The sequence below is a fragment of the Roseovarius maritimus genome (genome assembly GCF_043355895.2).
Taxonomy (GTDB): domain Bacteria; phylum Pseudomonadota; class Alphaproteobacteria; order Rhodobacterales; family Rhodobacteraceae; genus Roseovarius; species Roseovarius maritimus.
The window spans coordinates 840486-898156 of the sequence record NZ_JBHFPF020000001.1; the positions used below are offsets into that span (position 1 = coordinate 840486).

The following is a 57671-nucleotide window of genomic DNA, read 5'->3' on the forward strand; positions in this document are numbered from 1 at the left end:
CTGGCGCGAAAGTCGTGGTTTCGCCGACCGGTGTTGACAGCGCCACCTTTCGCGCCCGGCAGCGAAACGAGCCGCGCCCCGATCTGATCTTTGTTGGCCGCCTCGCGCCCTGGAGCGGAATTGAAGAGATGCTGGACGCGTTTGACTTCCTGTCCGATCTCGACCCCAGCCTGACGGTTCTTGGCCCGGTCGAGCCGGGTTATCGCGCCTATCTGGAGGATCGTATTGCGGCCTCAGATCTCGGAGGGGCAGTGACGCTGATGGGGGACCAGCCGCGTGATGTCGTGGCAAGGGCGCTGGAGGCGGCATCCATCGGATCGGCGTCGTTCCGCCCGACCCCGTTGCGCATACATGCCGCACCGTTGAAGCTCTTGGAGTACATGGCCGCCGGCCTACCGGTCATCGCCGTCGAAGGGTCCGAAACCGGTGACATGACGCTCCGTCTAGGGGTCGGTCTGGTCTGCAAGACCGATGGCCCGTCGCTCGCCGCGACGATCCGGACACTCCTGGCCGCGCCTGCCGATTACCGGGCCATGTCCACCGCCGGACCGGTTGCGGCGCAAGACTTCGAATGGAGCCGGATCATGGCGCGGGAGTATGACCATCTTTCGCAACTCTACGGATTGGGCCCTGCCCCATCCGCGCGACGGCGGAGGATATGATGCGCGTCCTGATAAACGCCGTCAACGACAACACCCTGCCGCGCGGTCCCGATCGCTATCTTCTGGAATTGTTGCCCCATCTTATTGCGCAGGACGATCTGAGCATCGACCTGGCGTATGCTCCCTGGCAAACTGCCTTTTTGGAATTGAAACCGTCGGTGCGTCTGCATCTACATTGCGTGAAACCTCCGCGGCGACCGGCACCACGTCTTTTGTGGCAGGCGACAGTGTTTCCCCGCTTCGCCAACCGCATCGCTCCGGACGTGACACTCCTGCCCAACAGCCTGTGGACGCCGGGATTGAGGAGTCCCTGCATTATGGTTGGTCATGATTTCCTTCAGTTCCGCACACCAGAGAAATTCGGAAAAACAAAGGCAGCACTTTTGCGATGGGTCATTCGCCGGGCAGTCGCGCGCGCAGACCGGGTGATTGCCGTCTCCGAATTCACCGCACGAGACGCTGTGATGTTCGCGGGCGCGCGTGCCGACCAGGTTGTTACGATCTATCAGGGTGGCCCGGAGCCGGAGCCCCAAGCGATCCACCAACAACGCGAAAAGAAGTTCTTGTTCGTTGCCAAGCTGGAGCGCAGCAAGGGCGCCGATACGTTGATCCGCGCCTTCCGCGCGAGCTCACGGTTGCGCGAATCCGGATTTTCGTTGCACATAATCGGGCCGGACGGGAACGCCTCGTCCGATCTGCAGACCCTTCTGGCAAAGGATCCCCGGGGAATCTGCAGGCATGGCTTCGTCTCTGATGACGCATTGCGCGAGGCCTATCGTACTTGTCGAGGATTTGTTTTTCCATCGGTTGCCGAAGGATTCGGACTGGTCCTTCTGGAGGCAATGGCGCGCGGCGCACCCGTCATTGCCGCCCGCGCAACATCACTTCCAGAAGTCGTGGGTAACGCAGGATTGCTTGTCTCTCCCGGCGACACGCGCGGTTTGACCGAGGCGATGGAGCGTCTTGCCTTCGACGATGCGCTTTTCAGAAAGTTGCAGGCCGAGGGATTTGTCCGGCTAGCCGACTTCCGTTGGGCAGAAACCGGTGCACGTACCGCGAGGCTACTCAGGGAGGTCGCGGCATGACACAAGACCCGACGTCGGCCTCCGCACCGCAAACAAGCGTGGTCATTCCGCTTTACAACGATGCAGCCAGCATCGGCCAGGTTCTGGCCGCGCTGGACCGGCAAACGACGGATCGCAGCTTTGAGGTGATCGTCGTGGATGACGGTTCAACCGACGACGGTCCAAATCTGGTTCGCCCACCAGCAAGGCTGATCCGTCAGACCAATGCCGGGCCTGCTGCAGCCCGCAACCACGGCGCCGCTATCGCCCGTGGAGACGCGTTATTGTTTCTCGACGCCGATTGCATTCCGCCGGAAAACTGGCTGGCCGAAATGTCCGATGCCCTCAAGGGTCCCGGCTTCGACGCTGTCATGGGCACTCTTGTCGCGGCCAATGACGGCCTCGTGCCCCGCCTCGTGCAACTGGAAATCGAGGACCGCTATCTGGGTATGGCGCGTGCGGTCGACGGCGTGGATTTCATTGCCTGTCCGTCGTGCGGCATGCGCCGAGCGGTCTTCGAAAAAGTCGGCGGGTTTGACCGGCGCTTGCGCCAGGCCGAAGATGTCGAATTGGCATATCGGCTGACCGGGCTGGGCTACCGGATTGCCTTTGTCGACACTGCGCCGGTGGCGCATGCGCACCAGTCGGGGTGGCTGGAGTTTCTGGCGGTCAAGTACCGACGCGCCAAGGGCCGCATGCAGGTCTTCAGGATGTTCCCTGGCAAGGTCAAAGCCGACACCTGGACGCCGCTAGCACTGAAATTGCAATTCGCTTTCATAGCTCTCTCTTTGCCCAGCGTGATCGGGGCGCTCATCGGGCCATCGTGGTTATGGTTTGCTGTTCCCGCTTGCCTTTGTCTGGCAATCGCGTCCGGCTGGCCGTTCGTCCGGGCAACAGCAAGCCGGCAAGCCGACCTGATCGGCTATTTCCCCGGATTGTGTGTTGGTGCCGCCTACATCGTCTTGCGAGGGTTCATAATCCTCTCTGCTGTCCTGACTGTCCGCATTTCTGCGGCGAAATGGGTGCGGGAATGATCGGCGGGCAAAGGGTCATATCATCCTGGTTGCGTGGTATGCTCTGGGTTCTGGGCCCTATCTTGATGGCGCTGGTAGTGGTTTTCTATCCGATCTGGGCCGCTGCATTTTCGCTGCCGCGATGGCTGCAGGTCGCGTATGTGGTCGCCCCCGTACTGGTGGCGATACCCGTTCTGACTGCCCTTGTGGTGAGGGCGTTGCGCATCAGCGACGATCCCGCAGTTCCGATCCTGAGCTTGCTTCTGATTACCTCACAGCTGAACGGTATCGGAGCAGGACCCCTTGATCTCTTCGACGCGGCGCTGCTTGGCGCTTTCGGCATATGGGCGGCCCGGATCGCGACCGATTCCGAACGGGCTTTGCGCCTGTCCCCTTTATTCTTCGGGGTCTCGCTTCTGGTTGTTCTGGGCATTGCGCATTTGCCTGTGATCAGTCCGGTTACGTGGTTTATCGGTATTTTCGGCATCGTTCGGGTGGCCATTCTTACCCTGATGGTCGTCGATCTGTGCAGGACGCTGGCAACGCTTCGCGTCTTTTCTTCCATCTTCATCGCAGTGGCGGTGGTCAGCGCGCTTATTGGCATGCTGCAATTCGCCCTCGCCTATTTTCAAGTGTTCTATTTCAGCTTGATCGATCCCCTGCAGTCGGCGTTCAAACCGACTCCTATCGGCTTCGTGATGAGGGCTTCGGGGCTTTGCAGCACGGCGCAGCATTTCTCGTCATTCATGGTCTACGCGCTTCCGTTCGCCCTTTGGCAAGCCAGTCTATCGCGCCGCTGGTGGGATTTTCTGTTCATTCTGATCATACTGGGTGGGCTTGCCGTCTCGCTCAATTTCGGCGGCATCTTCGCCGGTGCGCTGGCCTTGAGTCTATTCCCGCTTTTGCGCTGGCCTAGTCTGATCCTCCACTTCGTGTTGATTGGAACCCTCTTTCTGGGACTTGCCTATTTCGCGGGACTTCTGGACGTCGTCTATGACATGTCATTCGGCGATGCGGGCATCGCCAAAGGCGTGGATCAGCGCAAGACGCTGTTCGAGTTGGGGCTGGAGCAGGTTGGCCGTGCCCCGCTGATCGGAACCGGACTTCACGGGTTTGGCGAGGTCGACGGCAATTTCTGGGATCGGCCGGTGCACAACATGTTCGGGCAGGCCGCGACCGAACTGGGCGTGATGGGTGCGCTTGTCTGCATCGGCATCTTCTTCGCCTTGACGCTGGATTTGGGACGGCTTGTGCTGTCGGACAAGGTACGGTCACGGTTTCCTGCAGTACTCTTGATGGTTCTTCTGGCGGCGCTGCTTCTCGCACAGAACGAACCGAACCTACAGCACAGCAATCTGTGGCTGATGCTGGCCGTGTCTCAGTCCGTCATCCTGATCGCGCGGTCGGGCCAACTGTGCGGCCGAAGGTCAGATCAGAAAATCGGTCAAGACAAAGAAGGCGAGTCCCACCAACGCTAGCCCCGCAAAGACCAGCAGAGCCTCGACGACGCGGCTGCCACCCGCCAAAAGGCGTGATTTGCGCACTCGTCGGGCCGCGCTGGGGTCCAGCCATTGACCGTCAACCAGTTGGCGGCCCATGTCGCGTTGGGTCAGGGTTTCGCGGCGCAGGGCAGCGCGGACGATGGTGTAGATTCTGCTGTGATGATCATGCGCGGTCATGGCGGTGAGTAATGAAACAAAAGGTTCAGGACTATGGCGGTCAGAAACACCGCCAGCCCGGCAGAAAAACAGCCGAGGGCAAGACCGCCGAGAAGATACAAGCCCTCGCGAAACAGCTTTGCTCTACGGGCCCGGCCAGGTGAAAGCGCCGTTTCGATCTCGGATCGTCCTGCGGCGCTGATGCTTTGGATCGCGGCGCGCATCTCAGGGGGAAGCGGCTCAGCCATCCGTGCCTCCGCTCCCGCGATTTCTCAGCACCAGCGGCGCGCCAGAGCGCAACGCGGCGATCTCCTCTGACGTGAAGATGGGCGGGGGTGCCTCGGCGCTGCGGCGCAGCCGGCGGCCGCGTTCCATATGCGCAAGGTAAATGGCGTAATAGGCACCGAAAATTGCCCCGCAAATCAAGGCGACGACCATATTGAGCAGCGGAAGCGGGAAGACAGGGCGGAACGGAGGCTCGCCGGTGGTGACAACGACCAGAGGGGCCGAAGCGTTGGCGGCCTGCAAAGCGGCCGCAGAAGCATTGTCGGCCAGCGCAGCGATTTGACCTTCTAGCGCGGCGATACGCTGGCTGAGAACTTCGTCCTTGCCGACAGCCTGAAGAATCATCTCGAATCTGTCGGTGACGGCTTCCACTGTGGCCTCGGTCGAGGTCCGAGCTGCCAGTTCTTCGGCAAGATCCGCCTGCGTCAACGCACGTTCAAGCCTGAGCCTTTCGAACAGGCTGCCATCGGATTTGGCAGCAGCTTCGGTCAGCCGCCGTCGCTCTGCATCCATGGCTGTTTCAAGCTCTGTGATCTGCGCCTCGATGGCCTCACGTCGCGGACTGGCTACGCCATCGGTGACCGATGCAAGCTCGACCCGTAATTCGAGAATGCTTTGCAGCATATTGTCGAGCGCGGTCGTGGTTTCGATTGTGAGCCCATCGCGATAGAGCGCGGTCTCTTCCTGCAATGTTTGAGCAACCGCATCACGGCGCGCCATCATTTCCGCGATACGGCTGTCCGCGCTGCGCAGGTCGTGCAAAGCCACATCGCGTTCCGCCTGAATGCGCTGAAGCGCGCTTTCATCTGCGGTTGAGGCGCTCGCTGCTCTCAGTCTCTGGCGCTCGGTGCGTAACGCCGCGAGCTCGGCTTCCAAGGTCGTGATCTGGCCCGTCAGCGCGCGCGCGATTTCATCGGCGCGCGTGCGTAACGAGGCTTCATGAAACTGCCGGTAAAGGACAGGGACGCGCTTGACGATATCCGCCGCCTTTTGTGGATCGGGGTCGCGCACGAAAACATCGATCATGAATTCGCCGCTTACCGTCACATCGATCTGCCGTTGAAGATCGGATCGCGGCACGCCTGCATCCGCGGCCAGTGCCGTCATCATTTCCTGCCCGCGCAGTATCCCTACGTCAAGCGAAGCTGCTTTCTCCTCGGGGATCGGAAAAAGCGGTTTTTGGGGTGCATCCGGTACGCTTCCCGAGAAACTGGAAGGTGTGGCATTTGCAGCAAGGTAGAACGTCGTCTTGGCCTCGAAGACCGGCGTCATGGCAAGACTGCCGAAATACGCAAGCCCGCCCGCCGCGACCGAGGTGAACACGATGAGCCAGCGGCGGATATGGATATCGTGCCAATGTTGATGAAGTGGCACGTCCAATCCCGGTTGTCCCTGCACACTGGCCATGTCCGAAAACAATCAAAAATGTTGTTGTAAATCCCTATAAATACTACGCTTGTTTCAAGTCACTTGGCAATGGCTTCCGTATTTTCGAGAAGATCAGACCATGAAGCATTTTGTTCACACCAGTGTTTTGTCGCTTGTTCTGTCCGTTTGGACCGGCGGTATTACTGCCTTCGCGCAAGAGGTTGTGTTAGCTCCAGGCGATGTTGTTCAGTTATCCGTTTACGGACGCGACGACTTGTCAGGCGAACGAACAGTTGACCCGGCTGGCAACGTCGGAGTGCCGCTGTTGGGCCGTCTGAATGCATCGGGAAGGACGCCGGCCGAACTGGAAGCGGCCATTTCGCGCGGACTTGTCGAAAACGAACTGATCGTCTCGCCCAGCCTGTTCGTTGATGTCGTGCGATGGCGGGATGTGTTCGTGACCGGCGATGTACCACAACCGGGGGCGTTCACCTGGCGGCCCGGACTGACGCTTCGGCAGGCGGTGGCGCTGGCCGGCGGTTCGAGCCGGTTGCCGAAGGACGAACTCGGATCTTTCCTGCAGGCTTATTCGGCCATCGAACGTGCTGGAGCCGCCGAATTGGCAATCGGATCCCTTACCGCACGAAGAGCCCGCCTTGATGTCGAACTAGCATTTGTGAACGCGCTGTTCGAGCAGATCGATCCCGACCATTTCGATCTTCCCGAGGCGCTGAATGCCGCGGCCGTGATCGAGGACGATGAAGCAGCGCTTACGAACGAGGCCCTCGAAGCCGCTTTTCTGATCCGGATGGCGGCTGTGGATCATCAGGCCTTTGCGGAACTGATCCGGATCGGCATCGAGCTTATTGCCTTTCCGGCACAGATAGCCATGATTCCGGCGCTGGATGACGTGCGCGAAACCCAACAGCGTCTGATAATGGCTAATCTTAGCACTCATCTGGCGACGGAGCATTCTCTGAAGCTGCGCCGGGCATCGCTGAAGGATGTGATCACCTACCTCGAGCAGCAGAACGAAGCTATTTCGGAAGCTGTCCTGGTGTCGCGGGAGCGCCTCGGCTCATTGCTGACCCTGAAAGATCAAGGCCTTATGCGCCTGCAGGATCTACAGGACAGCCAGACATCCTATTCGCAGTTGCTGGCAACACAGATCAGCATCAATGCCCAGATCGCAGAAACCCGAGTGTCCCTGGAACAAATAGACCTCCAGTTGCGCAACTTCGTTCCTTTGCTCCGCCAGGAGCTGAGCCGAGAGCGCGAACAGCTGATTGCGACCCTGGGAGAGCAGGAAGCCCGCCGTGCCTCGATTATTCGTGCTGCCGATATCGCGCGGCGCTATCTTGATCTGGACCTGACGCTGCAAGGAGACAGATCCGTCACCTATGAAATCAACCGAACAGCCAATGGCGAGTCCACGATCCTGACTGCCGAAGAGAGCACGCCTATATTGCCAGGAGACACAATCGTCATTGGGATCCAGGAGGGTCTTTAGCCCTTTTCTTAGCCGTTTCGCGATGAAGTACGCCCCGTTTCGCCCGTGCGGCCATCCAGAGTGCCCGCCCGCGAAGCGTGGGCGCAAAAATGCGCAACGTCTCGTGCGGCCTGTCACCGGTTGCCCAGCGTTTGAAAAAATCCGTACACCCGTGCATGTCCACCTCTTGCAAACCATCTTCGCAGGCTGCGCGCATCATCGCGGAGAAGGCAAGGAGGCCAGGCGCTTGGTCGCGCGCACTGCTATCGAAATGCGTGGTGTGAACTGAAACAGACATCGCGCCGGCCAGCATTCGGAGGGCGGCGATCGGGCGATCCTTCACGAGAACCAGCCAAAGATCCCCCACATCTTCCGGTGCGAGACGGTCCAGAAGCAGGTCGTGAAACTGCCTGTCGGCGGCGCTCATGGCGGCACCGGGATCGGCGGCCTGCCAGCTCCGCCTTTCAACATCAAACCACTTGCGCAAGTGCAGGCGGATCTGATCGCGCCCGCAGATACGGCGCACCTCCAATCCTTTTGTGTCGGCCGCCTGTTTCAGCGCTTTGCGGACCTGCCATCGATGATTGCGCGATCTCGTGGCAAGGTAGTCCTTCCAGTCCGGGCATAGCTTGGCATAAAAAAGCCGTCGCGCAGGCACAGGCTCCAAGCTCCATCCCCCGATACACGCGGCTGCACTTCGCAAACACCCGCTAATTGCAGGTGCGGATGGCAGATGATCCAGAATGAGGCTGTCCGCCTCAAGAGAAAACGCGCCCTGAAGAAGTGCGCCCGCGACGGTTGCAGCATCTGTCTCGTCGCGTGGTGCGATCAAAGGGTCATTGTTGATCACGTTCGGATTGTTGGGAAACCCCATCTCGCGGACCGAGAACCCCATTTTGATCATCCGCCGCGATACCAGGGGCAGCACCCCGGCAAGCCGCCCCCTAGAATACGCACTTATCACGACGGGGCGGTCCTCAGAATGGTAAACCTCCATCGCCGCAATAAGGTATTCAGGGCCACAATAAGGCCAGGCGGCATGACGTTCGTGGGCCAGCGCACGCCATTCCCTTTCCAATTCCGAAATGGCTGTGAGACCGGTCGTGACTTTCCATTTGACTGGCGCGGGCGGCGTTTTTTCCATAGGCTCACCTCTGAGTTCCACTCGTCCCGGAGCGGCGTCGTGATCGGTCGGCGCTGTTTCAAAAAGCGGCGGAGTTCATCAACGCAATCTGGTCAGAAACTGGGTCACATGCGGCATCTAACAGTGATTTTCTTGATTTCGAAACCATTTTCCCAGGAAAACTGCCGTCATCGATATCCATTAGGCAAGATACTCTGATGGGTGCGCCGTCGATTTTACGCAAGATCGGCCAGGCATTGGAGGCTCGCTCAGATCGCGTTTTCGTAGAGCGTCGGAATCGGAAACTCGAAACCGCCTATGCCAGGGATCGCAAAGCTTGGCTGCAGCGGATGGAAGTTGCGCTCGTTCGTGGCCGACGGTGGTTCGAGCCACAGCATGATTTGACGATGTCCGCAATCCTGGTACTCGATCAGGCATTCCGGCAGAGCGGGCATGACGATTTGGCCTTCGTGGAAGACCGGATCGAGATCTATCGCCAAACCTATTTCGATCCGGGCCTAAGGGCCGTGCGAAGAGATTACGACCCCGATCAGCACCGGCATTTGCCGGACATAATGGAAATACGCCGTTATCAGGTCATCGAACTGATGATGATTGATGCTGCGAATGCTGATCGCATCGATGCGAAACGGTTGCTGCGATATCTGCAGGCGTTGCCAGATGGCGGACACTATGGATCGACACATGTGGTCGTCGGTGGATTGCTGATGAAGCGCGCGGGTGTCGAATTGGAAGGGCAGATCGACAGTCTGATTGAGGCAGAAATTGCCAGCATCGCAGCACGGAATTCCGAAGTAAGCTATGCCGGAGATCTGTTTGCAGAGCGGATTTTCATCCTGGAATGGTTTGGCCGCCACGATCTGGTTTCGCCTGCCTGGATGATCCGCCTGACCCGCGCGCAGCAGAAAGATGGCGGATGGCTTGGGCGCAGCGTTCCACCTTTTGGCCGATCCAATCAACACACGACCTCCCTGGCGATGGCAGCGCTGGCACAGTTTCTGCATGCTGAACGAATACGCTGTGCCGGGCGGAACGAATGACTTGGCCGCCGGTGCTGTCAGACGGATTCGAACCAGTCTCTGCAAGGGCAATGAAACTGCTGATGAAAGAGCTCAAGATCAAGCTGATGGAGCGGATGCTCGGGGCTGAGCTGACTGCGCATCTGGGCTACGAGGACGGCAAAGGTGCGCTCCGGGCCAAGCCAACCGGCGCAATGGCGCGGCCAGCAAGCGACTGAAGGGCCTGACCCGGATCGATGGCATGGATGACAAGATCATCAGGTTTGCCTGAGATCTGTCTGCGGATTCTTGAAATCAGCACAATGTCAGAACCGGTGACACGTCAGCTTCAATAGAACCGCGCCTTCAAGCTACCTCACGACCCGTTTTTGACCCGCAAACGGGCCGCGTAAAGAAGCGGTTCCGTGTAGCCAGACGGCTGGCACACCCCTTTGAACACAAGGTCGCGCGCGGCGTTAAACGCCTCGCCGTCGAACGATGGAGCCATCGCGCTGTAGGCGGGATCACCAGCATTCTGCGCATCAACCTTTGCCGCCATCTGGCGGAACGCCTGCTCGACCTGCTCGGTGGTACAGATACCGTGCTCGATCCAATTCGCCAGATACTGTGAGGAAATACGCAAGGTGGCGCGATCTTCCATCAAGGCGACATCATCAATATCGGGCACTTTGGAACATCCAATCCCCTGATCGACCCATCGCACCACATATCCAAGGATCGATTGACATGCGTTTTCCAACTCACGTGTGACCACGTCTTCGCTCAGGACGCGACCACTCATCACCGGAGGAGTCAGCAGACCCTCCCGCGACGCCTGCTCACGCGTCATTTTTTGCTTTTGCACTTCGGTGACATTGACATGGTGATAATGCGTGGCGTGCAACGTGGCCGCCGTCGGGGACGGCACCCAGGCGGTATTCGCACCGGATTTGGGATGACCGATCTTTTCGCGCAACATATCCGCCATATTGTCCGGCTTGGCCCACATCCCCTTACCAATCTGGGCGTGTCCCATCAGGCCAACGGCAAGGCCTGTATCAACGTTGCCATTCTCATAGGCCTCGATCCAAGCAGTTGCCGCCATTTCGCCGCGCGGAATGACAGGTCCAGCCTGCATCATCGTATGAATTTCGTCGCCGGTCCTGTCTAGGAAGCCTGTGTTGATGAACACGCAGCGCGATTTCACCTCTGCAATACATGCAGGCAGGTTGGCCGACGTGCGCCGTTCTTCATCCATGATCCCAAGTTTCACAGTGTTGCGCGGCAGGCCGAGCAGATCTTCGACGCGGGAATACAGGGTGTTGGAAAACGCAACCTCTTCGGGGCCATGCATTTTCGGCTTTACCACGTAAACCGAGCCGCTGCGCGAGTTGCGCAAGCCGTCCGTTTTCGACAGGTCATGCATCGCGCAGGCCACTGTGATCACCGCATCCATGATGCCTTCGGGCGTTTCCGCGCCGCCAAGCAAGATCGCGTTGGTCGTCATCAAGTGGCCGACGTTGCGCACCAACATAAGCGCGCGGCCGGGATGGGTGACAGTGCTGCCACCGGGTACAGTAAACGTCAGATCGGGGTGAAGGCGTCGGGTTATCGTTTTGCCGCCCTTCTCAAAGGCTTCCTCCAACGTGCCCTTCATCAGCCCCAGCCAATTGGCATAAACTTCGCATTTGTCCTCGGCATCGACTGCCGCGACAGAATCTTCACAATCCTGGATAGCCGTCAGCGCACTTTCCAGTCGGATATCAGAAATGCCGGCAGGGTCGGTTGCGCCGATTGTGCTGTTGCGATCAATCTTGATTTCGATAAGCAGCCCGTTCACACGCAACAGAACGTCACCGGAGTCGCGGTAACCCGCGTAATGCTCGGGATCTGCCAGTTTCGTCGGCTTGCCGTCGACACTGACCATCAAGGTATCGGTAGCGGTCAATGCATCGACATCCTTCCATGACCCTTCGGCCAGTGAGGCAACTTCGTCCAGATGGGCCCGCGCCCACGCGATAACCTGCTCCCCGCGCTTCGGATCATACTCCTGGCCTTCAGACGTGCCCGGGATGGCATCGGTTCCGTACAGCGCATCATACAGCGATCCCCAACGGGCATTCGCAGCGTTCAAGGCAAAACGCGCATTCATCACAGGAACGACCAACTGGGGACCGGCAATTTTGGCAATCTCAGGGTCGACGTTTGTGACGTCAATCTTGAAGGGCTCTGGGTCCGGACTCAGATAACCAATGTCGCGCAAAAAAGCGCAATACGCATCAATGTCAAATCGCTCGTCGCGATGCGATCGGTGCCAATCGTCGATCTTTGCCTGAAGCACTTTCCGCGTTTCCAACAGCGCCCGGTTTTCAGGGATCAAATCCTTCAGAAGCTCGCAATAGCCCTGCCAGAAAGCATCAGGATCGATATTCAAGAGAACCTCGTCTTCGATCAGTGCAGCAAGGTCAGCGGACACATCAAGATCCGCGCGTTTCACGTATGTCGTCATTCTGGAGTCCTTTTTTTCACACCCTAGACTTTGGCTCGTAGAAAAAGTAATTGGAGCATGATAATTTTTCACAATGCGGAAAGCCAAACATGAAACCTACGGGAAGCGGCGTTCAATCCGTTCGGCGGGCCATCACGCTGATGAAGCTGCTCGCCCTCTCAGACGAGGGCCACCGTGTTAGTGATCTAGCCCGTGATGCTGGCCTTGCGGTGTCGACGACACACCGCTTGCTCACCACATTGGAGGTTGAAGGCTTCGTTCAATTCGAACCAGAGCGGACGCTGTGGCATATCGGACGTGACGCGTATTCCGTCGGCTCAGCCTACATCCAGAAATACAATTTTATCGCCCCCGCCCTGCCCTTTCTGCGAAAATTACGCGACGAAACGCGCGAAACAGTGAACCTTGGCGTTTTGGACAAGGGCGAAATCATAACGATTTCTCAGGTGGAAAGCCGCGAAATCGTCCGAGCGATATCGCCCGCGGGAGGGCGTGTTCCTGCGTCTTGCTCTGGCATGGGCAAGGCTATTCTTGCAACATGGTCCGATCCGGACATTGCGGCATTTACCGCGCGGACCGGCTTTCACCCCATGACACCACGCTCTCATCGTCACATCGGCTCATTGATGGAGGACATCGTTAAAATCCGTGCTCAGGGCTATTCCGTAGACAACGAGGAACATGCAGCTGGTTTGCGCTGTGTTGCATCCGCCGTTTGGTCGCGGACAGGTGATGCGATTTGCGCGATATCTGTATCAGCGATTTCGGCGCGAATGCCCCAAGAACGCGTCTCGTTGGTTGGCAATAAGCTTCGCAGCATGGCAAATGCACTGACCACTTCACTTGCAGGAGATCAGTGATAATTTCCACAATGTGGAAAGCACGTATCTTGAACACCTCGGTCGCGCCAGCGCGTTCAAAAGAAAGCGGTGTGTGATGGCCGAGAGGATTTCAGTTTTACGCCCACGGCATGAGGTCGTCGATGCATGACGCTGGGCGAGGGCATAGGTGAAGACTCCGGCGAGCGGGTCGCCGCCACCCCAACCGCGATCATTGCGGGCCAACGCCCAGAGGTAGCCTGCTTTGGACTTGCCAACCTTGGGATCGCGCACCGGTGCCCGGATCTCGTCTGTTACCCGGCAGGCGCGTGCGAAGCAATCTGCGGAGAGGACATGAACAGGCGGCCTGATCGCTTGAGGTGGGTGAGCATCCGATTGACGACCAGGGCCAGATGGTAGGCTGCCGTGCCACACCAGCGTGCGAGGGTGAAGGCTCAAACGTTCCACAATCCTCAATCCTTTTGGCCAGTGCCGCGCATTCTACTAGCTGCTGGGCGGCATAGCCCTAGCGCTTTGATCTGACCTTCGACAGCTTGAAGTCGATCACGGCTCTCATGGCTCTATGCGTCGTGCAAGGCTGTCCGTCACCGACTAGGCGCTCCACTATCGCGCAATATTCAAGTCGAGCGTGCCTACGAACGCCCAGCGCGAAACGCTTTTGGAGCCATTGACCTCGGACAGCTCATGCCCGGCATTGCAAGCGATCACTCAACACGGGATCGCGCGCATCAGTGCCTCGAGAAATGCCTGAGAATGGGCGGGGTCAAGCCAGCGCATGACCGCCACGATATCGTCCTCGGGGCTGATCCACAGGTTATGCCCCCCTGCCCCCAACGCGCTGAACGCCGTCGATGGCAATTTGGGATTGGCAGCCTGCCCTTTGTTCAGCCACCAGAGGAACCCGTATTTGTCCAGCGTCGGCGTCTGCTCAAGCGACCTCTGCATCCAGTTGTTCGGCAATATCTGCTTGCCGTTCCATGCACCATTCTGTTTGATGAACAGGCCGAATTTCGCGTGATTGTTGGCGCTGATGAACAGGCCACCGCCCCAGTGACCGCCGCCCGTGACAGATTGCACCCGGCGGCCGTTCAGTTCCACCCAGGACGTCGAGTATCCCTCCCACGTCCAGCTGTCCGAGGCGCCGATGGGATCCATGATGCGCTCGCGCAGCACCTCCGGCAGGGGGCGGCCAAACCGGCACAGCAGGGCATAGGCCAGCGCATTCACGCGCACATCGTTGTATTCGTAATAGCTGCCCGGCTGGCCGACCTCGCGCAACTGGCCCTTGCGGCTGTTGTCCGCGCCGATACCGATCTGTCGGAAATGATCAACTTGATCGTCCTTGCCAAAAATCTCGCCACGCCATTCGCTGTTCATCTGCAGCATGTGCCGCCAGGTGATCTCGGCGTTGTGCGCGCTTGAAAAATGCGGTCCCTCCACCGTATCACCGACCGGCGCGTCCAGATCATCAATCAACCCATCCTTCACGGCCAGTCCCGCAAGAACGGATAGATAGCTTTTCGCGATGGAGAACGTCATGTCCGTGCGGTCAGTATCCCCCCATTCAGCGATCCGCTCGTTGCCTTTCAGAACGACGCCTGCGGGTCCGCCGCGCTCGGCAACGGGGCCGACGATCTCGGTCCAGGGGCCACTCTCGTTCCATTCGACATTCCCGACATAGGACCCGTCTGGATAAAACATGCTCCGTGGCCACTTTGTCTCGTGGGCCAGTGCATGATCGACAACCGTCTGAAGGGCGGGTGTTGCGGCAAAGGAAGTCATTACGGGCGCTTTCTAATGTCGGTGAGGATGCCAGTGTTCAGTTCGGGCGCTTGCGGTTCTGAGCGCGCTCCGGCGTGGCTTTCGTATCAAAGGGTAGAGTGAGACATTTGGCTTGATCGGATTTTCCGTCCGCCGGGCCGATCACGAGGCGTCGGGCAGCGGTTGCTGCGTCTCCAGCCAATGCACAACCGAGGCGCGCTTGGCCTCCATGTGGCCCAGCAGGGTCTGCGCCAGTTTCTTGCCGTCCCGGTCAGACAGATCTCGCAGGATGTTCTCGTGTTCCTGCACCGCCGTTGCCCACCGCCCTTCGGTCATGTTGGCAAGGTAGCGCGCGCGCTGCATCCGCAGCGACAGCGTCTGACAGGAGGTGGTCAGCGTATCGTTGCGCGCGGCCAGCAGGATCGCGCGGTGGATCTGCTGGTTCAGCGAAAAATAGCTGTCGAGATCACGGGTTTCATAGCTAATGATCATCTGTTCGTGCAGGTGGCGCACCGCCGCGATTTCATCGTCCGAGATGCTTTTGCAGGCCAGCTCGCCCGACAGCGCCTCGAGCGCGCCAAGGACGGGAAAAACCTCGTCGACCTCGCCGATGGTGACAGGTGTCACCCACGCCCCGCGGTTGGGTTCCAACCGCACGAGCCCGTCCGAGGCCAGTACCTTGAGCGCCTCGCGCAGGGGGGTGCGGGACACGTCAAAGCGGATGCACAGGTCCTTTTCCGGCACTTTCGCGCCCGGTGCCAGATCCCCGTTGATAATCAAGAATTGCAGGCGGTCGACCAACTCCTGATGCAGAGATTTGCGCTTGATCGGCTGAGGGGCGGCGGCATGCATCACTGGGTACCTCGTGACTGATCCAACGCCATCTCAAGAAGGCGCGCAACGTGGATCGGTTTGCGTCCGGTCGTATCGCGTACCTGATGGCGGCATGAGGTGCCATCAGCGACGATCAGCGTGTCATCATCGGCGGCGCGCACCGCTGGGGCCAGGTCCAGCTCGGCCATTTTCAGCGAGATGTCATGGGTGTCTATCCCGTAGCCGAACGAGCCGGCCATGCCACAGCAACTGGTCTCGACCGTCTCAATAGTCGTGTCGGGGATGCGCGACAGAGTTTTCTGGATCGCGGTCATCACACCCATCGCCTTTTGGTGGCAATGGCCATGCAGCAGAACTTTCGGCGCGGGCGAGGTCAGCGATAGGGTGAAATGGGGGTTGTCGTCCTGATCCGCGATGTATTCTTCCAGCATGCGGGCCTGTTTCGCCAGCAGGGCAGTATCCTTGCCGGGCATCAGGGCGGGGATTTCATCGCGCAGCGTCAAAAGGCAGCTGGGTTCCAGCCCGATGATGGGCAGGCCCTGTTCGGCATAGGGCAGCAGAGCATCGACCAGACGGCGCGCCTCGGCGCGGGCCTCGTCCACCAGACCGGCGGACAGGAACGTGCGCCCGCAACACAGCGGGCGTTCGCCCTTTGGCGCGGCGGCGACATGCACGCGGGTTTGGGCGGCGTCCAGAACGGTCAGCGTGGCGCGCAGGTTTTCAGGCTCGAAATAACGGTTGAAGCAATCCGCGAACAGCACCGCCTGCGGGCTGTCTTCTGGCGCCACCTCGCTGTTCTTGAAGGGCCGCGCGCTCCAGACCGGCAGGTCGCGCGTGGCGGTGAACCCGGTCAGGCGTTCGGTCAGTTTGGCCAGGCCCGGCACCGTGTTGCGCAGGTTCGCCAGACCCGAGAGGCGCGACGCCCACGGTGCATAGCGCGGCAGGTAGCCGACCAGACGGTCATGCAGACTCAGCCCGTGTTTTTTGGCGCGCGCCGCCTGAACCTCGATCTTCATGCGGGCCATGTCGACGCCGGTGGGGCATTCGCGCTTGCAGCCCTTGCAGGACACGCAGAGTTTCATCGTTTCCGCCATCTGGTCCGAGGTCAGGGCATCCGGCCCCAGCTGTCCGGTGATCGCCAGCCGCAATGTGTTGGCGCGGCCGCGCGTCAGGTCCTGTTCCTTGCGTGTCACGCGGAATGAGGGGCACATCACGCCGCCTTTCAGCTTGCGACAGGCACCGTTGTTGTTGCACATCTCGATCGCGCCCTGAAAGCCGCCGCCGCTGCCGGTCCAGTCGGACCAATCCAGTTCGGTGCGCATTTCGGGAGCGGCGTAATCGGGGCCATAGCGGAACAGCCGCCGGTCATCCATTTTCGGCGCATCGACGATCTTGCCGGGGTTGAACAGGCCCTCTGGGTCAAAGCGTTTCTTGACCTCGGCAAAATTCGCGATCATGCGCGCGCCGAACATCTTTTCGTGGAATTCCGACCGGACCAGACCGTCGCCATGTTCGCCCGAATGCGAGCCCTTGTATTTCGCCACAAGGTCAAAGCATTCCTCGGCAATCGCGCGCATTGTCGCGACGTCCTTGTCCAGTTTCAGGTTCAGCACCGGGCGCACATGCAGGCACCCGACCGAGGCATGGGCATACCATGTGCCCTTGGTGCCGTGTTTCTCGAAAATCTCGGTCAGACCATCGGTATAGGCAGCCAGATCGGGCAGTTCGACGGCGCAATCCTCGACAAAGGACACCGGTTTGCCGTCGGCCTTCATCGACATCATGATGTTCAGGCCCGAACTGCGCAGGTCCGCGATGCGGGCCTGCATGGCGGCGTCGGTGACCTTGGTCACGCCGCCCCATGATTTGCCGGTGCCGGACCAGGAATAGCCCAGATCGCCCATCATCTCGTCCAACTCGGTCAGCTTGGCGGGGTGGCGACTGGCATCCTCTTCCGCGAATTCGACCAGCAGCAGCGCCTCGGGCGTGCCGGTCACGACCTCTTCAATGGTGGCGCGGAACATCGGAATGTCGCGGGCCAGCGCGATCATCGTCGCATCGACCAGTTCGACCCCCTGCGGCTTCAAAGTGACCAGATGCTGCGCCGCATCCATCGCCTGGTGGAAGGTGGCAAAGTGGCAGACGCCCAGCACCTTTTGCGACAGGATCGGCCACAGCTTCAGCTCGATCGCGGTGGAATAGGCCAGCGTGCCTTCCGAGCCGACCAGAAGCTGGGCAAGGTTGTTGGGGACCTGCGACGGCGTCAGCGCGTCGATGTTATAGCCCCCCACCCGGCGCATGACCTTGGGAAAGCGGGCGTCGATTTCATTCGCCTCGCGGGCTCCAAGACGCAGCATGTCGTCACGCAGCGCGGTGTATGCGGGGTCTGCCGCTGCGCCGTTCGGGCCAAAATGGTGGCGACTTCCATCGGCCAGAAAGGCGTCGATGGACAGGACATTGTCGCGCATCATCCCATAGCGCAGCGATTTGCCGCCGCAGGAATTGTTGCCGGTCATGCCGCCAATGGTGGCGCGTGATGCGGTGGACACGTCCACTGGAAACCACAAACCATGCGGTTTCAACGCGCGATTCAATTCGTCCAGCACGATACCGGGGCGCACGACGCAGCGCAGATTTTCGACATCCAGTTCCAGAATGTCGTTGAAATATTGCGTGTTATCCAGAACCAACGCAGTGTTCACCGTCTGACCGCATTGCGACGTGCCGCCGCCGCGCGGCATTATCGGCACGTTCTGTTCGCGGGCAATGTCGATGGCGGCGCGGATATCGTCCTCTGATTTCGGGGACAGCACACCTAGCGGCATCATCTGATACAGCGAGGCATCCGTCGCATAGCGTCCGCGCGAAAAGTTGTCGAACAGAACGTCGCCTTCGACGCGGGATTTCAGGATATCCGAGAGCTGAGGCATGTTCGATGCAGTTCCTTGATACAGCAAGTATGATAAATGTCGTTGACATAATTTTGAATTCAAAATTAAGATTAAGCAATAAAAAAGGCGGCTCCCACCGCCGCAAACATCAAGTCCATCAGAGCCTCGGGGTCCATTGTCATGAGAAAAGCCGGTCGTCACTTTTTGCAGATCCCGGGGCCCAGTGCGGTTCCTGACCGTATCCTCAGTGCGATCGGCCAACAGACCATCGACCATCGCGGGCCGGATTTCGCCAAAGTCGGCATGAAGGCGCTGAACGGGCTGAAGACGATCTTCAAGACCGACGAGAGCGTGTTCATCTATCCCGCCTCGGGCACCGGCGCGTGGGAGGCCGCATTGGTCAACACCCTGTCGCCCGGCGACCGCGTGCTGATGTTTGAAACCGGCCATTTCGCCACCCTGTGGAAAAAGCTGGCTGAAAAGCTGGGCCTGCAGGCCGAATTCATCGAGGGCGACTGGCGAGGCGGCGCTGATCCCGATCAGATAGAGGCCTATCTGGCTGAGGACAAAGAGCACCAGATCAAGGCGGTCTGTGTCGTGCACAATGAGACATCGACAGGCTCGGTGTCGCCCATCGCCGCTGTGCGCAAGGCGATCGACAACGCGGGTCATCCGGCGCTGTTCATGGTCGATACGATTTCGGGGCTGGCCTCGCTGGAGTATCAGCACGACGCATGGGGCGTCGATGTGACGGTGTCCGGCTCGCAAAAAGGTCTGATGCTGCCCCCCGGCCTGTCCTTCAACGCCGCGAGCGCCAAGGCCTTGGCCGCGAACAAGACCGCGACGCTGCAACGCTCCTACTGGGACTGGGCCGAAATGCAGGGCCCGAACAAGACCGGATATTTCCCCTACACGCCCGCGACCAATCTGCTCTATGGTCTGAACGAAGCCGTTGAGATGCTGCACGAGGAGGGGATCGACAACGTGTTTTCCCGCCACGCCCGTCACGGTGCCGCCGCCCGCGCAGCTGTGCGCCACTGGGGGCTTGAGGTGCTTTGCGCCAAGCAGGGACAGGAAAGCGGCGTGTTGACCGCCGTCATGATGCCCGAGGGCCATAGCGCCGATGCGTTCCGCGCCAGCACGCTGGAGCATTTCGACATATCGCTTGGCAACGGGCTGTCCAAAGTGGCCGACAAGGTGTTTCGCATCGGCCATCTGGGCGACTTCAACGACCTGATGCTGGTCGCAACATTGGCCGGTGTCGAAATGGGACTGAAAAAGGCGGATGTTCCTCACAACGAGGGTGGGGTCCAAGCCGCAATGCAGATGCTGGCCTGAGGAGGGCGGCACACGCGAACCGGCCTGAAAGAGCCGCAAATCTCTGGGAGGAGAAACCATGAAAATACTCAACAAACTACTGACCGCCACCGCCCTTGCGGGGCTGGCAACCGGCGTCTCGGCTGCGGATATGACGATGAAGTTCGGCCATGTCGGCGCGCCTGGTTCGCTGTTCGAGGCGACGGCGAATAACTTTGCCGAATGCGTCAACGGCGCGATGCCCGACAAGGTCGAGATGCAGACCTTCGGCTCGTCCCAGTTGGGCAATGACAAGGAGATGCTGCAAAAGCTGAAGCTGGCGCAGATTGACTTCTCGCTGCCGTCGTCGGTCATGTCCTCGGTTGATGACACGTTCGGCATCTTCGAGATGCCCTATATCATCACCAGCCGCGATCACATGCGCCGCGTGCAGGGCGAAATGATGGACACGTTTCAGGCCGCCGCGAATGACAATGGCTATCACATCGTCGGTCTGGCCGAGAACGGGTTCCGCCACATCACCAACAACGTGCGCCCGATCAATGTGCCCGCCGATCTGGAAGGCGTGAAACTGCGCACGCCCAACGGTGTCTGGCGTCTGAAGATGTTCCAGGAATACGGCGCGAACCCGACGCCGATGGCGTTTTCCGACGTGTTCACCGCGCTTCAGACCGGCGTGATCGACGGTCAGGAAAACCCCTATGCGCAGATCGCATCGGCCAAGTTCCAGGAAGTGCAGAAATACCTGTCGATCACCGGCCACGTCTATACGCCAGCGTATATTCTGGCCTCTAAAAAGGCGTTCGACGCCCTGCCCGCGGATGTGCAGGCCGGTCTGACCGACTGCGCCAACCAGACGCAGGATTTCACCTATGAAACAGCGGCCGAAATGGAAACCACGCTGCTCAAGGAAATCGAGGATGCGGGGGTCGAGGTGAACACCGCCGACAAGGCCGCGTTCATCGAAGCGTCCAAGCCGATCTACAAGCAGTTCGCCGACGAAGTCGACGGCGCGCAAGAGATGATCGACACGGTGCTTGGCCTCGGTGATTCGGGCTGACATCTGACCGGGTGGCGGGATGATCCTGCCGCCCGACTTCGTTTTATCTGAACACTCACCGACCGCCCCGGCGTGCGCAGCATTTGCGCGCGACATGTGGGCGGAGTCCAACAGGTCTGGACCTCAATGGAACATGCATCGTATCCCGTGCTGTCGCGCATCAACCGGCGGGTCAGCCAGATCCTGGAGTGGATCACCATCAGCCTGATGGTGCTGCTGACGGTGATTGTCAGCCTTGCCGTAATCGCGCGCCTGCTTGGCAACAGCTTCTCTTGGTACGATGAGGTTGCGGCGATCATGCTGGCGTGGATCACCTATTACGGCAGCGCGCTGGCCGCGTTGCACCGGCGGCACATCGGGTTCGACACCGTATTGCTGGCGATGCCGCCCAAGCTGCGGATGGCGGCGTTGCTGGTGGGCGAGTTGATCGTGCTCACCTTCTTTGTGCTGATGGCGCGCGCCGGTCTTCAGGTGCTTGACGTGTTGGAGGGCGATACGCTGGTCTCCCTGACATGGGTGCCCATCCAGTTCACGCAATCGGTCATTCCCATCGGCGCCGCGCTGTTCATCTTGGGACAGATCCTGAGCCTGCCTGGCTATCTCAAGCTGACCTCTGCAGGAATTTCACTGGAACATGCCGAAATCGAAGAAGAAGTCGAAACCGAACTCGAAAAGAACAAGGATCGCACCTGATGCTGATAGGAGCAATTTTCATCGCGATGCTGCTGATGATCTGCATCAACATTCCCATTGCCGTGGCGCTGGCCATGTGCGGCGTTCTGGGCCTGTTGGCGACCGAAGGCGCCGGCAGCCTCGTGACCATCGCGCTGGACATGTATGACGGATCAACCAAATTCTCGCTGATCGCGATCCCGATGTTCGTGCTGGCCGGGGCGATCATGAACGCGGGCGGCATCACCGACAAGTTGATCAACTTTGTGACGGCCATCATCGGGTTCATCCGGGGCGGTCTGGCGATGGTCAACATCGGCGTGTCGCTGTTCTTTGCCGAGATTTCCGGCTCGGCGGTGGCGGATGTGGCCGCGATGGGATCCATCCTGATCCCGCAGATGAAAAAGCGCGGCTATTCCAAGGAATTCTCGGCGGCTGTCACGTCGTCCTCGGCGTCGCTGGCGATCATCATCCCTCCGTCGATCCCGATGATCCTGTATGCGGCCTCGGCCAACACCTCGGTCGAGCAATTGTTCGTCGCCGGTCTGGTGCCGGGTCTGTTGGGCGCGGCGGGGCTGATGTTTGTCGCCTATGCCTTTGCCAAGCGGTATAATTTCCCGACCGAGGCGGCGTTCAATCTGGTCCGGTTGCGCGAAACCTTCATGGACGCGTTGCCCGCCTTTACCCTCCCGGTGATTATCCTTGGCGGCATCTTTGGCGGCTATGTCACCGCGACCGAGGCGGCGGGCCTTGCCGTTATCGCCTCGCTGATTGTGTCGGCGTGGTATGGCAACCTTGATATCCGCCACCTGCGCCGCGCGATGCTGGACGGCGGCATGCAGACGGCCGTCGTCATGCTGCTGGTGGCGGCATCGGTGCTGATGGGCGGCTTTCTGACCCGCGCACAGATCCCTCAGGAACTGGCCAAGGGCATCCTGTCGATCACGACGCAGCAATGGGCGATCCTGCTGATCCTGAACTTCTTCTTCCTGATCATCGGTTTCTTCCTGCACTCGGCTGCCGCGATCATACTGGTCATTCCGATTGTCATCCCGCTGATCAATGCCGCCGGAATCGACCCGGTGCATTTCGGTCTGGTGGTGACGCTGAACCTTGCGATCGGGCAACAGACACCGCCCGTGGCCTCGGTTTTGATCACCGCCTGTTCGGTGGCGCGCGCCAATATCTGGGAGGTGTCCAAGGTCAACATCTGGTTCGTCGGCGTACTGCTGTCGGTGCTGATGATCTGCACCTACGTTCCCTCCATCCCGATGTTCTTGGTGGAGTATTTCTATAGATGACCCAGCCACCCCCCGATCTGACTGAAGAGACCCGCGATGGCATCCTGTGGGCCACCTTCAACCGCCCCGAGGCGCGCAATGCGCTGACCTTTGCGATGTATGAACGCCTTGCCGCGATCTGTGCCGATATGCCCACGGACGGCTCGGTCCGGGCGATGGTGATTTCGGGCGCGGGGGGCAAGGCCTTTGCCGCCGGCACCGACATGACCCAGTTTCGCGCGTTTGAAACGGCGCAGGATGCGCTGGATTACGAGCATCAGATCGACGCGGTTCTGGGCGCGGTGGAACGCTGCCCGGTGCCGACCATTGCCGCGATCCACGGGGCCTGCACCGGCGGCGGGGCGTCGATTGCGGCGGCCTGTGACATCCGCATCGCCTCGGCCCGGTTGAAATTCGGCTTTCCGATTGCGCGCACCCTGGGCAATTGTCTGGCCGCCGGGAACCTGGCCCGCCTGTCCGATCTGATGGGCGCGGGCCGCGTGCGCGAGCTGATCTTTACCGCGCGCCTGATCGAGGCGGAGGAAGCCGCGCGCATCGGCCTGATCTCCGAGGTTCTGGAGGACGAGGACGCGCTGATGACCCGCGCGGGCGAGTTGGCCGAACTGGTCGGGTCGATGGCCCCGCTGACCCTGCGCGCCACCAAGGAGGCGATGCGCCGCACCCGCGCCGCCGTCACCGTGGACGATTCCGACCTGATCACGTCCTGCTACATGAGTGCGGATTTCCGCACCGGAATGGAGGCGTTTCTGGCCAAGCGCAAACCCGAATGGAGCGGCACATGAGCACACCAACCGGACCCCTCGCAGGGCTGCGCGTGATCGAGTTGGCCCATATCATGGCCGGGCCGGTCTGTGGTCTGATGCTGGCCGATATGGGCGCGGATGTGATCAAGGTGGAAAAGCCGAACGGCGACGATTCCCGCCGCTTCGTCCCCCCCGAGATCGAGGGCGAATCCGCCGCCTACATGATGATGAACCGCAACAAACGCGGCATTGCCCTGAACCTGAAAGACCCCGAAGCGCTGGAGATCCTGCGCCGCCTGCTGGCCGATGCCGATGTGGTGATCGAGAATTACCGCAAGGGCACGATGGAAAAGCTGGGCCTGTCCTACGAGGATCTGGCGAAGGTCAATCCGCGCCTGATCTATTGCGAAATCTCCGGCTTCGGGCGCACCGGCCCCTATGCGGATCGCGGCGGGTTCGACCTGATCGCGCAGGGCATGGCGGGGTTGATGTCGATCACCGGCGAAGGCCCGGGTCGTCCGCCGGTCAAGGTGGCCGCGCCGATTTCGGACATCAACGCGGGCATTCTGGCGGCGATGGGCATCTGTGCGGCGCATTCCAACGTGCAGCGCACCGGGCAAGGGCAGAAGGTGGACACATCGCTGTTCGAGGCGGCGATTGTGCAGACCTATTGGCAATCCGCCATCGCCTTTGCCACCGGCGACAAGCCCGCACCGCTGGGGTCTGCCCATCCGCTGAACGCACCCTATCAGGCGTTCCAGACTTCCGATGGCTGGATCAACGTGGGTGCCGCGAACCAGCGCAACTGGGAACGCTTTCTTGACGTGATCGGCGCGCCCGAGTTGAACGACGATCCCCGGTTTTCCTCAAACTTCGTGCGGATGCAGAACCTGCCCGCGCTGGTCGAGATCCTGAATGGATACCTGTCGCAGCAGAGCACCGAAACGTGGTTAACGCGGATGGAGCAGGCCGATCTGCCCGCCGGGCCGGTCAATGACATCCTGCAAATGCACGACGACCCGCAGGCGCGCGCGCGCGACATGATCGTCAGCGTCGATCACCCCAAGGCGGGCAAGATCGACACTATTGGCCATCCCGTCAAGTTCAGCCAGACTCCCGCCAGCGTCCGCCACCCTGCCCCGCTGCTGGGACAGCACACGCGCGAAGTCCTGTCCGAATTAGGCTGCGACGACACCCGGATCGAGGCCCTGATACGGTCAGAGGCGGTGATCGCGACCGACCCTGCCTAACCCCTTATCCCCACTAAACAAGGAGCTGACCCCATGACTCTCGGCCTAGATCAGGCGCAAGCCGTCATCAAAGAATGCCTGCAATGGCGTAAGGATAACGGGCTGAAGCCTCTAACGGTCGCCGTTCTGGACAGCGGCGGGTATCTGTTGGCCCTCGCACGCGAGGATGGCACCAGCAATCTCAGGCCGGACATTGCTCAGGGCAAGGCGCGCGGCGCAGTGGCCATGGGCCTGGGCTCGCGCGCCTTGTTTGAGCGCGCCAAGAGTGAGCCGTTCTTCATTCAGGCTATGAATGCGCTGGCGCAGGGATCGCTTGTGCCGGTCGCGGGCGGCGTGTTGATCAAACAGGACGGCGTCATTCTGGGCGCGGTCGGCATCACAGGTGACAACTCTGACAACGACGAGGCCTGCGCGATAGCCGCAATTGAAAAGGCCGGATTTGTGGCCGACGGCGGCTGACCCGCGCGCTGGCCCTATGACGCCAGCACGGCTGAGCCCAGGCGTTCGGCCGAGGCCTTGATCAATTCGGCCATACGCGTGACTGACGCTTCTTGATGCGCGACTCTGCTAACAAGAAAGCTATTGGCAAGTTGTTTCTCTTGCCTGTTCAGACAGTGCTGCCAGATGAATTCGCACCAGTCTCCGAAAGGAAAGTGACGCTGTGTTGGTCGCGCTGGATCATCGACCGCTTCTTTGCCGGGCTCACCTTTTGAGCCCTTCCGACAAAAAAATCGTTCTCGACCGCCAGTCTCCCGATCTTGGCATGCAGTTTCTTGACCTCGGCTTCGGTCGGACCACTCTGCTTGCCGCCCGAGAACACGTCTGCCGTCCCGTCGATGGCATGCCGCTTCCAGGTGCTGACCTGGTTCGGGTGCAACTGATGCTTCGCGGCGATCTCTTGCACCGTCTTGTCGCCGCGCAGCGCTGAACTGGCCCCCTTTTCGACCGGACAGTCAGGCATAACCATGGAGGCTTAGGGATAGCCCTGAATACGTGCTTATGTCTGAGTATGAAATCATCACTGATGGCGTCCGCAGGCGTCACTGGACGTCGTCCGAGAATCTGCGGATCGTCGAGGAGACACTGGACGAGACCGCCAGCATCTCGGGCGTGGCGCGCCGCAATGGTGTGGCACCGAACCTGCCGTATCGTTGGCGGCATCTGATGCTGGAAGGGGGAGCCGTGGCCGTGTCAGGAGACGATGACGTCAAAAGCAACCGCGCCGTCCGCCAGATGGAAGATCGTATTCGCGAGCTGGAGCGCCAGCTGGGACGAAAGACTTTGGAGGTCGAGATCCTCAAGGAGGCGCTCGACAAGTGGTCGAAACTCTGGGCGCCTCCAGATCGAACCTGCACGCCCGGGTGACGGGAAGCGCGAAGCCGAGCCGGCGCTATCACAAAGCGCGATACGGTGAGCGGCACAGGCCGTAAGCCAAAAGGCGCCGTGAACGGGGTGCCGCTCATCACCGCGCTGGTGGCGGCGCGACCGACCTACGAATATCGTCGCATCACGGCCACCACAGAGCTTGTGCGGTTGAGAACCTTGCTGCAAATCATTCTGGCATATGCTCAGCTTGCAGGAGGTAACGACAGCGATCTTCACGTCCTGCCAATCAGTGGAAAAAACGGCGGCTGGCCGCGTTTGGTTGGGCGTCTGCTCAACCAGCATTTCAAGGCGATGCGTGCTCTTCATTGCCTCAACGTCGAAGCGGACGAAAGCGAACACCACCGCGTCTTAGAATACCTAGCCTTCACGAGGTATGCGGCGCAGATTGCCGTTGCTGGCGCTCGATCAACTGGACCGAGCAATCCCATCTTGAAGCCACTCGATCAGCTGGCGAAAGACGTTGCGACCCAAGTTCGTGCGGTGATTTCGCTGCAAGAGGATGACACTCACGCGATCGGCGAAATCAATGACCGGCTGAATGAGCGCTTCACGGTCAGACTGGCGCTCGATCCCATTCCTCATCCATAAGCACCCCCAAACGCCGCCCGGGTTTTCGCTGCGATCCTGAGCAATGCGCCTACCGCGTGTTCGATCTCCGTTGCCATAGATATCGTTCAGAACGCGCGTTTGGGTTTTGGCGGGATTTGGCAGCAGAGCATTGAAAGGTAACGGGAAAATTGGATCGAACCGAAACGGGCAAGGTTCGCCCAACCTGAGACTGAGGGCTGTTCTGAGCCCAGCTTCGCCTTGGCAGCGCGTCTAAGAGGTTCGGTCAGTTCTCGCAAACCCCTTTGATAACACGGAAAAATCCGTGCCCGTCAGGGCGGTGTTACTGGTTCGCAATAGGGATAATGGCGGAGCGACAGGGATTCGAACCCTGGAGACGGTCTCCCGCCTACACACTTTCCAGGCGTGCGCCTTCGACCACTCGGCCACCGCTCCGTTGCGTCTCTTTAACGGGGGGCGGACGGGCAGATCAAGGGTATAATCGCGCTTTTCAGTTGTCGAGGTGCAGATAGACCCGCCGGTTCTGGCGGCCCTTCTTTTCGATCTTGCCGAGCCGGAGTTGACCGATCTCGCCCGTGCGGGCCACGTGGGTCCCGCCGCAGGGCTGGCGGTCGACATAAGGCACCTCGGGGCCGATCTGGACAAGGCGGATCCGGCCCGCGCCACGCGGCGGGGCGACGGACATCGTCTTGACCAGTTCTGGGTTGGCGTCGAGTTCGGCGCCGGTGATCCAGTCCTCGCTGACCGGCAGGTCGGCATCAATCAGCGTGTTTAGCTCGGCCTCGATTGCGGCGGGATCCTCGGGGGCGTCGGGCATGTCGAAATCGAGGCGGCTGCGCAGCTCGCCAATGGCCCCGCCCGAGACGGGCAAGGGGACGACGACCGACAGGAGGTGTAGCGCCGTGTGCATCCGCATCAGGCGGTGACGGCGAGACCAGTTGAGCGTCTGGCGCAGCGCGGTGCCGACCGGCGGCAAGGCCTGCGGCGCAGCGGGCACGAGGACGATGGCGTCGCCCTCGCCCTTGACGGTCGTGGCCACCTCCATGCTCCCGCCGGGCCAGGTGACATGGCCGCTATCGCCGGGCTGGCCGCCACCAGTTGGATAGAAGATCGAGCGATCGAGAACGACGCCGCCTTCGGCGGTATGCGCCGTCACTGTTCCGGGTGCGTCGGCGCAATAGGCATCGTCGCGGAAAAGGGGATGTGTCATCGTCCGTCTCCATCGGGATCGCCGGCGCTGTCGCCCTCGTCGATGCGCTGCGCCTGGTCGATGTGGGTTTCATCCATGGCGGACGCACGGTTCGAGGCCGTGGCATCGGGCTGCTCGGCCGCCTTGCGCTGCGCTGCGCCTGCGGCGGCGCCGGTCAGTACCTCGGGGTTGCGCAGCCAGATGTCGCGCTGCTGATAGGGGATCTCGATATTTTCCTCCGCAAACCGCTTGGCGATCTCATGGTGCATGTCCGAGCCAACATTCATGATCCAGTTTACATCGCGCAAAATCGCGCGGATCTCAAAATCGTAGGAATCTGTGCCGAACGCCTTGAAGAGGACCGTCGGCTCGGGGTTCATCAGCACCATGGGATGGCCGGTGGCAACCTCGCGGAGGATGGCTTCGATCCGTTTCGTATCGCTGCCATAGGCCACGCCCACCTTGACGATCAGGCGGCCCACCGTGCTGCCCTTGGTGTAGTTGGTAACCACACCGCTGACGAGATCCGAGTTGGGGATGATCAGGTCCGACCGGTCGAACGTCTCGATCCGGGTCGAGCGCACCGAGATTTCACGCACCGTGCCGTGCTGACCATTCACCTCGATCCAGTCGCCCTGGCTGATGGGCCGCTCGATCAACAGAATGATGCCAGCTACGAAGTTCGAAACGATGTTTTGCAGGCCGAAACCGATACCGACGGACAGTGCACCCGCGACGATGGCAAGGCTGCTGAGGTCGATCCCTGCGCTCGTTACCGCAATCAGCGCCGCAAGGAAAATGCCGATGTACCCCACACCCGAAACGATGGCATCGCGCGCACCCATTTCCATCTTGGTCTTGGGCAGGAGCGAGTTCTTGAGCGTGCCCTGGACGACGCGCGTCACGAGGAAGCCGATCGAAAAGATAACGGCGAGCGTGAGAAAGATCGTCGGCGATATGGTCAGATCGCCCAAGGTCACACCGCGCTTGAACTTCACCCAAAGCTCGCTGAGATCCGCAACGCGGGCGCCCCAGATCAGCGCGAATATGGGCAGGGAGGCGATGAACAGCACGAAGCCGGACAGCATCGGAACCAGATCGTCCGATGTGCCCTCGCTCTTGCGGGTGGCAAGCACGTAGATCTCGACGATGAAACCCCGCAGCACCAACAGGGCCGCCAGCAGCATCAATGACAGGAGCGACGGCATCATAATGCCGACTGCCGCCTTGTAATAGCCAATGGCCGCGAGGACGGGCGCCAGAACGGCCACAGCCACAAGCACCTTTGCCAGAAGGCGGCCGATCCGGTTGCGGTAGCTGTTGGACGCGGGATCATCATTATCAAGATCGGCACTGACGGCGCGGCAATGCTTGGTCAGAAGGCGCGACAGACGGATCAGCACCAGACCCGACACCACCATGACCGGGAAGATCACGGCGACGCGCGCCTCGGGCTGCCAGCCGTAGGTTTCAGCGAATTCGCGCACGATATGCATCAGCGCCACGATGATTCCCAGCGCACCGCCATAGATCCGCCCTGCCCTGCGGTCGTCGTTCCCCAGCTTGAGCTGGAGGCGGCTATCATCTTGCTTCGGGAAGAGGCGCAGCGCCAGCCAGCGCGCAACCAAGAAGATGATCAGCGCAACCAGCAAAATGTCCAACTGCAGCGCGGAGTGGCCGCCCTGAAGCCCGCTGAGAGTCAGCGCCTGAATGAGGATGAGCATGCCGATAACCGGCATGATGATCTCGCCCAAAGACATCAGGAATTGGATCAACCACGCACCGGATGTCGCCGGCCTTGGCAAGACAATGCGCATCAGCCACTCGACCCAGAAACGCCCCCTTACCAGTAAAAGCAGGCCGATCAGTCCCAGAACGGCGGCAGCGGGCAGTTTGGGCGCCAGTTCGGCGCGTTGCTGGGGCGCGCTCAGCTTGGCCAAGATTTCCGATTGCACCGCCTCGAAAGCGCTGTAGAGCGCCAACCAGCCCGCTCCCCAATGGGCAGGGTTCAACGGGGATGGACCGCGCTCCAGCAACTCTTCCGTCTGACGCTCGCGGATGATGCGATCGACATTGCGGATCATCTCGTCCGCTTCGCTATAAGCCAGCTCGGCCTGCCTGACCGGCGCGCGCAGATCGGCCAGCTGCGCGTTCAGCGCGTCGCGCCGGGAGGCGATATCGGCGCTCTCCTCCTCACCTTCCGCCGGCACCGGTCCCAGCGCCTTGATCTGCGCCTCAAGCGTGGAGATCGCGCTGGAATTGATATCCTGCGCATTGGCAAACACGCTGCGCCATTCGGCCAGCTGGTCGCGCATGATCTCGAAGGCCTTGAGGGAGGCGCGCTGATTTTCGATCGCCTCACTGGCGCGATTTGCCAGACTTTCCCAGCGGTCGTAATCCGGCGCTTCGGGGGGCTGCTGCGCATGGACGGCGCTTGGCAGGGCCACCATCGCCGCACCGCCGGGTACCAGCGCAAGCGTCAGCGCCAGCAGCAAGTTGCGCAGCAATGCCATCATTCAGCAAAGACCCCGGGGATCGAGCGTGGCGCATCCTGCATCCAGCCGGGGACCGGCAGGCCCTTTTCGCGCAGAAACTCGGGGTTGAAGAGTTTTGACTGATAGCGTGTGCCATAGTCGCAGAGAATGGTTGCGATGGTATGGCCAGGGCCCATCTCGCGCGCCAGACGCATCGCGCCCGCCACGTTCACGCCGGTGGAGGCGCCCATGCAAAGGCCCTCGTGCTCCAAGAGGTCAAAGACGATGGGCAGCGCCTCGCTATCGGGGACCTGATAGGCGAAATCCGGGGTGAAGCCTTCGAGATTGGCGGTGATGCGCGCCTGCCCGATGCCCTCGGCGATGCTCTCGCCCTCGCTCTCCAACTCGCCGGTCGTGTAGTAGGAATAAAGCTTTGCACCCATCGGATCGGCGATGGCCACCTTGACGCCCTTGGGCTGCAGCGCCATGCCGACGCCCGCCAGCGTGCCGCCCGACCCGACGGCGCAGCAAAATCCATCCAGCTTGCCATCCGTCTGCTCCCACAGCTCGGGGCCGGTCGTTTCGATATGAGCGAGGCGGTTAGCGGTGTTGTCGAACTGGTTGGCCCAGATCGCGCCGTTCGGCTCGCTCTTGGCCAGCGCCTGCGCAAGACGCTCGGAATAGCGCACGAAATTATTGGGGTTGCTATAGGGCGCTGCCGGCACCTGCACCAGATCGGCACCCGCAAGGCGCAGCATGTCTTTTTTCTCCTGGCTTTGCGTCTCGGGGATGACGATCACAGTCTTGAAGCCCATGGACGCGCCCACCAGCGCAAGGCCGATGCCAGTATTGCCCGCCGTGCCCTCGACGATGGTGCCGCCCGGTTTCAACTCACCCCGCGCGACCGCGTCGCGAATGATATAGAGCGCCGCGCGGTCCTTGACCGACTGTCCGGGGTTCAGGAACTCGGCCTTGCCGAGAATGGTGCAGCCCGTCTCTTCGCTGGCGCGGCGCAGTTTGATCAGGGGGGTGTTACCGACCGCGGCGGCCAGATCCTCGGCAAAGCGCATGGCGCATCCTTTCAGCGTTGCGGCGTTATAGCGTCAGGAAAAGACTTAGGCCCGATGCCCCCCGGACTCAAGCCGCAGCGCACAGGTCAGGCCGCTTGGCCGCCAGCCACAAGAGCGACAGGATCAGCGGCCCGTTATCCGCCTCGCCAGTCTCGATCAGGTGCATAGCGGCGTTGAAATCAACAAGATGCAGCCGGATATCCTCGGCCTCGGACTGTAGCCCGCCAAAGCGCGGCAAATCGTCGGGCAGATCGGCCAACCCTACGAAATTGTGAAAATACTCAGTCGAATAGCCGGGCGTGCAATAGTACCCGGCAATCGGCAAAAGCTGGCTGAGCGTCAGACCCGCCTCCTCCGCGCATTCGCGGTGCGCTGCCTCTTCGGGCGTCTCGCCTGCATCTACACGGCCCGCGACGGGCTCCAGCATCCAGGGGCGTGGGTCGCCGCGCCCGAAAGGCCCCATGCGGAACTGCTCGACCAGCAGCACCCGGTCGCGCACCGGATCATAGGGCAGCACCATGGCCGCATCGGTCGCCACGATTATCTCGCGGCGCAGTTCGGGGCCAAGATCTTCTTGAAAGCTTGGATAGCGCAGGCGCTGCGTCTCAAAGCGGTAGAAGCCGATGTGATCCACCTGCGTGTCCAGAACCTCTACCGTCTCCGCCCCCGTATCGCTGCGAATCCTGGCAGGTACGCCCTTGGCGGCCAGACGCGCCGAGGCACGCGCGCGGATCATCGGCATGCGAGAAGCCAGCGTCTCGGCGTCCATGCGGCCCAGATAGGACATCGCCTCGCCCGCCGCGAGACGGCTGAGCGGGCCATATCGCGACTGCCAGTCGGCCAGATCGAAGGGGGCACCGGGGGGCGATTGTCCGGGGCCGGGAAAATAGAGCCGGGCGCGGCGGGCGGCGCCGTCGCTGATTACCTCCACGGGTTTCAGATCATAGCCAAAGCCGCCCTCGTAAAAATCCAGCCGCTCGAGCAGCGCAGCGCCGGGATCGGCCAGAAGAACGCCGCGCGCCTCCTGCCCCGCCGCCTCGGCGATGGTCGGAAAGACCTGGCCCTCAGCCCAGCTGACCGCGTGATCCGGCAGAACAGCTTCGCGCAGATCGGCGCCAAACGCCTCGGGACCCAACACAATGGCCAACAGCGCACGGTCGCGCAGCGTGCCGTAGAGAAAAATATCGGTCATGCCCCCCGGGTCCGCTCAGGTCCAGCGCCGCGCGGCCATTTCGGCGAGCACCCCGCAGACCATGCCGCCGATCAAGAGAACGCCGATCAGCGTGGGGTCTATCAGGTATTGCGCGTAGTCGATCGCGTTCTTGAAGATGCCGACGATCGCCTCGACCGGGCCGCTATACTTGTTTTCCAAAGACTGCTTGAGCATGAGGTTCAGGCTTTGGACGAAGAACGCCCATATGATCAGCGCCAGCGCGCCGGTCAGCCCGTTGGCCAGCGCATCCAGCATGCCGCGCCCCGCCCGGCTGCCGATAACATACCAGCCGCACAAAAGCCCCAGCACCGCGTTGACGTAATTGAACCACCCAAAGCCCGTGCCCTCTGGCATGAGCGGGCGCACCAGATCGGAGGCAAGCCAGCCGAGCGCCCCGAGCGACAGGGCCGCCACAAGACGGGCGGCGGTGGGAAGGGTGCGCGTGGAAGGCATGTCTTATCCGGGCTTTGCTATGGTGATCTGTGTCACGTCGCAGTTTCCCGCGTGAAACGATCCGGCGCAAGAGGTCAGGTAGAAATTCCACATCCGCCGGAACCGGTCGTCGAAACCAAGTGCCGCCACGCTGTCCCATGACGCGTTGAAGCGGTCATGCCAGCGCCGGAGTGTCTGGCTGTAGCTCTCGCCGAACTCGACGGACCCAGCCAGGGTCAGGCCGGCGCGCTCAACCTCGGCGCGCAGCGCGCTGGGGCTGGGCAGCATACCGCCCGGAAAGATGTATTTCTGGATAAAATCCACGCCACGCCGGTACACGTCCCAGCGGTCGTCGCTGATGGTGATGATCTGCAGGGTCGCGCATTTACCGGGGCGCAGCCGCTCGCGCACCGTGTCGAAATAGACGGGCCAGTATTGCTGGCCGACCGCCTCGAACATTTCGATGCTGGCGATGCCGTCATAGGTGCCACGCTCGTCGCGGTAATCCTGCATCTTGAACTCGACCAGATGGGAAAGCCCTGCTTTTTCAATACGCTCACGCGCATAGTTCAACTGCTCGCGACTGATGGTGAGGCCGGTCACTTTCAGCCCCCGCTCGGCGGCGGCGTATTCGGCAAAACCGCCCCAGCCACAGCCGATTTCCAGCACGTGATCGCCGGGCCCCACGCCCATCCGGTCGACCATCGACGCATATTTGGCGATCTGCGCCTTCTCCATGCTTTCCTGCCCGGTCTCGAAAATGGCGCTGGAATAGGTCATCGTCTCGTCCAGCCAAAGCTGGTAGAAATCGTTGCCGAGGTCATAGTGATGGCTGATATTCTTGCGCGCCTGCCCCTTCGAATTACCGCGCAGCCAGTGGCGCGCCCGCTCGAAGGCACGGACAAGCCCCATGCCGGGAAAGCCGTCATATACGTCCTCGTTATCCGTGCAAATGAAATCCATCAGCGCCTGCAGGTCAGGCGTGGACCACCAGCCATCGAGATACGCGTCGCAAAATCCCAGATCGCCTTCGCGGATCAGGCGGGCGAACACGTCCGTGTTATGCAGATGCACCTCACCCACCGGACCCGGATTGGGGCCATCCGCACGAAAGACACGCCCGTCGGGCAGCACGAAATCGAGGCGGCCCCGATTGATGCCCTTGGTCTTATCGAAAACCCGGGCGAAATAGCGCGGCAGGTCTTTCTGGCCGTCGGTCGAAGTCAGGATCATGGCAGTGGTCTTTCCGTTCTTATTGGCCGTATACGCAATATTGCGCGGCATTTCATCATCCTCAACACTCAGAACGAGCGGTCCTGGTACGCATTCAACGCGCGCTCACGCCCTTCGGCAAGGCCAAGGGCCGGATCCGGGTAGGCATCATCCGGGCTGAGGCCCCAACTGCGCGGGATCGCCTCGAAATAGCTGAGCGCCGTTTCGCTGGGATCCTCCTGACCTTCCACGATCCAGTCGCGGATATAGTTTCCCTTTTCGTCGAATTTCTCCAGCTGCGTCTCTGGATTGAAGATGCGGAAATAGGGCGAGGCATCGGGCCCCGAGCCTGCGGCCCATTGCCAGCCCATCGCGTTGGAGGCGATGTCCCAGTCGGTCAGATGATCGTCGAACCACGCCTGTCCGACGCGCCAATGGGTCATCAGATGCTTGGTCAGGTAGCTGGCAACGATCATGCGCGCGCGGTTATGCATGCGGCCCGTCACATACATCTGCCGCATGGCCGCATCGACAAAGGGCACGCCGGTGCGGCCCTGTTTCCAAGCGGTCACCTCGGGGGTGTCGCCATCCTCATTCCAGGGAAAGTCATCCCATTTCTCGCGCCAGTTACGCGTGGCGATCTGCGGGGTGTGATAGATGAGATGGTAGGCGAACTCGCGCCAGACCAGCTCCTTGATCCAATGCTCGGCCCCCTTGGCGCCCTCGTGCAGCGCGCGCTGACCCGCATGCCAGCATTGCATCGGGCTGATCTCGCCAAGGGCAAGGTTCTCGGACAGGTTCGACGTGCCGTCGACCGCCGGCAGGTTGCGCGCGTCCTTATAGTGCTCGATGGGACCGTCGATGAACCATGCCAGCCGGTCCTGCGCCGCCTCTTCACCGACCTGCTGATAGGGCAGGCAAATCTTCGCGCCCCGGCGCATCGCAGCGGCCATGCGCCAGTCTTGCAGCGCATCGCTGGCGGGCCAGTCCTGCGGCGGGCGCAAGTCCTCCGGCGCCTTCAGCGGCTGGGCCACGCCGCGATCCTTCACCGCGCGCCACATGGGCGAGTAGACCTTGTAATAGCCGCCATCCTTGGTCTCGACCGTCCACGGCTCGAACATCAGAAGGCCCGCGTGGCTCTGCACGTCGACGCCATCCTCCTTGAGCGCGGCTTTGACCGCCTTGTCGCGCGCGATGGCGCCCGGATCATAAAGACGCGACCAATGCACTGCCCCTGCCCCCGTCTCCTGGATGAGATCGCGCAAAACCTCCAGCGCGTCACCGGACCGCAGGATCAGGCGGCTGCCTTTGGCCTCCAGCGTCTCTGCCAGTTTCTCAAGGCCGAGACCAAGGCGCCACTTGGGCGCGGCGCCCAGCGCCTCGACAGCCGCGTCGTGGATAAAGACCGGAATGACCGGCCCACCGGCCTCCAGCGCGGCGGTGAAAGCGGGATGATCGCTGAGCCGCAGGTCGCGGCGCAGCCATAGAAGGGTCGGTTTGCTATCGCTCATGTCAGATCCGGCTTATGCGTTCGGGCATGACATAGGGCGCAAGCCGCGGGATCAAAGAACTTCGTCCAACGCGTTCATCAGCTTATCAACCTCGGCCTTCGCCGTATAATGCACGAAGCTGAGGCGCAGCACCCCATGCGCCGGATCCACCCCCATCGCCCTCAGCGCGCGCACCGCATAGAAATCGCCGCCGCCCGCCATGATACCATGCCGCGCCAGATCACGCGCCACCTCCTCGCCGGGGCGGTCGGTGCGCAGCGCGACGGTGGGCGCGCGGCCTGCGGCATCGCTGGGTCCAAGCAAACGCACCGAGTTACGCGAGGCGGCATAATCCAGCAGCGGCCCCAGCAGCGCCTCTTCATGCGCGCGCATCAGATCATGCACGCCCTGCCCACGCGCGGCGGCATCGCCGGTCAGCCCGTGGTGATCCGCCAGCGCATCGATGTAATCCGCCATGCCCGCGCAGGCGGCCACCTGCGCATGATCCGGCCCGGCGGGGGTGAAGCGTTTGTAGAGGCTGTCCTCGTTGAAATAATGCGCCTGGTTGGGCAGCATCATGCCAAGGGCGCGGCGGATTGCCATGATGCCTTGATGCGGCCCATAGGTCTTGTAGGCGGAAAAGAGGTAGATGTCAGCGCCCAGCGCGCCCACATCGGGGATGCCGTGGGGCGCATAGCTGACCCCGTCGACACAAACGAAGGCGCCCGCCGCATGGGCCAGCGCGGTGATCTCGGCGACGGGATTGACCTCGCCCACCACGTTCGAGCAATGAGGAAAGCAGACGAGACGCACGCGCTCGTCCAGCAGATCCTCCAGATCCTTGGGGTCGAGATGGCCCGTATCGGGGTCGATGCACCATTCGCGCACGTCAAAGCCCTCATCGGCGAGCCGGCGCCATGGCCCGCTATTGGCCTCGTGATCCTGGTTGGTGACGATGATCGCATCGCCGGGCCGCATCCACTGGGCAAAGGCGCGGGCGAGCACATAGGTGTTCTGCGTGGTCGAGGGGCCAAAGCTCAGCTCATCCGTGTCGATGCCCATGATCGCGGCAAGACGCGTGCGCGCCTCGTCCATCTCGGCGCCGCCCAGCGTGCTGGCCTCGTAGGGCGCGTAGGGCTGCACCTTGCGCGCGCGGTAGAACCGCGTCAGCCGGTCGATCACGGGCGCGCAGGCATAAGAGCCACCGGCGTTCTCAAAAAAGGCCTGCCCCTGCAGGGAAGGCTCCTCAAACGCCGGAAATTGCCCGCGCACGAAATCCACATCCAATCTGCTGCTCATCCCGGCCTCCTCGTTTTCCTACCCCAGCACAAAACAACAAAGCCCCCGAACGCGCAAGCGTGCGGGGGCCCTGTCAATGGTATCGGGGCAGTCCTTAGGCGTTACGCTCGGATTGCAGGCCTTTGAAGATGGCCCAGCACATGATCAGCAGGACCAGCGTAAAGGGCAGGCCCGTCGAGATGACCGCCGATTGCAGCGCCGCAAGGCCACCGCCGATCAAGAGCACGATCGCGACCGCGCCCTCGAAGATGCACCAGAATACGCGCTGCGTGACCGGCGCGTCCACCTTGCCGCCCGCCGTGATCGTGTCGATCACGAGGCTGCCCGAGTCCGACGAAGTCACGAAGAACACCACGACGAGGATGATCCCGATGGTCGAGGTGATCGTCGCGAGCGGCAACTGGTCGAGCATGTAGAAGAGCTTGAGCTCAAGCGCCGCATCCTTGGCCGCGGTGTAGTTGTCGGCCACGACCTGATTGATCGCCGTGCCGCCAAAGACGCTCATCCACAGCACACAAACAAGGCTGGGGATCAGCAGCACGCAGATCAGGAATTCACGCACCGAACGGCCCCGGCTGACGCGGGCGATGAACATGCCCACGAAAGGCGACCAGCTGATCCACCAGGCCCAATAGAACGATGTCCAGCCCTGCATGAAGTTGGTGTCGTCACGCCCGAACGGGTTGCTGAGCGCAAAGAGGTTCTGCAGATAGGCCCAAAGGCTGTCGGCAAAGAAGGTCAGCAGGAAGATCGGGCCGCCGACGATCAGCGTGAAGACCAACAGCAGGCCCGCAAGGCCCATGTTGATCTCGGACAGCACCTTGACCCCGCCATCAAGGCCACGCACGACCGAGATCAGCGCGATGGCGGTAATGCCAGTGATCAAGAGAACCAGAAGCGTGCTGCTATCCGCAACACCGCTTTCCTCGGTATTGCCATAGGTGATTCCAAGGAAACTGCGCGTGCCTTCGGCCGCATCGCCCGATCCATAGAGGAAGGTCAGGCCTGAGGCCGCCTGCTCGGCACCGAAGCCGAGCGATGTGGCTAGGCCGAAGAGCGTGGCGAATACGGCCAGCGTGTCGATGATATGGCCGGTCCAGCCCCACACACGCTCGCCGAAGATCGGATAGAACGCCGAGCGCAGCGTCAGCGGCAGGCCCTTGTTGTAGCTGAAAAGTGCCAGCGCCAGCGCCACGACCGCATAGATCGCCCAGGGGTGCAGGCCCCAGTGAAAGATCGTAGCCGCCATGCCGAGGCGGGTCGCTTCGGCCTCATTGGCAGCCGCACCTAGAGGCGCCCAGTCGGTGCGCAGCCCCTCCTCGACCGATGTGCCGCCCAGCGAACTGGCGAAATGGCTCATCGGTTCGGACACGCCGAAGAACATCAGGCCAATGCCCATGCCCGCCGCGAAGAGCATCGCGAACCAACCGACATAGGTATAGTCCGGCGTCGCGTCCGAGCCACCCAGCCGGATCGAGCCGAAGGGGCTGACGATCAGGAAAAGGCAGAAGATGACAAAGATGTTCGCCGCGCTGAGGAAGAACCAGTCAAAGCTCTTGGTGACGAAATTGAACAGCCAAGTGAACATGGCACTGGCCTGATCCGGCAGCGCCAGCGCGAAGAACACGAAAGCGATGATCGAAATACCCGCCATTGCAAAAACGGGGTTATGAAAATCGAGGCCGAATGGCCCGATGGAAGTTGTTACGTTATCCTGACCGATCTCGTAGTCGGTCTGGATGATGTCGGACTCGCCTTCCGGCGCCGGGATCCCCTGATCCCCTGTCTCATCCACCATGTGTCGTCCTTTCCCTCTGGGGGCGAGGCCGACACGGGTATGCGCAAATCGCGCAGGCGTGCCAGCGTCATCCCCGTTTCATTGGTCGGCGCTGCACACGCCCTCATTTTCTGGCGCCAAGGGGCGCGGGGCATGCCCCGGCCCCAAGACCTAGCGACACTCGGCGGCCCTGCGGCCGCCGCTATCAATGGCCGAGGGTAACAAGACATGATGGGTGTTCGCAACCAAACCGACCGTGTGCCCACCCAAAAGCGACGCCTAGCGTATATCGAAGACCGCAGAAACAGCCTTGTGGTCATGAAAAAAACCGCCGGAAGATCCGGCGGGGTGACTTTGCATCAAGAGGTTCGCCGCGCTCTCAGGCGCGGAGCTTCGAGCGTCACTCGTCCGTCAGCGACAACGCGACAAAGCGCGGCTGGCCATTCGAGCGCACCAGAAGCAGCAAGGATTTGCGCCCCGCCTCGCGCGCGTCGGCGATCCGGCCTTGCAGATCGGCGATGGTACTGAGGCTCTGCTGGCCTGCCTCGGTGATGACATCGCCGGCGCGCAGGCCCTTCTCGTAGGCCTCGGACAACTGGTCGATATCTTGCACGACAAGGCCCTCGGCATCATTTGGCAGTTCCAGCTGCGTGCGCAGTTCGTCATCCAGCGGCGCAAGGGTCAGACCCATCAGCGTCTGAGGCTCGGGCGCGGCATCAGGGCCGTCCTCGGCATCAGTGCCGCTGGCATTCTCGGCATCCTCGCGGCGGCCCAAGGTGACTTTCAGCGTCTTGGTCATTCCATCGCGAAAGACGACGACGCGCACGGTCTTGCCTACATCCGTCTCGCCCACCTGGCGCACCAACTCGCGCGTATCGGGCACTTTGACCCCGTCGAAGGAGGTGATGACATCACCCGCCATCATGCCCGCATCGGCGGCCGGACCCTTGGGCACATCCGTCACCAGCGCGCCCGCGGCAATATCGAGGCCCATCGCCTCGGCGACGTCCGGCGTCACGTCCTGTATGCGCACGCCCAGCCAGCCGCGCCGCGTCTCGCCGAATTCCTGCAACTGGTCGACGACGCGTGTCACCACATTGGAAGCCATGGAAAAGCCGATGCCGATCGAGCCGCCATTGGGGCTGAGGATCGCGGTGTTCACGCCCACGACCTTGCCATCCATGTCAAAGAGCGGGCCGCCGGAGTTGCCCTGATTGATGGCCGCGTCAGTTTGGATATAGTCGTCATAAGTGCCGCTCAGGGCGCGGTTGCGGGCGGAGACAATACCCGCGCTGACAGAGAACCCCTGTCCCAGCGGGTTGCCCATCGCCATCACCCAGTCACCGACGCGGGCGGTATCGCTGTCGCCAAAACTGACGAAGGGCAGCGGAGCGTCGGCCTCGACCTTCAGCAGCGCGATATCGGTCTTGGGGTCGGTGCCGATGACAGTCGCTTCCAACTCGCCGCCCTCGTAGAACTCGATGATGATCTCATCGGCCCGCTCGATCACGTGGTTGTTGGTGACGATATAGCCGTCCTCGGAAATGACAAAGCCCGAACCGAGAGCCGAGCTACGCCGCTGGCGCGGTGCTGGGGCGCCGTTCTCGCCTGGATCGCGAAACTGGCGAAAGAAATCCTCAAAAGGCGAGCCATCGGGCACCATCGGCGTCGGTCCAGTGCCCTGCGCCACGGTCGTGGAGGTGGTGATGTTGACGACAGCCGGGCTGACCTTCTGCGCCAGATCGGCAAAGCTCTCGGGGCGGGCCTGCGCGACCAGCGCCTGTGCCAACACCAGCGCCGCCGTCAGAATGGACAATGCCATCGCCTTGACCGCCGCGGGGTGGGGGCGCACCGCTGCTTTGCTTGCATGTCTCAAGATCGGTTCTCCTCGATTGCGTGTTTTCATCCGCTCTTGCCTCAAGTGTAGAGACAGGCGCGCCGGGTGCAAACGGTGAATTGGCGCATCACGCGAGTGTTACGCCCCTTACGCGCCCAGCCCCTTGGCCAGCCAGACCAGCACCAGCCCCGCCGCCATCGCGGCAAGGCCCAAGGCGCGGCGGGCCTCGAGCGGCATGGCGCGCAGCGCTATGAGCATCCGCTCGATCATGCCGGGGGCCAGCGCATAAACCAGCCCCTCGACAATCAGCACGAGACCCAGCGCCAATGCGCCAGTGGCCAGCATTACTGCGTGGCCGCCTGGCCGCCAATCTGGTTGCCGGTCTGGCCGTCTGACTGGCCATCATCGGCCTGCGCCGCGCCATCCAGCACGCCGCTGGTCGATGCACCCGACGCGGCGCCGCTGGCGGCAGCGCCGCTTTCGGTCGCCGAGCCGGTCTCACCGCTCGTATTCGCATCCGCACCGGCATCGGTGCCGCCGTCCGCCTCTACCGGAGCAGTCGCGCCGCCTTCGGGAACAACCTGGGCACCGGCGGAATTGAAGTAGGTGAAGAAATCACTCTCTGGCGACATCACGATGGACGAGTTGCTGCCCCGCAGCGCCCCACGATAGGCATCGAGCGAGCGATAGAATTCAAAGAATTCCGCATCCGCGCCGAACGCCTGGTTGAATATCGCGTTGCTGCGCGCATCGGCCTCGCCTCGGGTGATCTCGGCCTGGCGGTTGGCGTCGGACACCAGTTCGACCTGCGTCCGGTCGGCCTGCGCGCGCACGCGCTGCGCCGCCTCGTTGCCACGCGCGATCTCGTCCGCCGCCTCACGCTCACGCTCGGCCCGCATCCGGGCGAATGTGGCGTCAAGGTTCTGTGCGGGCAGATCGGTGCGCTTGAGCCGCACGTCCACCACTTCGATGCCCAGCTCCTTGGCCTCGGCGATGGCCGCGTTGCGGATGCGCAGCATCAGTGCCGCACGGTCCGTGCTGAGGATGTCATTCGAGCTGACCGAGCCGAGGACCTCCCGTGTCCGCGAGCGCAAGATCGAGTCCAGACGGCTCTCGGCAAAGGGGATGCCCCCGTCGCCGACAGCCTCACGGAAGCGGCGGACGTCGGTGATCCGATAGCGCGCGAAAGCGTCGACCACGAGGCGGCGATCATCCAGCGGCGTCACTTCGAGCGGGTCGATATCGCGGCTTAGGATGCGGTCATCATAGCGCACGACCTGCTGGATGAACGGGATCTTGAAGCCGATGCCCGGCTCTTCCTTGACGTCGATGATCTTGGAGAATTGCAGCACAAGCGCGCTTTCACGCTCGTCCACGATGAAGATCGACAGCATGCCGACGACACCGGCAACCGCGATGGCGGGTAGGATATAAGCGGATTTACCCATGATTTACTGACCTTCCGAATTCTTGCGCAGCTCATTGAGCGGCAGGTAGGGCACGACGCCCGATGCGCCGCCGGACTGGTTCTGATCGAGAATGATCTTGTCCAAGTCGCCCAGCACTTCCTCCATCGCCTCGAGGTAAAGGCGCTTGCGCGTCACCTCGGGAGCCTTGGTGTATTCACCCAGAACCGCGCTGAAGCGGCTGGCCTCACCTTCGGCCTCATTGACGACGCGAGCGCGATAGCCTTCGGCCTCTTCCAGCGTCTGCGCGGCCTGACCACGCGCCTCCGCAAGGATGCGGGCGGCATAGGCGTCGGCCTCTTTTTCAAGGCGATCGCGCTGCTGCTCGGCGGCCTGCACTTCGCGGAAGGCGTCGATGACCTCCTGCGGCGGGTCTGCCTTGTCAAAGTTGATACGGATGACGTTGATGCCGCTCTCGTAGCTGTCCAGTGTCGACTGGATCAACTCTTCGAGGCGCGACGCGATGATACCGCGGTCCCGGTTGAGGATCGGTGCCAGCTGCGACTGCGCGATGATCTCGCGCATGCCGGATTCGGACACGGCGCGAATCGTGGCGCGCGGATCGCGCAGGTTGAACAGCAGCATGGCCGGATCGGAGATGTTCCAGACGACCTGGAAGTCGATATCGACGATGTTCTCGTCCCCGGTCAGCATCAGCCCCGCCTCGCCACCGCGCGCGCCGACACCGATATCCTCGCTGCGCTCGGAGGTCACGACAACCTTTTCATAGGTGATGAAGGGCCAAGGCGCGAGATGCGGGCCCGAACCGGTGGTGCGATGGTACTCGCCAAGGAACAACTCGACCGCGCGCTCTTCAGGCTTGACGGTGTAGAAACTGGCGAACAGCCACAGTGCGACGGCGCCCAGCAGGCCCAGAATGACCATGCCGCGCGTGACGCGCGGGCCCTCGCCGCCGCCGGAGCCACCCGAGGTGCCCCCGCCGCCGCCGCGACCGCCCATCAGCACGCGCAGCTGGTCCTGGCCCTTGCGGACCAACTCGTCGATCTCGGGCATCTGGCCACTGCTGCCGGGACGGCGACCGCCGCGCTCTCCGCTGCCGTTCTGACCGTTGCCGTTATTTCCGCCCGAGCCCTTGCCCGAGTTACCGCCGCCGCCCCATGGGCCGCCCGACTGTCCTGCCATGAATATCCATCCCTTTGAATGTCCGGGTCGGGGCACCTTGGCACCCCGGTCCTTGTTAAACTGTATAGCGCGGCCCGAAATTCAACCCAAGAGCCGCCAATGTTGCGTGGTGTCAGCCGGTGCGCACGGGCGTCTTCATCGTCACCAATTCCTCGGACATGGTGGGATGAACCGCGCAAACACGGTCGAAATCCTCTTTGGTCGCGCCCATCTTGACCGCGATCCCGGCCATCTGGATCATCTCACCCGCGCCGGGCGCGACGATGTGACACCCCAGCACGCGGCGCGTTGCCTTGCTGACGACCAGCTTCATCAGCACGCGGCCGGTGCGCCCGACAAAGGCCGTCTTCATCGGGCGGAACGAGGTGCAATAGACCTCGATCGGTTCGACATCGCGCGCTGCTTCCTCGCTGAGGCCGACAGTGCCGATCTCGGGCTGGGTAAAGATCGCGGTCGGGATCAGGTCGTGATCCACCGGGGTCGGATTGCCTTTGAACACCGTCTCCACAAAGGCCATGCCTTCGCGGATGGCCACCGGCGTCAGGTTGACCCGGTCCGTCACGTCGCCGATGGCATAGACCGAGGGCACGGCGGTCTGCGAATACTCGTTCACCTCGATCTGGCCATTGCGGCCCATACCCACGCCCAGATCCTCCAGCCCCAGATCCGCGCTGTTGGGGCGGCGGCCCGTGGCGAAGAACACTTTGTCGAAATGCTTTTCATCACCATGGGTGGATTTCACGACATAGCCGTCCTCATCGGGGGTGATGCTGAGGATATTGGTGCCCAGTTTCAGGTCGATCCCGTTGTCGCACATATCCTCCGACACCAGCCCGCGCGTTTCTTCGTCGAAGCCGCGTAGAATCTGCGCGCCGCGGTAATACTGCGTCACATCGACGCCAAGGCCGTTGAGAATGCATGCAAATTCACAGGCGATATAGCCGCCGCCGACCACCAGCACACTGCGCGGCAGGACATCGAGATCGAAGATATCGTCGCTGACGATGCCATGTTCGGCATCGGGTATCTCGGGGCGGACCGGCGCGCCGCCGGTCGCGATCAGGATATGCTTCGCGGTGAAGCTTTCGCCGGTCGAGAGGCTGACGGTATGCGCATCGGTCAAACGCGCGCGAGCGTCGTAGGTCTCGACGTCGCTGTTCTTCAGCAAATTGCGGTAGACGCCTTCCAGCCGGTCCAGCTCCTCATGCAGATGGCCGCGAAAGGCGGGCCAGTCGAACCCGCCAGCATGGACCGTCCAGCCATAGGATTGCGCGTCGCGCATCTCGCTGGGGAATTCGCTGGCAAAGACCATCAGCTTTTTCGGCACGCAGCCACGGATGACGCAGGTTCCGCCATAGCGGCTTTCCTCGGCCAGCGCCACGCGGGCGCCGGTGCCCGCCGCAACCCGCGCCGCCCGCACCCCGCCCGAGCCGCCACCGATCACGAAAAGATCGTAGTCGAAATTCATGCCTGCCTCATAAGTGTTATCTGGATGACGTTGGAGAATACTGACTCGGTATCAATCCATCATGTCCTTGAACAAATTGTCGGATTCCACGAAATCAAGCCTGTCTTGCTCAATCGTGCCTTCGTTGATGTCGCGCAGTTCGACCCGCCCATCGCCATGGCCGATCACGACCACGTCGCAGATATCGACGAACAGCCCGTTTTCAACCACGCCAGGGATCTGGTTCAGCACCATGGCCAGCTGCCGTGCATTGCCGATCCGGCCCAGATGCAGATCAAGGATATGGTTGCCCTCATCGGTGACGTAGGGATGATCGCCATTCATCCGCAGCGTCACGTCGCGGCCCAGCACATCGACCGAGATCAGCATTTCCTCGATCAGCGCGCGGCTGGTCTGCCAGCCAAAGGGAATCACCTCGACCGGCAGGGGAAAGGCACCCAGATGGCCCACTTCCTTGGCCGCGTCCGCGATCACGATCATCTGGTCGCTCGCCGTCGCCACGATCTTTTCTTGCAGGAGAGCGCCACCGCCGCCCTTGATCAGGTTGAGTTCACTGTCGAACTCGTCGGCGCCGTCGATGGTCAAGTCCAGCCACTTGGCCTCGTCAAGGCTGATCACCTCGATGCCAACCTCGCGGGCCAGCTCGGCGGTACGGGTGGAGGTGGGCACGCCGCGAATCTTGAGGCCGCCCTCGCGCACCAACTCCCCGAGGCAGCGCACCATCCACGCGGCGGTCGACCCCGTCCCAAGACCCACCCGCATGCCGTCCTCGACATAATCGACCGCCTTCTTGGCGGCGACGAACTTGGCCTTGTCGATGGGTGACAATTGTCCGGACATGGCGGCGACTCCCAGTTGTTTCTGCGTCGTTATAGGCTTTATGGCCCAATCGTGCGAGAGGCAATCAGGCGCGGCGACTGCACTCGCCTCTTGGCGCCGTGCGCGGGGCGGGTAACATGCCTCTCATGAGCCTCATCCTGCATTACGCCCCCGACAACGCCTCCCTGATCGTGCGCCTCGCGCTCGAAGAGCTGGGCCTGCCCTTTGAAACCAGGTTGGTCGACCGCGCCGCCCGCGCGCAGCAGGGCCCGGCCTACCGCCGGATCAATCCGCATGGCCTCATCCCCGCGCTGGAAACGCCGGAGGGCGCGATCTTCGAGACGGCCGCGATCCTGCTCTGGCTGGATGGGCGCGCGCCCGGCGTGCTGGCGCCTTTGCCGGACGCGTGCGGGCGCGGCGATTTCCTGAAATGGCTGATCTTTGTGGCCAATACCCTGCACCCGGCGCTGCGGATGACGTTCTATCCAGAAAAATATTGCCCCGGCGCCGAGGAGCGGATGCGCCGCCATATGCGCGGGCTGATCCTTGGGCATCTGGCGCAGATGGAGTGCGCGGCGGCGGGGCCTTTCTTTGGCGGCGATGCGCCCTCGATGATCGACCTCTATCTTGCGCCGCTCCTGCGCTGGTGCGCGCTCTATCCCGTCGGGGACACGGCGTGGTTCGCCCGTGCCGCCCTGCCGAGGCTGATGCGGATCTGCCGCGAGGTCGAGGTGCGCCCCGCCGCCCGGCGCGCGGCAAAGGCCGAGGGAATGGGCGATGCGCCCTTCAGCGCACCCGCCCTGCCCGATCCGCCTGAAGGCAGCGCGACCTGACCGGCGATTGCACTTTGGCCGGCATTGGGGAACAAATAAGAACGCCGGAGCGCTGCGAATCCCGGCCCCACCGCCGGAGACGCCCTGATGAGACGCACCCGCCCAGACCGCCCGCTGCCCGACTGGCTGCGCCAGCAGGCCGCCAGGCTGCGGCGCGGGGCGCGCGAACAGGGCGGCACCCTGAAACGGACGGACCGGCGCGAGTTCCTGTCCCTGGCCAGCGCATTCGGCGCCAGCGCGGCGACGGCCTACGGCCTCCTGGGCCTGCCTGCGCCCGCGGCCGCGCAGGAGGGCGCGGAGCGCACGGAGGGGCGCAGTCCCGAGAACACGCGCGCTTCGGTACGCATCCAGATGCTGGTGCGCGACGTGTCGGACCCGCGCATGTTCGACTGGTATCAGGCGGCGAATTTCACCCGCGGCTGGCTGGAATATCTTGTCAGCTATGAAAATGACGGCACCTTCCTGCCCCGCTTGCTGGAAGATTGGCGCATCTCGGATGATGCCGCACACTATACCCTGAACGTGCGGCGGGGCGTGAGCTGGAATGACGGCACGCCCTTTACCGCCGCCGATGTCGCGCGCAACATCGCCCGCTGGTGCGAGCGGGGCGCCAAGGGCAATTCCATGGCGGGCCGCTTTGACGTTCTGATCGATCCCGAGACTGGCCGCGCCCTTGAGGGCGCCATCACGCAGACGGACAGCCACACGGTCGAGCTGACCCTGCCACGCCCGGATATCTCGCTGATTGCGGGCATGGCCGACTACCCCGCCGCCATCGTGCCCGAGGGCTTCGACGCCGAGACGATGCTGGAAAACCCCGTCGGCACCGGGCCTTACCTGCCCGAGATGCTGGTGCCGGGCCAGCGCGCGGTGCTGGTGCGCAACGACGCGCATGACTGGTGGAACGCCGGGAACGGCGCGTGGATGGAGCGGATCGAATTCGTCGATACCGGCACCGATCCGCTGGCTGCCTTTGCCGCCGCCGAGGCCGACCTGATCGACATGACCCATTCGATCGAGGGCACCTATATCAATGTGTTTGCCGGCCTCGATACTTGGCGCACCCATGACATTCGCACCGCCGCCACCGTGGTCATCCGCGCCAACCAGCGGGCCGAGGTGAACGGCACCCGTCCTTACGCTGATCTGCGTGTGCGACGCGCGCTGCAACTGGCCATGGACAATGCCGTCCTGCTGGAGCTGGGCCACGCGGATCGGGGCGAGGTGGCCGAGAACCACCATGTCTCGCCGCTCCACCCCGCCTATGCGCCGATGCCCGCGCCACTCCATGATCCGGCGGGCGCGCGTCAGATGATGATCCAGGCCGGGATGCATGATTTCGTGCACGAGCTGGTCTCGATTGACGACAGCTGGCGGCGCAACACTGCGGACGCCGCCGAAGCGCTGCTGCAGGACGCGGGCATCAAGGTGCGCCGCACGATCCTGCCAGGCCCGGTTTACTGGGCCGGATGGGCGAATTTTCCCTTCAGCACGACCGATTGGGGTCACCGGCCGCTTGCCGTACAAACATATGCGCTGGCCTATCGCTCGGGCGAGCCGTGGAATGAGTTCGGCTGGTCCAATCCCGAATTCGACGCGCTGCTGGACGAGGCGCTGGCGACGCTCGACATCGAGGCGCGCCGCACGATCATGGCCCGGCTCGAGGCGCTGGTGCGCGCCGATGCGGTGACCGTGCAGCCTTATTGGCGCACCCTGACCAACCACACGGCAGAGGGCCTCGAAGGGGGGGCGCATCACCTCGCGTTCGAGATCCGGCCCTCCGAATTGCGCTGGACCTGAGACGCGCCGGGGCGTAACCCGGCCTCATGGCCTGCCCGGAGCGGGACTCGCAATGCCCCCGGAAAGGCCCCTCCATGCGCACCCCGACCACACCGCTGAACCTGCCCGAATTCGTCATCATGCTGGCGATGATGATCTCGATCGTCGCGCTCTCGACCGACTTGATGCTGCCGGGACTTGGCATGATCGGGCATGATCTGGGGGTAGATGCGGTCAATGACGTGCAGCTGATCGTCTCGTCGCTCTTTCTTGGCTTTGCGGCGGGACAGGCGCTGGCCGGTCCGCTTTCTGACAGTTTCGGGCGCAAGCCGATCATCTATCTGGGCTATGCCATCTTCATCATCGGCTGCATCCTGTCGCTGGTCGCTACCAGTTGGGAGATGATGATCACCGGCCGCGTGCTGCAGGGCCTCGGCGCGGCAAGCCCCCGCATCGTGACGCTGGCACTGGTGCGCGATGGATATGAGGGGCGCAGCATGGCGCGCATCATGTCCTTCGTGATGGCCGTGTTTATCCTTGTTCCCACCATTGCACCCGCTCTTGGGCAGGTCGTGATCTATCTCAGCGGCTGGCGCGCCACCTTCCTCGTGCTGATCGCGCTGGCGCTGGCGGCGGGCAGCTGGTTTGCCCTGCGCCAGCCCGAGACGCTGCCTCGCCACGAGCGGCGCCCCTTCTCGGCCCGCGCGATCTGGCACGGGCTGAAAGAGATTGCGCGCAATCGCACCGCCATCGGCAACACGCTGGCGCTTGGGATGATTTTCGGCGCATTCCTCGCCTATCTCAGCACCGCGCAACAGGTCTACGAGGTGGTCTATAACGCGGGCGTGTTTTTCCCGCTCTATTTCGGGATGACGGCCCTCTCGATCGGCGGGGCCGCCGTGGTCAACTCGATGCTGGTGATGCGGCTGGGCATGCGGTTCCTCACGCGCTGCGCGCTGATGGGATTGATCGCGCTGGCGCTCATCTTCGTCCTTCCCGCAACGCTCTGGGGCGGCGCGCCGCCCCTGCTGCTCTTCATCGGCTGGCTGATCGCATCGTTCTTCTGCGTCGGCATCCTCTTTGGCAATTTCAACGCCATCGCGATGGAGCCTCTGGGCCATATGGCGGGCCTTGGCGCCGCGCTGATCGGGTCGGTGTCGAATTTCATCGCGCTGCCTATCTCCTACGTGATCGGACAGCAATTCAACGGCACGGTCTTTCCGCTTCTGGCCGGGTTCGGCACGGTGGGCGTGCTGGCGCTGGCGATCTTCCTGTGGTCCGAGCGCGGGCTGGCGCGCGGCGCGTAAACTGGTGCATAACGCGGGCAAAACCCGATTCATCCGCCTGAGGAGACCCAGCCATGCATGATATCCGTGCGATCCGAGACAATCCCGCCGCCTTTGACGCGGCCCTGACCCGGCGCGGAGGGGGGGCCGCCTCGGCCGATATCCTGGCCGTCGATGAGGCGCGCCGCGCCAGGATCGCCGCCGCCGAGGGCGCGCAATCCGAGCAGAACAAGGCCTCCAAGGAAGTAGGCGCCGCCAAGGCCAAGGGTGACGAGGCCGAATTCGAGCGCTTGCGCGCCCTCGTGGGCGAGAAAAAGGCCGAGGTGGCCCAGATGCAGGCCGAGGCCAAGGCGCTGGACGCGCAGCTGACCGATATGTTGCTGGAGCTGCCGAACCTCCCGTTTGACGATGTGCCCGATGGCGAGGACGAGGCGGATAACGTGGAGCTGCGCCGCTGGGGCACGCCCGCCACCTACGACTTCGCACCCAAAGAACATTACGAGCTCGCGGGCGTCGTCCCCGGCATGGATTTCGAGATGGGCGCCAAGCTTTCGGGCGCGCGCTTCGTCGTACTCTCGGGCGCGGTCGCGCGCATCCACCGGGCGCTGGCGCAATTCATGCTCGATACGCATATCGACGAGAACGGCCTGCAGGAGACATGGACCCCCGTGCTGGTGCGCGAGGAGATGATGTATGGCACCGGGCAGCTGCCGAAATTCGGCGAGGACAGCTACAAGACCACCGATGGCTGGTGGTTGGTGCCGACCGCCGAAGTAACGCTGACCAACACCGTCAATGGCGAGGTGGTGGATCAGGCCAGCCTTCCCCACCGCATGGTCGCGCATACGCAATGCTTCCGCTCCGAGGCCGGCAGCGCGGGCCGCGACACATCCGGCATGCTGCGCCAGCACCAGTTCGAAAAGGTCGAGATGGTCAGCATCACGCATCCCGATACCAGCCGGGACGAGCTCGATCGCATGACCGGCTGCGCCGAGGGCATCCTTGAGCGGCTGGGCCTGCCCTACCGCACCATCGTGCTTTGCACCGGCGACATGGGCTTTGGCGCGCGGCGCACCCATGACATCGAGGTCTGGCTGCCTGGTCAGGACACCTACCGCGAGATATCTTCCGTGTCGATCTGCGGCGATTTTCAGGCGCGGCGCATGAACGCACGTTTCAAGCCGGCGGACGGCGGCAAGCCGCAATTCGTGCATACGCTGAATGGCTCGGGCCTTGCCGTGGGGCGCTGCCTGATCGCGGTACTGGAGAACGGCCAGCAATCGGATGGCGCCGTGCGCCTGCCCGAGGTGCTGCATCCCTATCTGGGCGGCAAATCGGTGCTCAGCGCCGAGGGCCAGCTGGTCTGAAGCCGGGTGAGGGAACCGCAGCGCGGCGCGCGCGGTTCTTTTCCCAACGCCTTTATTCAAGTCAGGTTTTTGCCCATGCCCATTCTCGTCCTTCTCGCCGCCATCGGCTTTGCGCTGTCGCCGCTTCTGGCCCCCGGTTTCGGGGGCTTTGATGCCGATCAGTTCCCTATCCCGCAGATCGATCCCCCCGTGCAGCCTGCGGGCTATGCCTTTGGCATCTGGGGGCTGATCTACGCATGGCTGATCGCGGGGGCCGCCTATGGCCTTTGGCAAAGGCGCAAAGATGCGGACTGGGCTGCGATGCGCGTGCCGCTGTTGGTGACGCTGGCGGTAGGCATTACCTGGTTGCCCATCGCCGTGAGCAGCTCGATCTGGGCCACAATCCTGATCTGGGTGATGTGGGTTTTCGCCGTCTGGGCCGTGCTGCGCGCGCCTTCGGGGACGGGCACAGATGCGTGGCTGGGCCGCGCGCCTGTCGCGCTTTATGCCGGGTGGCTGACAGCGGCCTCCAGCGTGTCTCTGGGGCTGATGGCGGCGGGCTATGGCGGCATGGACCAGGTATTGGCCGCCATCATTGCGCTGCTGATCGCGCTGGGGCTGGCTCTATTGATCGCGCGCCAGCGTCCCGATGCGTTCGGCTTTCTGGCGGGTGTCATCTGGGCGCTGATCGGCGTCTGCGTGCAGAACGCCCAAGACGGCTCGATGTCGGTACTAATTCTTGCAGCAGTCGGCGCAGCAGGTCTGATAGCGCTCGGCGGCAAGAACATAAGCCGGGCCTGAGCGCTGCCGGGTCCTTATTTGCCCGGCTTGCTCATATGCTTGCGCAACGCTGATGGCCCGGCCTTTTTCTTGGCCTTGTAGGGGTTTTTGTCACTCTGGCTGCGCATATGCAGGCGGATCGGCGTGCCCGGCATGTCGAAATCGACGCGCAGACCGTTGACCAGATAGCGCGTATAGCTTTCGGGCAGCTTGTCGGGGTGGCTGCACATTACGACAAAGCCGGGGGGCCGCGTCTTGGCCTGCGTCATGTAGCGCATCTTGATGCGCTTGCCGCCCGGTGCGGGTGGCGGGTGCTGCTCCAGCATCCCGGTCAGCCAGCGGTTCAGTTGCGCCGTGGTGATGCGACGGTTCCATACGTCATGTGCCTTCTCAACGGCGGCGCGCAGCCGGTCCAGCCCCTTGCCCGTCTTGGCAGAGACGGTGACCATGGGCGCGCCCCGCAGCTGCGGCAGAAGGCGCTCAAAACTCTCGCGCAGATCGCGCAGCTTTTGCTGCTTTTCCGGCTCGACGTCCCATTTGTTGACGGCGACGACCACGGCGCGCCCCTCGCGCTCGGCCAGATCGGCGATGCGCAGATCCTGCTGCTCGAACGGAATCGCAGCGTCCAGCAGCACGATCACGACCTCGGCAAATTTCACGGCCCGCAAGCCATCGCCAACGCTCAGCTTCTCCAGCTTTTCCTGTACGCGTGCCTTCTTGCGCATGCCCGCCGTGTCGAAAATGCGGGTGTGCAACCCGTCCCACTCGATCTGAAGCGAGATGGCATCGCGCGTGATCCCCGCCTCGGGGCCGGTCAGCAGGCGCTCTTCGCCAAGGATCTTGTTGATCAGCGTGGATTTCCCGGCATTGGGCCGGCCCACGACAGCGATCTGCAGAGGCTTTTTCGCGGTCGGCACGCGGGGCGCGTCGACATCGCCCTCTTCATCCACCGCAACATCAACCTCGGGCGCGTCAGCCTCGGCCCGCTCGGCGAAACCATCGGCCAGCGGCATCAGCACCGAGTAGAGATCGTTCAGACCCTCGCCATGCTCGGCGGACAGGCGAATGGGCTCGCCCAGCCCCAACCCATAAGCCTCGATCACCCCACCATCAGCGGCCGAGCCCTCGGCCTTGTTGGCGGCCAGGATCACATGCTTGGACCGCTTGCGCAGGATATCGGCAAAAACCTCGTCCGTGGGCGTGACCCCGGTGCGCGCGTCGATCATGAAAAGACACACATCGGCCATGTCCACCGCACGCTCTGTCAGCTTGCGCATCCGGCCTTGCAGCGATTCGTCCGTCGCCTCCTCGAGGCCGGCGGTATCGATCACGGTAAAGCGCAGATCGCCCAGACGCGCCGCGCCCTCGCGCAGATCGCGCGTGACGCCGGGCTGGTCATCGACCAGCGCCAGACGCTTGCCCACAAGGCGGTTGAACAGCGTGGATTTGCCCACATTGGGGCGCCCCACGATGGCGAGACTGAAAGTCATGTATCTGCTCCGAGACGGATCAAGCCGCCCTCATAGTGCAATACGGCGTCAGCGGAAAGCGTGCAGTTGTCCGTTCGTGCCGACCACGTAGAGAACACCGCCCGCAACGACCGGATTCGTAGTGGCGCCGCCCGGCACGGCAACGCTGCCGCGCAAGCCGCCGGTGACAGGATCGAAGAACCGCAGATACCCGTCATTCGAGGCGACAACCAGCTGACCACCGGCCAGAACGGGCCCGTAATGGGCAAAAACCTCGGCCTGGCGCTTGGGCTTGGACTTGACGAAAAGGGGCAGTTTCGTGCCCCAGACGCGGCTGCCATCCTCGGCACGCAGGCGCACCAGCTCGTTCTTGTCCGAGACCAGATAGACCGAGTCGTCGGTAGGCCAGACCGGGCTCATCGGGCCTTCATTCGCGGTCCAGATACGGTCGCCATTGGCAAGACGCAGCGCTGCCATACGGCCCGACTGGTTGCCGACGTAGACGCGGTCGCCATAGATCACCGGATCGCCGGTGATGTCGGTCACGCGGCTTTGCGCAAGGCCGTCGCGCTGGCCTGCGATAGCCGCATCCCAAAGGCGCAGACCACCCTTGCGGAACGCGCCCTGTACCTCGCCCGAGCCGAAAGCGAAGACGGCATATTTGTCCGACACCGCAGGCGCGGGGCCGCCGAGGATATTGTTGATATTGGGCGCGGCGGTCAGTTGCCACCCGATGCGGCCCGTATCCGTGTCCAGCGCCCAGGCGGTTCCGTCGCCCGCGACGACATAGACCAGCTTGCCCATGACGGTTGGGTTCGCGGTCGCCGTTTCCATCAACTCCTGCTTCCACAGGACAGCGCCGGTTGTGGGGTCGAGCGCGGTGAGGCGGCCAAATCCGGAGGAGGCAAAGAGTTTGCCGTCGCCATAGGCAAGGCCGCCGCCGCTGCCGTCAGTGGGCGAATCGGTGGCAGGCACAAGGCTGGAGGTCCAGAGTGTCGCGCCGTTGGGCGCTGTTGCGCTCACCGTTGCGGAGGCGTCCATCGCAAAGATGCGCCCGCCCGCGACCACGGGGTCGGCGGTAATGCGGCGGCGCTGGCCATCCCCGGCGCCGATCGGCGCGGACCAGATCAGGTTGGGCGAGGCCGAGAGGGCCGGATGCGCCGTCCGCGTGGCGGGCGTGCCGATGCGCTGCGTCCATTCAGCATTTGCGCGCTGACTGGGCAGACGCGCAGGCGCGGCCATGTTCGGGCCGGAGGCACCGACAACTTCACTGGCCGCAGCTTCTGCCTGATCGGTTTTCAGCACTTCGCGCAGGCCCTCACGCTTGCCGGGCAGGATCGGGTCCGGCTCCGAGCAGGCGGCCAGAAGGATCAATACGCTGAGCCAGCCGAGGGGCTTTGATTTCCGTGTCACCGCGTGCATGTCTGGTCGTCCCCGTTTTGCTTTCACAGCCTTGCCGCCTCGCTGCGTGCTGGCGGCCGGGCCTCTGCGCCACTCACTCGCTGGCGTCTGTATTCACCGCATCGCCTGCCGACTCGGCGGGCGCGCTGGCTGCGCTGCCGTCCGGCACGACCGGCTCGCCGCCCAGCGCAACAATCACTTGTGTCGCCCGGCGGCGCAAGCCCGGCGTTGCCTCGGCATCCGCAGAGATGGCATTGAGCCGCTCGATCGCCGCCGCCTCATTGCCCGCCTCGATCTCGAGATAGGCCAGTTGTTCTTCGGCCAAGAGGCGGATCACACCGCCGCCCAGCGCCAATTCTTCCAGCCGGGCTCGGCGTGTCTCTGCATCCATGCCGTTTTCGGAGATCATCACCGCCTTCAGCGTGGCGATCTGGCGATAGACCGGCGTGATATCCGTCATCTTCGCAATGCCCATCAGGCGCTCGGACGCGCCTTTCGGGTCGTCCTGCAACGCCTCGGCCGCGGCCATCATCTGGAGGACCGCCGCACTGCCCGGCCCGGCAGGCTCTACCGCGCTCAGGGCATCCGCCCGCGCGCTGCGGTCTTCGGTCTCGAGCGCGGCCAGCATCGCATCGCCCAACGCCTCAGCCTCGGCGCGCTCCTGCGCCTTGCGCCATTCGTTATAGGCTGCGCCGCCCACCAAAATCAGGACGGCCAGGATCGCGATCCAGCCATAGCGGCGCATGATGGCAAAGAGACGGTCGCGGCGGACCTCCTCGCTCACCTCTTCGATGAAACTGTCGTTATTGCTCACGGGAGGGGCGCCTGCCTTGACTTACTGCGGTTTTCCCCCTCTTAGCCGTTCATTGGGCGCGTGCCAAGGGCCGCCTCGCCCGGTGCAAACCCAGCCCTATGGCCGCGAGTGCGGGCAGAAATCCGCCCGGCCAGTACAGAAAAGAAATCTGAACCCGCAAGTTTAGCGTATCCTCTTGCATTACCACCCCTGCATGCGGCGCAAACAGAACCATGACGCGGGGCAATTTATGCGCTAATAGCGCCATGAGTGCCTGAGAGGACTTGCATGCGACTGTTTTCGATCCTCGCCGCAATCGTCGCGGCCCTGATGATATATGCCTTCGTGTTCGAGCGCGACTGGCTGATGGCAACGCTCGCCCGTGACGAAGGCGGCGCGCAGAGCGCCGAGACGGAGCCCGCCTCGGAAGGGACCGCGCAAGGCCCCGTCAGCGTCGTTGCCATCCACAGCCGCGCGCAGACCATCGACAGTGCCGTTATACTGCGCGGCCAGACCGAAGCGCAAAGGCAGGTCGATGTGCGCGCCGAAACATCCGGGCGCATCGTGTCCGAGCCGCTGCGCAAGGGCGCCTTTGTCGAGGCGGGGCAGTTGTTGTGTCGGCTTGATCCCGGCACACGCGAGGCCGCGTTGGCCGAGGCCGAGGCCCGCCGCGCCGAGGCCGAAACGCGCATCCCCGAGGCCGAGGCAAGGCTGGCCGAGGCCGAGGCGTTGCTGGCCGAGGCCGAGATAAACGACACCGCCGCGTCGCGGCTAAGCGAGAGCGGATTTGCATCCGATACCCGCGTAGCCAGCACGCGCGCCGCGCTCAGTTCAGGCAAGGCCAGCGTTCAGGCGGCTAAATCGGGGCTGGATGCGGCCCGCACCGGAATTCAGGCCGCCGATGCCACCGTCGCCGCCGCCCGCGAAGAGCTGGCCCGGCTTGAAATCGCGGCGCCCTTCGCGGGCCTGCTGGAGTCCGACACCGCCGAGCTGGGCAGCCTGCTGCAGCCCGGATCGCTCTGCGCGACGGTCATCCAGCTGGACCCGATCAAGCTGACCGGCTTTGTGCCCGAAACCGAGGTGGACCGGATCGAGATTGGCGCCGAGGCGGGCGCGCGCCTTGTTTCGGGGCGCGAGGTGGGCGGCAAGGTGACCTTCCTGTCGCGCTCGGCTGATCCCGAAACGCGCACCTTCCGCGTTGAGATCACTGTGCCCAACCCGGATCTGACCCTGCGCGACGGCCAGACGGCGGAAATTGCCATCACGTCCGACGGGACCAGCGCGCATCTGCTGCCGCAATCAGCGCTGACGCTGAACGATGCCGGCATTCTGGGCGTGCGCACCGTCGCCGCGGGCGAGGCCGATTTTGTGCCGATCACCCTGATGCGCGATACACCGGACGGCGTCTGGCTGTCCGGCCTGCCGGAGGCGGTAGACATCATTGTGATCGGGCAGGAATACGTGATCGAGGGCGTGCCGGTCGAGGCCAGCTTTGACGATGGTGCCGCCGCCGCGCCGCACGGCGCGCAGCCGGAGGCGATCCAGTGACCGGCATCGTCGACTGGGCCGCGCAGCGCGCGCGGATGGTCCTTGCCTTCATCGTGCTCAGCCTTCTGGCCGGGGGCCTTGCCTATACCACTCTGCCCAAGGAGGGCGAGCCGGATATCGAGATTCCCGCGCTTTTCGTCTCGGTTCCCTTCCCCGGCATTTCCGCCGAAGATAGCGAAAAGCTGCTGGTCAAGGTCATGGAGACCGAGCTGAGCGATCTGGACGGGCTCAAGGATATGTCCAGTACCGCGGCCGAGAATTACGCCGGTGTCGCGCTGGAATTCGAATTCGGCTGGGACAAATCCGCCATCATGGCCGATGTGCGCGACGCGATGAGCGCGGCAGAGGCCAAATTCCCCGACGGGGCCGAGAAATATTCGCTGAACGAGATCAATTTCAGCGAATTTCCCATCATCATCGTCAACCTCACAGGCGATGTGCCCGAACGCACGATGGCGCAGGTCGCCGATGATCTCCAGGACCGGCTGGAATCGCTCGAACCCATTCTGGAGGCGGGCATCGCGGGCAAGCGCGACGAGCTGGTCGAGGTGCTCATCGACCCGCTGCGTCTTGAATCCTACGATGTCACGGCGGGCGATCTGCTGAATGCTGTCAGCAACAACAACCTGCTGATCGCGGCAGGCGAGGTGCGCAGCGAGGGCGGCGCGTTCTCGGTCAAGATCCCCTCCTCTTTCGACGACACGCGCGATATCTACGCCCTGCCCGTCAAGGTGAA

General features: G+C 62.4%; 48 protein-coding genes, 1 tRNA gene and 2 pseudogenes (2 of these 51 cut by a window edge). 23 read left to right on the forward strand and 28 right to left on the reverse strand.

Features of this window, described 5'->3' with window-relative positions:
• From ACEWPM_RS04185 to ACEWPM_RS04200, 4 genes are all read left to right on the forward strand, one after another.
• Nucleotides 1–662, forward strand: the 3' portion of a protein-coding gene (locus ACEWPM_RS04185) for a glycosyltransferase (protein ID WP_393961954.1). It extends 619 nt beyond the left edge of the window; the window shows 662 of its 1281 coding nt (coding positions 620–1281); the start codon falls outside the window, past its left edge; the stop codon is at nt 660–662.
• Complete coding sequence (locus ACEWPM_RS04190; RefSeq protein ID WP_393961955.1) at nt 659–1747, forward strand: glycosyltransferase family 4 protein; 1089 nt, start codon at nt 659–661, stop codon at nt 1745–1747. The genes ACEWPM_RS04185 and ACEWPM_RS04190 overlap by 4 nt, the downstream gene beginning before the upstream one ends.
• Nucleotides 1744–2760 (forward strand): glycosyltransferase family 2 protein, encoded by a 1017-nt coding sequence (locus ACEWPM_RS04195; protein WP_393961956.1) that lies wholly within the window; start codon nt 1744–1746, stop codon nt 2758–2760. The genes ACEWPM_RS04190 and ACEWPM_RS04195 overlap by 4 nt, the downstream gene beginning before the upstream one ends.
• 65 nt (nt 2761–2825) lie before the next feature.
• Nucleotides 2826–4217: an O-antigen ligase family protein gene (locus tag ACEWPM_RS04200; protein ID WP_393961958.1), complete on the forward strand. Its 1392-nt coding sequence runs from the start codon at nt 2826–2828 to the stop codon at nt 4215–4217.
• Here ACEWPM_RS04200 and ACEWPM_RS04205 read toward each other — a convergent pair.
• Genes ACEWPM_RS04205 through ACEWPM_RS04215 form a run of 3 tightly spaced genes read right to left on the reverse strand, consistent with a single transcriptional unit; the run spans nt 4167 to nt 6062 of the window.
• A complete protein-coding gene (locus tag ACEWPM_RS04205; RefSeq protein WP_393961960.1) occupies nt 4167–4418 on the reverse strand; it encodes a hypothetical protein in 252 nt (83 codons plus the stop codon). The genes ACEWPM_RS04200 and ACEWPM_RS04205 overlap by 51 nt on opposite strands.
• Nucleotides 4415–4645 carry a hypothetical protein gene (locus ACEWPM_RS04210; RefSeq protein ID WP_393961962.1) on the reverse strand — a complete coding sequence of 77 codons (231 nt, stop codon included), beginning with the start codon at nt 4643–4645 and terminating at the stop codon, nt 4415–4417. The genes ACEWPM_RS04205 and ACEWPM_RS04210 overlap by 4 nt, the downstream gene beginning before the upstream one ends.
• Nucleotides 4638–6062, reverse strand: coding sequence for a GumC domain-containing protein (locus tag ACEWPM_RS04215; protein ID WP_393961963.1), 1425 nt, complete (start codon nt 6060–6062; stop codon nt 4638–4640). The genes ACEWPM_RS04210 and ACEWPM_RS04215 overlap by 8 nt, the downstream gene beginning before the upstream one ends.
• Before the next feature lie 127 nt (nt 6063–6189).
• Between ACEWPM_RS04215 and ACEWPM_RS04220 the strand changes: the two genes are divergently transcribed.
• Nucleotides 6190–7560 (forward strand): polysaccharide biosynthesis/export family protein, encoded by a 1371-nt coding sequence (locus ACEWPM_RS04220; RefSeq protein WP_393961965.1) that lies wholly within the window; start codon nt 6190–6192, stop codon nt 7558–7560.
• Here the strand turns inward: ACEWPM_RS04220 and ACEWPM_RS04225 are convergent.
• The gene (locus tag ACEWPM_RS04225) at nt 7535–8683 is read right to left on the reverse strand and encodes a GNAT family N-acetyltransferase (protein ID WP_393961966.1); all 1149 of its coding nucleotides are present in this window, start codon (nt 8681–8683) and stop codon (nt 7535–7537) included. The two genes, ACEWPM_RS04220 and ACEWPM_RS04225, sit on opposite strands and share 26 nt — an antisense overlap.
• A 197-nt stretch (nt 8684–8880) precedes the next feature.
• On the opposite strand from ACEWPM_RS04225, the gene ACEWPM_RS04230 reads away from it, so the two are divergent.
• Both ACEWPM_RS04230 and ACEWPM_RS04235 read left to right on the forward strand, forming a co-directional pair.
• Nucleotides 8881–9723, forward strand: coding sequence for a hypothetical protein (locus tag ACEWPM_RS04230; protein ID WP_393961967.1), 843 nt, complete (start codon nt 8881–8883; stop codon nt 9721–9723).
• A 59-nt stretch (nt 9724–9782) separates the two neighbouring features.
• A pseudogene (locus ACEWPM_RS04235) lies at nt 9783–9961 on the forward strand (transposase); the annotation flags it as partial.
• Nucleotides 9962–10057: 96 nt separating this feature from the next.
• On the opposite strand, the gene ACEWPM_RS04240 reads toward ACEWPM_RS04235, so the two are convergent.
• Complete coding sequence (locus tag ACEWPM_RS04240) at nt 10058–12190, reverse strand: malate synthase G (RefSeq protein WP_393961970.1); 2133 nt, start codon at nt 12188–12190, stop codon at nt 10058–10060.
• 89 nt (nt 12191–12279) lie between these two features.
• On the opposite strand from ACEWPM_RS04240, the gene ACEWPM_RS04245 reads away from it, so the two are divergent.
• On the forward strand, nt 12280–13050 hold the full coding sequence (locus ACEWPM_RS04245; protein WP_393961972.1) for an IclR family transcriptional regulator: 771 nt from the start codon (nt 12280–12282) through the stop codon (nt 13048–13050).
• A gap of 687 nt (nt 13051–13737) precedes the next feature.
• On the opposite strand, the gene ACEWPM_RS04250 is transcribed toward ACEWPM_RS04245, so the two are convergent.
• The 3 genes from ACEWPM_RS04250 to ACEWPM_RS04260 form a co-directional block, all read right to left on the reverse strand.
• Nucleotides 13738–14730, reverse strand: a complete 993-nt coding sequence (locus tag ACEWPM_RS04250) for a serine hydrolase domain-containing protein (protein ID WP_393961974.1) — start codon at nt 14728–14730, stop codon at nt 13738–13740.
• A 222-nt stretch (nt 14731–14952) separates the two neighbouring features.
• Entirely contained in the window at nt 14953–15642 is a 690-nt protein-coding gene (locus tag ACEWPM_RS04255; protein ID WP_393961976.1) for a GntR family transcriptional regulator, read from the reverse strand.
• Nucleotides 15642–18554 carry an FAD-binding and (Fe-S)-binding domain-containing protein gene (locus tag ACEWPM_RS04260; protein WP_393961978.1) on the reverse strand — a complete coding sequence of 971 codons (2913 nt, stop codon included), beginning with the start codon at nt 18552–18554 and terminating at the stop codon, nt 15642–15644. Before ACEWPM_RS04260 ends, ACEWPM_RS04255 begins: the two co-directional genes overlap by 1 nt.
• Nucleotides 18555–18695: 141 nt before the next feature.
• On the opposite strand from ACEWPM_RS04260, the gene ACEWPM_RS04265 reads away from it, so the two are divergent.
• The 7 genes from ACEWPM_RS04265 to ACEWPM_RS04295 all read left to right on the forward strand — a co-directional run bounded on the left by ACEWPM_RS04265 (nt 18696) and on the right by ACEWPM_RS04295 (nt 25317).
• Nucleotides 18696–19853: a pyridoxal-phosphate-dependent aminotransferase family protein gene (locus tag ACEWPM_RS04265; RefSeq protein WP_393961979.1), complete on the forward strand. Its 1158-nt coding sequence runs from the start codon at nt 18696–18698 to the stop codon at nt 19851–19853.
• A gap of 58 nt (nt 19854–19911) precedes the next feature.
• The gene (locus ACEWPM_RS04270) at nt 19912–20892 is read left to right on the forward strand and encodes a TRAP transporter substrate-binding protein (RefSeq protein ID WP_393961980.1); all 981 of its coding nucleotides are present in this window, start codon (nt 19912–19914) and stop codon (nt 20890–20892) included.
• A 126-nt stretch (nt 20893–21018) separates the two neighbouring features.
• Nucleotides 21019–21585 (forward strand): TRAP transporter small permease, encoded by a 567-nt coding sequence (locus ACEWPM_RS04275; protein WP_393961981.1) that lies wholly within the window; start codon nt 21019–21021, stop codon nt 21583–21585.
• Nucleotides 21585–22865, forward strand: a complete 1281-nt coding sequence (locus tag ACEWPM_RS04280) for a TRAP transporter large permease (protein ID WP_393961982.1) — start codon at nt 21585–21587, stop codon at nt 22863–22865. The genes ACEWPM_RS04275 and ACEWPM_RS04280 overlap by 1 nt, the downstream gene beginning before the upstream one ends.
• Entirely contained in the window at nt 22862–23647 is a 786-nt protein-coding gene (locus ACEWPM_RS04285) for an enoyl-CoA hydratase/isomerase family protein (RefSeq protein ID WP_393961983.1), read from the forward strand. The genes ACEWPM_RS04280 and ACEWPM_RS04285 overlap by 4 nt, the downstream gene beginning before the upstream one ends.
• Nucleotides 23644–24858, forward strand: a complete 1215-nt coding sequence (locus ACEWPM_RS04290) for a CaiB/BaiF CoA transferase family protein (RefSeq protein WP_393961984.1) — start codon at nt 23644–23646, stop codon at nt 24856–24858. The genes ACEWPM_RS04285 and ACEWPM_RS04290 overlap by 4 nt, the downstream gene beginning before the upstream one ends.
• Nucleotides 24859–24891: 33 nt before the next feature.
• Nucleotides 24892–25317 carry a GlcG/HbpS family heme-binding protein gene (locus ACEWPM_RS04295; protein WP_393961985.1) on the forward strand — a complete coding sequence of 142 codons (426 nt, stop codon included), beginning with the start codon at nt 24892–24894 and terminating at the stop codon, nt 25315–25317.
• Nucleotides 25318–25465: 148 nt separating this feature from the next.
• On the opposite strand, the gene ACEWPM_RS04300 is transcribed toward ACEWPM_RS04295, so the two are convergent.
• Nucleotides 25466–25825 carry a transposase gene (locus ACEWPM_RS04300; RefSeq protein WP_393961986.1) on the reverse strand — a complete coding sequence of 120 codons (360 nt, stop codon included), beginning with the start codon at nt 25823–25825 and terminating at the stop codon, nt 25466–25468.
• 32 nt (nt 25826–25857) lie between these two features.
• On the opposite strand from ACEWPM_RS04300, the pseudogene ACEWPM_RS04305 reads away from it, so the two are divergent.
• Nucleotides 25858–26373 (forward strand): annotated as a pseudogene (locus ACEWPM_RS04305) (transposase); the annotation flags it as partial.
• A 783-nt stretch (nt 26374–27156) separates the two neighbouring features.
• Here ACEWPM_RS04305 and ACEWPM_RS04310 read toward each other — a convergent pair.
• The 16 genes from ACEWPM_RS04310 to rpiA form a co-directional block, all read right to left on the reverse strand.
• Nucleotides 27157–27246 (reverse strand) — tRNA-Ser (locus ACEWPM_RS04310).
• 55 nt (nt 27247–27301) lie between these two features.
• A complete protein-coding gene (locus ACEWPM_RS04315) occupies nt 27302–28021 on the reverse strand; it encodes an alanyl-tRNA editing protein (protein ID WP_393963464.1) in 720 nt (239 codons plus the stop codon).
• The gene (locus tag ACEWPM_RS04320; RefSeq protein ID WP_393963463.1) at nt 28018–30516 is read right to left on the reverse strand and encodes a DUF3772 domain-containing protein; all 2499 of its coding nucleotides are present in this window, start codon (nt 30514–30516) and stop codon (nt 28018–28020) included. Before ACEWPM_RS04320 ends, ACEWPM_RS04315 begins: the two co-directional genes overlap by 4 nt.
• Entirely contained in the window at nt 30513–31544 is a 1032-nt protein-coding gene (locus ACEWPM_RS04325; RefSeq protein WP_393963462.1) for a cysteine synthase A, read from the reverse strand. The genes ACEWPM_RS04320 and ACEWPM_RS04325 overlap by 4 nt, the downstream gene beginning before the upstream one ends.
• Nucleotides 31545–31611: 67 nt before the next feature.
• Nucleotides 31612–32736 (reverse strand): NUDIX domain-containing protein, encoded by a 1125-nt coding sequence (locus tag ACEWPM_RS04330; protein ID WP_393963461.1) that lies wholly within the window; start codon nt 32734–32736, stop codon nt 31612–31614.
• A gap of 15 nt (nt 32737–32751) precedes the next feature.
• The gene (locus ACEWPM_RS04335; protein ID WP_393963460.1) at nt 32752–33210 is read right to left on the reverse strand and encodes a TrgA family protein; all 459 of its coding nucleotides are present in this window, start codon (nt 33208–33210) and stop codon (nt 32752–32754) included.
• Nucleotides 33211–33213: 3 nt separating this feature from the next.
• The gene (locus ACEWPM_RS04340) at nt 33214–34422 is read right to left on the reverse strand and encodes a class I SAM-dependent methyltransferase (RefSeq protein WP_393963459.1); all 1209 of its coding nucleotides are present in this window, start codon (nt 34420–34422) and stop codon (nt 33214–33216) included.
• A 68-nt stretch (nt 34423–34490) separates the two neighbouring features.
• A complete protein-coding gene (locus ACEWPM_RS04345) occupies nt 34491–35912 on the reverse strand; it encodes a cryptochrome/photolyase family protein (RefSeq protein ID WP_393963458.1) in 1422 nt (473 codons plus the stop codon).
• A 51-nt stretch (nt 35913–35963) separates the two neighbouring features.
• Entirely contained in the window at nt 35964–37190 is a 1227-nt protein-coding gene (locus tag ACEWPM_RS04350) for an aminotransferase class V-fold PLP-dependent enzyme (protein WP_393963457.1), read from the reverse strand.
• A 94-nt stretch (nt 37191–37284) separates the two neighbouring features.
• The gene (locus tag ACEWPM_RS04355; protein WP_393963456.1) at nt 37285–38988 is read right to left on the reverse strand and encodes a BCCT family transporter; all 1704 of its coding nucleotides are present in this window, start codon (nt 38986–38988) and stop codon (nt 37285–37287) included.
• Between the two features lie 379 nt (nt 38989–39367).
• The gene (locus ACEWPM_RS04360; protein WP_393963468.1) at nt 39368–40789 is read right to left on the reverse strand and encodes a DegQ family serine endoprotease; all 1422 of its coding nucleotides are present in this window, start codon (nt 40787–40789) and stop codon (nt 39368–39370) included.
• A gap of 162 nt (nt 40790–40951) precedes the next feature.
• On the reverse strand, nt 40952–41149 hold the full coding sequence (locus tag ACEWPM_RS04365) for a DUF2065 family protein (RefSeq protein WP_393963455.1): 198 nt from the start codon (nt 41147–41149) through the stop codon (nt 40952–40954).
• Nucleotides 41149–42252, reverse strand: coding sequence for a protease modulator HflC (gene hflC / locus ACEWPM_RS04370; RefSeq protein ID WP_393963454.1), 1104 nt, complete (start codon nt 42250–42252; stop codon nt 41149–41151). The genes ACEWPM_RS04365 and hflC overlap by 1 nt, the downstream gene beginning before the upstream one ends.
• A gap of 3 nt (nt 42253–42255) precedes the next feature.
• Nucleotides 42256–43413 carry an FtsH protease activity modulator HflK gene (hflK, locus tag ACEWPM_RS04375; RefSeq protein ID WP_393963453.1) on the reverse strand — a complete coding sequence of 386 codons (1158 nt, stop codon included), beginning with the start codon at nt 43411–43413 and terminating at the stop codon, nt 42256–42258.
• 112 nt (nt 43414–43525) lie between these two features.
• Nucleotides 43526–44881, reverse strand: coding sequence for a glutathione-disulfide reductase (gene gor / locus ACEWPM_RS04380; RefSeq protein WP_393963452.1), 1356 nt, complete (start codon nt 44879–44881; stop codon nt 43526–43528).
• A gap of 51 nt (nt 44882–44932) precedes the next feature.
• A complete protein-coding gene (rpiA, locus tag ACEWPM_RS04385; RefSeq protein WP_393963451.1) occupies nt 44933–45721 on the reverse strand; it encodes a ribose-5-phosphate isomerase RpiA in 789 nt (262 codons plus the stop codon).
• A gap of 116 nt (nt 45722–45837) precedes the next feature.
• On the opposite strand from rpiA, the gene ACEWPM_RS04390 reads away from it, so the two are divergent.
• The 5 genes from ACEWPM_RS04390 (at nt 45838) to ACEWPM_RS04410 (ending at nt 51745) form a co-directional block, all read left to right on the forward strand.
• A complete protein-coding gene (locus ACEWPM_RS04390) occupies nt 45838–46533 on the forward strand; it encodes a glutathione S-transferase family protein (RefSeq protein ID WP_393963450.1) in 696 nt (231 codons plus the stop codon).
• Between the two features lie 87 nt (nt 46534–46620).
• Nucleotides 46621–48333 (forward strand): ABC transporter substrate-binding protein, encoded by a 1713-nt coding sequence (locus ACEWPM_RS04395; RefSeq protein WP_393963449.1) that lies wholly within the window; start codon nt 46621–46623, stop codon nt 48331–48333.
• Nucleotides 48334–48407: 74 nt separating this feature from the next.
• Nucleotides 48408–49619 (forward strand): multidrug effflux MFS transporter, encoded by a 1212-nt coding sequence (locus ACEWPM_RS04400; RefSeq protein WP_393963448.1) that lies wholly within the window; start codon nt 48408–48410, stop codon nt 49617–49619.
• A 53-nt stretch (nt 49620–49672) separates the two neighbouring features.
• Nucleotides 49673–50965 carry a serine--tRNA ligase gene (gene serS, locus ACEWPM_RS04405; RefSeq protein WP_393963447.1) on the forward strand — a complete coding sequence of 431 codons (1293 nt, stop codon included), beginning with the start codon at nt 49673–49675 and terminating at the stop codon, nt 50963–50965.
• A 75-nt stretch (nt 50966–51040) separates the two neighbouring features.
• Nucleotides 51041–51745 (forward strand): hypothetical protein, encoded by a 705-nt coding sequence (locus tag ACEWPM_RS04410; protein WP_393963446.1) that lies wholly within the window; start codon nt 51041–51043, stop codon nt 51743–51745.
• Between the two features lie 14 nt (nt 51746–51759).
• Here the strand turns inward: ACEWPM_RS04410 and der are convergent, their stop codons facing one another.
• From der to ACEWPM_RS04425, 3 genes are all read right to left on the reverse strand, one after another.
• On the reverse strand, nt 51760–53214 hold the full coding sequence (der, locus tag ACEWPM_RS04415) for a ribosome biogenesis GTPase Der (protein ID WP_393963445.1): 1455 nt from the start codon (nt 53212–53214) through the stop codon (nt 51760–51762).
• 48 nt (nt 53215–53262) lie between these two features.
• Nucleotides 53263–54615, reverse strand: coding sequence for a PQQ-like beta-propeller repeat protein (locus tag ACEWPM_RS04420; protein ID WP_393963444.1), 1353 nt, complete (start codon nt 54613–54615; stop codon nt 53263–53265).
• A gap of 73 nt (nt 54616–54688) precedes the next feature.
• Nucleotides 54689–55408 (reverse strand): hypothetical protein, encoded by a 720-nt coding sequence (locus tag ACEWPM_RS04425; protein WP_393963443.1) that lies wholly within the window; start codon nt 55406–55408, stop codon nt 54689–54691.
• Between the two features lie 267 nt (nt 55409–55675).
• On the opposite strand from ACEWPM_RS04425, the gene ACEWPM_RS04430 reads away from it, so the two are divergent.
• The gene (locus ACEWPM_RS04430) at nt 55676–56935 is read left to right on the forward strand and encodes an efflux RND transporter periplasmic adaptor subunit (RefSeq protein WP_393963442.1); all 1260 of its coding nucleotides are present in this window, start codon (nt 55676–55678) and stop codon (nt 56933–56935) included.
• A protein-coding gene (locus ACEWPM_RS04435; RefSeq protein WP_393963441.1) for an efflux RND transporter permease subunit crosses the window boundary here: on the forward strand, nt 56932–57671 show its 5' end (the start). Its footprint extends 3106 nt past the window's final position; only the first 740 of its 3846 coding nucleotides appear in the window; the start codon lies at nt 56932–56934; its stop codon lies off the right edge, out of view. The genes ACEWPM_RS04430 and ACEWPM_RS04435 overlap by 4 nt, the downstream gene beginning before the upstream one ends.

Coding starts and splice junctions, on each gene's coding strand:
- ACEWPM_RS04250 (WP_393961974.1), bottom strand. CDS start 14,730: ATGTTTTATCCAGACGGGTCCTATGTCGGGAATGTCGAATGGAACGAG.
- ACEWPM_RS04285 (WP_393961983.1), top strand. CDS start 22,862: ATGACCCAGCCACCCCCCGATCTGACTGAAGAGACCCGCGATGGCATC.
- ACEWPM_RS04335 (WP_393963460.1), bottom strand. CDS start 33,210: ATGCCTTCCACGCGCACCCTTCCCACCGCCGCCCGTCTTGTGGCGGCC.
- ACEWPM_RS04265 (WP_393961979.1), top strand. CDS start 18,696: ATGAGAAAAGCCGGTCGTCACTTTTTGCAGATCCCGGGGCCCAGTGCG.
- serS (WP_393963447.1), top strand. CDS start 49,673: ATGCATGATATCCGTGCGATCCGAGACAATCCCGCCGCCTTTGACGCG.
- ACEWPM_RS04325 (WP_393963462.1), bottom strand. CDS start 31,544: ATGCGCTTTGCCGAGGATCTGGCCGCCGCGGTCGGTAACACCCCCCTG.
- ACEWPM_RS04195 (WP_393961956.1), top strand. CDS start 1,744: ATGACACAAGACCCGACGTCGGCCTCCGCACCGCAAACAAGCGTGGTC.
- ACEWPM_RS04365 (WP_393963455.1), bottom strand. CDS start 41,149: ATGCTGGCCACTGGCGCATTGGCGCTGGGTCTCGTGCTGATTGTCGAG.
- ACEWPM_RS04315 (WP_393963464.1), bottom strand. CDS start 28,021: ATGACACATCCCCTTTTCCGCGACGATGCCTATTGCGCCGACGCACCC.
- ACEWPM_RS04355 (WP_393963456.1), bottom strand. CDS start 38,988: ATGGTGGATGAGACAGGGGATCAGGGGATCCCGGCGCCGGAAGGCGAG.
- ACEWPM_RS04270 (WP_393961980.1), top strand. CDS start 19,912: ATGAAAATACTCAACAAACTACTGACCGCCACCGCCCTTGCGGGGCTG.
- ACEWPM_RS04430 (WP_393963442.1), top strand. CDS start 55,676: ATGCGACTGTTTTCGATCCTCGCCGCAATCGTCGCGGCCCTGATGATA.
- ACEWPM_RS04230 (WP_393961967.1), top strand. CDS start 8,881: ATGGGTGCGCCGTCGATTTTACGCAAGATCGGCCAGGCATTGGAGGCT.
- ACEWPM_RS04295 (WP_393961985.1), top strand. CDS start 24,892: ATGACTCTCGGCCTAGATCAGGCGCAAGCCGTCATCAAAGAATGCCTG.
- ACEWPM_RS04350 (WP_393963457.1), bottom strand. CDS start 37,190: ATGAGCAGCAGATTGGATGTGGATTTCGTGCGCGGGCAATTTCCGGCG.
- ACEWPM_RS04395 (WP_393963449.1), top strand. CDS start 46,621: ATGAGACGCACCCGCCCAGACCGCCCGCTGCCCGACTGGCTGCGCCAG.
- ACEWPM_RS04275 (WP_393961981.1), top strand. CDS start 21,019: ATGGAACATGCATCGTATCCCGTGCTGTCGCGCATCAACCGGCGGGTC.
- ACEWPM_RS04340 (WP_393963459.1), bottom strand. CDS start 34,422: ATGATCCTGACTTCGACCGACGGCCAGAAAGACCTGCCGCGCTATTTC.
- der (WP_393963445.1), bottom strand. CDS start 53,214: ATGACTTTCAGTCTCGCCATCGTGGGGCGCCCCAATGTGGGCAAATCC.
- ACEWPM_RS04360 (WP_393963468.1), bottom strand. CDS start 40,789: ATGGCATTGTCCATTCTGACGGCGGCGCTGGTGTTGGCACAGGCGCTG.
- ACEWPM_RS04280 (WP_393961982.1), top strand. CDS start 21,585: ATGCTGATAGGAGCAATTTTCATCGCGATGCTGCTGATGATCTGCATC.
- ACEWPM_RS04330 (WP_393963461.1), bottom strand. CDS start 32,736: ATGACCGATATTTTTCTCTACGGCACGCTGCGCGACCGTGCGCTGTTG.
- ACEWPM_RS04245 (WP_393961972.1), top strand. CDS start 12,280: ATGAAACCTACGGGAAGCGGCGTTCAATCCGTTCGGCGGGCCATCACG.
- ACEWPM_RS04320 (WP_393963463.1), bottom strand. CDS start 30,516: ATGATGGCATTGCTGCGCAACTTGCTGCTGGCGCTGACGCTTGCGCTG.
- ACEWPM_RS04190 (WP_393961955.1), top strand. CDS start 659: ATGATGCGCGTCCTGATAAACGCCGTCAACGACAACACCCTGCCGCGC.
- ACEWPM_RS04410 (WP_393963446.1), top strand. CDS start 51,041: ATGCCCATTCTCGTCCTTCTCGCCGCCATCGGCTTTGCGCTGTCGCCG.
- ACEWPM_RS04290 (WP_393961984.1), top strand. CDS start 23,644: ATGAGCACACCAACCGGACCCCTCGCAGGGCTGCGCGTGATCGAGTTG.
- rpiA (WP_393963451.1), bottom strand. CDS start 45,721: ATGTCCGGACAATTGTCACCCATCGACAAGGCCAAGTTCGTCGCCGCC.
- ACEWPM_RS04240 (WP_393961970.1), bottom strand. CDS start 12,190: ATGACGACATACGTGAAACGCGCGGATCTTGATGTGTCCGCTGACCTT.
- hflK (WP_393963453.1), bottom strand. CDS start 43,413: ATGGCAGGACAGTCGGGCGGCCCATGGGGCGGCGGCGGTAACTCGGGC.
- ACEWPM_RS04420 (WP_393963444.1), bottom strand. CDS start 54,615: ATGCACGCGGTGACACGGAAATCAAAGCCCCTCGGCTGGCTCAGCGTA.
- ACEWPM_RS04225 (WP_393961966.1), bottom strand. CDS start 8,683: ATGGAAAAAACGCCGCCCGCGCCAGTCAAATGGAAAGTCACGACCGGT.
- ACEWPM_RS04390 (WP_393963450.1), top strand. CDS start 45,838: ATGCCTCTCATGAGCCTCATCCTGCATTACGCCCCCGACAACGCCTCC.
- ACEWPM_RS04220 (WP_393961965.1), top strand. CDS start 6,190: ATGAAGCATTTTGTTCACACCAGTGTTTTGTCGCTTGTTCTGTCCGTT.
- ACEWPM_RS04260 (WP_393961978.1), bottom strand. CDS start 18,554: ATGCCTCAGCTCTCGGATATCCTGAAATCCCGCGTCGAAGGCGACGTT.
- ACEWPM_RS04205 (WP_393961960.1), bottom strand. CDS start 4,418: ATGACCGCGCATGATCATCACAGCAGAATCTACACCATCGTCCGCGCT.
- hflC (WP_393963454.1), bottom strand. CDS start 42,252: ATGGGTAAATCCGCTTATATCCTACCCGCCATCGCGGTTGCCGGTGTC.
- ACEWPM_RS04255 (WP_393961976.1), bottom strand. CDS start 15,642: ATGCATGCCGCCGCCCCTCAGCCGATCAAGCGCAAATCTCTGCATCAG.
- ACEWPM_RS04345 (WP_393963458.1), bottom strand. CDS start 35,912: ATGAGCGATAGCAAACCGACCCTTCTATGGCTGCGCCGCGACCTGCGG.
- ACEWPM_RS04400 (WP_393963448.1), top strand. CDS start 48,408: ATGCGCACCCCGACCACACCGCTGAACCTGCCCGAATTCGTCATCATG.
- ACEWPM_RS04300 (WP_393961986.1), bottom strand. CDS start 25,825: ATGGTTATGCCTGACTGTCCGGTCGAAAAGGGGGCCAGTTCAGCGCTG.
- gor (WP_393963452.1), bottom strand. CDS start 44,881: ATGAATTTCGACTACGATCTTTTCGTGATCGGTGGCGGCTCGGGCGGG.
- ACEWPM_RS04210 (WP_393961962.1), bottom strand. CDS start 4,645: ATGGCTGAGCCGCTTCCCCCTGAGATGCGCGCCGCGATCCAAAGCATC.
- ACEWPM_RS04200 (WP_393961958.1), top strand. CDS start 2,826: ATGGCGCTGGTAGTGGTTTTCTATCCGATCTGGGCCGCTGCATTTTCG.